Here is a 56,783-nt window from a genome sequence, read left to right on the forward strand (position 1 = left end):
AGCACTCGGGAAGGAGCGGTCATTTCGAAGTCCACACCGTCCTCTCGCGGCGGCCTGATTCCACTATTACAGCTATGCGCGAACGATGGTCAGAATCTCGGTCACGAGTGCGTCTACTTCACCGGTACCCGCGGCCTCGACGTTCAAACGCAGCAGGGGCTCGGTATTCGACGCCCGCAGATTGAACCATGCCCCGTCGCCGAGAGTGACGGTTACGCCGTCGAGACGATCCACATCCGTAGTGCGGTCGGCGAAAGCGTCGATCACCGCTTGCGTGCGGTCTGCGGCGTCGACCACGGTCGAGTTGATTTCGCCCGACGCAGAATAGGTTTCGTACTTGGCCATGAGTTCCGACAGGGGGCCGTCCTGCTCACCCAACGCAGCGAGAACGTGCAGTGCAGCGAGCATTCCCGAGTCGGCGCACCAGAAGTCGCGGAAGTAGTAATGCGCGGAGTGCTCGCCGCCGAAGATCGCGCCCGACTCGGCCATCTGCTGCTTGATGAAGGAGTGACCTACGCGGGTGCGCACGGGCGTCCCGCCGAGGCGCGTCACCAACTCCGGCACTGCTCGCGATGTGATCAGGTTGTGAATGATGGTGCCGCCCGGCTCTTTTGCCAGCTCGCGCTCGGCGACCAACGCTGTGACAGCGGACGGCGAGATCGGCTCGCCGCGCTCGTCGACGACGAAGCAACGGTCGGCATCACCGTCGAACGCCAACCCGATGTCCGCACCCGTCTGCTTGACGAATGCCTGCAGGTCGACAAGATTCTTCGGGTCGAGCGGATTGGCCTCGTGGTTGGGGAACGAGCCGTCGAGTTCGAAGAACAACGGCTCGACAGTCACCGGCAGCGGTCCGAGCACCGAAGGCACCGTGTGGCCGCCCATTCCATTGCCTGCATCGACCGCGACCGTCAACGGACGAAGCGTCCGCAGGTCGACGAGTTTGCGCAGGAAGTCGGAGTACTCGCCGAGCAAATCGAGCGTGCTGACCGAGCCTGCGGCACCGTCGAAACCGGGCACACCTTCGATGACTTCGCCAGAAATCGTCGACAGGCCCGTGTCCTGCCCTACCGGCTTCGCACCCGCCCAACACAACTTGATCCCGTTGTACTTTGCGGGATTGTGGCTGGCCGTGAACATCGCCCCAGGGCAGTCCAGATGTCCCGACGCAAAATACAGCTGATCGGTGGAAGCAAGGCCGATCTGCACAACATCGAGGCCCTGCGCGACAACACCTTCCGCGAATGCCGCAGACAGCGCAGGCGACGATTCGCGCATGTCGTGCCCGATCACCACGCGCGTGGCGCTGCCGCGAACCAAACGTGCAAAAGCACCGCCGACATCGCGGACGAAATCCTCGTCGATCTGCTCCCCCACGACGCCGCGCACGTCATAGGCCTTGATCACGGCATTGACGTGGTCGGCGGAACGGGTCACTGGGCTCGGTCGCGAAGTCACCGCTCCAGCCTAGTGCTCGGACTAGAACGGCTCAGCCAGGATCCGGCAACACGCGCAAATGACCGCGACGACCGGTCCGCGCAGGCGGAGCGGACGGGGTCTCTACAGGGGTGAATTCAGTGCGTCCGCGGACCGGACCATCGACCGACGGATTACTCGTCGCTCGCGGCAGACCAGCCTCACGAACCGCTTCCGCCAACGCAACGAGATCGTCGTCGTCCGGAGTGCCCGACGAGAACGCACCCTCGTGCCGCACCATTTCCCAACCCCGGGGCGCGCTGATGCGTGACGCATGCACCTCGCAGTGGTCCCACGAATGCGGTTCGGCCACAGTGGCAAGCGGCCCGACAACTGCGGTCGAGTCGGAATAGACATAGGTCAACGTCGCGACGGCAGGGTTCTTGCACCCTGGCCTGCAGCATCGACGGAAGGGTCTCACAGCTAGGAGAGTAACTGAACGAAGGCGCAGAGCCGCGCCATCGCTCGGGCGTGTTTGATCCCGCACGAGTTGTAATGTTTGCCCCATGCGATCCAAGCGCAGGCCCCAGACGTCACGTTCGGTGATGCGGCGCGGACGTGGCGTGCGCGGACCGGTGCTGCCGAATTCCGTGCCTGGCTGGCGAACGCGAGGCGAGAAGTTCGACCTGATGGTCTTGGAAGCATTCGCGCCGGTCGATGCGCGTTGGCACGAGCGGCTGACGAAGTTGGATATCGCCGTCGATGACGTGCCGAAGATTCGGCCCAAAGATCCCGAGGCTGTGACGTGGCCGGACGAGGTGGTCGCCGATGGCCCAGTTCCGTTGTCGCGCTTGATTCCCGCGGGCGTCGATCGACGCGGCGGTGCGACGCGCGCGCGGGTCGTGCTCTTCCGTCGCCCACTGGAGTTGCGCGCGAAACATCCAGAGAACCTGGTGGACTTGTTGCACGACGTGCTCGTGCAACAAGTCGCCACTTACTTAGGGGTCGACCCCGACATCATCGACCCCGCTGGCGCGGGTCCGTCCGACTGACGATCCGTCGGACTAGCTACCGGTTAGCCGATGCCGCGCTTGAGGCGACGACGCTCACGCTCGGACAGGCCGCCCCAGATGCCGAAGCGCTCGTCATGAGCCAACGCGTAATCCAGGCACTCGTCCCGGACCTCGCAGCCCATGCAGATGCGCTTGGCTTCACGAGTCGAACCACCCTTTTCGGGGAAGAACGCCTCGGGGTCGGTCTGCGCACAGAGCGCGCGTTCCTGCCATTGATCTTGATCCTCGGTGGCCTCGTACAGCTCCTCGAAGCCTTCCGCGACCAGGCTGAGATGGGGTTTCCCACCCACAGCTACGTAGTCGTCGACGCGAACGCTGAGTGCTGCGCCCGCCTTGGAATCGGTTTGCGGTTCGTCGCCTACGATGCGTGAAGGGATTTCAAAGTCTCCCAGCCTGTCGGCCATCGCCCGCCTCCTCACCTGAAATAGCGCAGAATTATTGTCACCGGCGCGCTCATGACTGAGCCGCCGAAAGTTTTGCTTCGTGATTCCCCGACCGCTCTCCGTGGAGCGATATCCGAACGTTAGCCACTCCCTTGGAACACCCGTTCGAAAACTCATCCCCTACAGGCGAACTCGCCGAGGATGAATGGAATGACATACATGTGATTAGACACGCCGACACGATGGATTGGCAAGCTTTCAGCGAAATACGATTACCATCCGTTCGCCTACCTGCGTGCCTAGCACGCCCAGGGACACGAGCCATTGCCGGCCAGCCTAGGCTTTGCAGACGTGAGCGAGGCAAAAAAGAACGTACGGATAGCGGTGTTGGTCGGCGGGGTCGGCGGCGCCCGATTCCTGCTGGGCGCGCGCGAGCTGCTCGGCCCGGACAATGCAATCACCGCGATCGTCAATGTCGGTGACGACATCTGGATGCATGGTCTGCGCATCTGCCCCGACCTCGACACCTGCATGTACACCCTCGGCGGCGGCATCGACATCGAACGCGGCTGGGGCCACAAAGACGAAACTTGGCATGCCAAAGAGGAATTGGCGGCCTACAACGCCGTCCCGGACTGGTTCGGACTCGGCGATCGCGACATCGCGACGCACCTCATTCGCAGCCAGATGTTGCGCGCGGGCTATCCACTCTCCGCAGTCACGGAAGCATTGTGCAAGCGCTGGGCGCCCGGCGTCGCGTTGCTGCCCGCGACCGACGACCGCAACGAGACTCACGTCGTCATTACCGACCCGGCCGCCGAGAACCCAAACGACCGCAGCGCCATTCACTTTCAGGAGTGGTGGGTTCGCCACCGGGCAAACGTGCCCACGCACAGCTTTGCCAATGTCGGCGCAGACCAGAGCACGCCCGGCCCCGGCGTCATGGAGGCGATCGAGAATGCCGACGCAGTACTGCTCGCGCCGTCGAACCCGGTCGTGAGCATCGGCGCGATCCTGTCGGTCCCCGGCATCCGCGGCGCACTGAAGACAACGAAGGCGAAGGTCATCGGATTGTCACCGGTGATCGGCGGAAAACCGTTGCGCGGGATGGCAGATCATTGCCTCGACGTGATCGGCGTGGAGACCAGCGCTGAAGCGATCGGCCGCTACTACGGCGCACGGACCGAAACGGGCATTCTGGACGGCTGGCTCGTCCACAGCACCGACGCCGCCGAAGTACCAGGGGTGGCCGTTGCCAGCGTGCCCCTCCTGATGACCGACCCACCCACTACAGCCGAAATGGTGCGCGCAGCATTGGAATTAGCGGGAGTCGGAGTATGAACGACCACGCGGCACCCAGCGAACTGCGCATCCTTCCCGTCCGCGGTCTGCCCGAGTTCCGCCCGGGCGACGACCTCGCCGAACACATTGCGCGCCAAACTCCTTGGCTGATCGACGGTGACGTGCTCGTGGTGACGAGCAAGATCGTCTCCAAAGTCGAAGGGCGCATCGTGGATTCGCCGACCGATCCCGACGAACGCGACGCGGCGCGTCGTCGGCTGGTCGAGCAGGAAGCCGTGCGCGTCCTGGCCCGAAAGGGTCGCACCCTGATCACCGAGAACCGCCTCGGCATCGTCCAAGCCGCGTCCGGCATCGACGGCTCCAACGTCGAACCCGGCGAATTGGCTTTGTTGCCAATCGATCCAGACAAAAGCGCCATAGGGTTGCGTGAGGCGCTGCGCGAACGGCTGGGCATCACGGTCGGCGTCGTCATCACCGACACGATGGGTCGCGCCTGGCGCAACGGGCAGACCGACGCGGCAATCGGGTCCGCGGGAGTGCCTGTGCTGCATGCGTATGCGGGCACAGAAGACGCTCAGGGCAACGAACTCCAAGTCACCGAGATCGCGGTCGCCGACGAACTTGCGGCCGCTGCGGACCTCGTCAAAGGCAAACTGGGCGCCGTTCCGATCGCAGTCGTGCGCGGCTTCACCCTGCCCGACGATGGGTCCCGTGCCACCGATCTGCTGCGCCGTGGCGACGAAGATCTGTTCTGGCTCGGCACGGAAGAGGCTCTTGCACAAGGGCGTAGCGAGGCGCTGTTGCTGCGTCGCTCGGTCCGGTCGTTCGCACCCACGCCGGTCGACCCAGACCTTCTTCGCGCCTCGATCGCCGATGCACTCACCGCACCCGCGCCGCATCACACCCACCCTGTGCGGTTCGTCTGGATCCGGACCGCAGCGGTCCGGGCTCGGTTACTCGACGCGATGCGGGCGAAGTGGGTTGCCGACCTGACCCAGGATGGGCTCAGCCCCGAACGAGTCGAACGCCGCGTCGCCAGGGGCAACATCCTCGCGGACGCGCCCGAGGTGATCATTCCGTTCTGCGTTCCCGACGGCGCTCACAGCTATCCCGACTCGCGCCGCCAGCAAGCCGAGCAGACGATGTTCACCGTGGCCGTCGGCGCAGCTGTGCAAGGACTGCTGGTCTCGTTGGCTACCAAGGGAATCGGCAGTTGCTGGATCGGCTCGACGATCTTCGCCGCCGATGTGGTCCGGGCCGAACTCGACTTGCCACCCGACTGGTCACCGCTGGGCGCGATCGCAATCGGAAACCCCACCGAGCCGGCTACACCGCGCGCAGCCAAAGACCCGGGTCAAGGGTTGGTCGAGTTGTGAGCGCCGAGTCACTCACCACCTCGACTATCGACGTCCTCGAATCATGGCGTCCCGCAGCCACATCCGACGAGGTGTTACGCCATACCCTCCTCGCGTTCGTCGGCAGCGCTCCGCGCGGTTGCTTGCGGGAGAACGTTCCCGGACACATCACGGCGTCGTCGCTGGTCATGAACGAAGGACGCACGCACGTGCTGTTGACCCTCCATCCCCGCGTCGGTCGATGGATTCAACTGGGTGGTCACTGCGAGGAGAGCGACGCGACGATCGTCGACGCCGCACTACGTGAGGCGAGGGAAGAATCGGGCATCGACGAGCTGCGGATCGACCCGACGCTGCTGTCGGCTCACACCCACCCGATCACCTGCTCGCTCGGCGTGCCGACCCGACACCTCGACCTGCGATTCCTGGTGTACGCCCGCGACGATGCGCAGATCGCCATCAGCTCCGAATCCGACGATCTGCGATGGTGGCCGATCGACGGACTGCCCGAGAATGCCGAACGCGACACCATCAGCGAATTGGTGCGCCTCGCCCTGGCACGCTGACCGGCGTCGGGTACTTCGGGCTGACCGTATCGCCTGACGAGATGCCGCGCACCCGCCTGGCGATCCACGGAACGGCGAAGTCGCGGAACCAGATTCGGTCGGCCTTACGTTGCTGACCAGCGTCCAACACCGGCGCCGGCCCGAGGTCGACGGCTTCGAGGTCGTGCGGCACGCCGAGTTCGTCGAGCACGCGGATCGCCATGTTCTGATGGCCGGCGGCGGACATGTGGATGCGGTCCCAGTCCCACATCCGGAAGTCGTTGTATTCGTTGAACCGCCAGAAGTCGATCACGACGCATTTGTGCCGCTCGGCTACCTCGCGGACCAACTCGTTGTAGATCGCGAAGCGCCCGCGGAGTTGGTCGAACACGACCGCCCCTGCGGTGTCGCGGGCGGTGAACAGCACCACCGTTGCGCCGGTCGCCGCAAGTTTGCCGATCGCTTCGTCGTACCGGGCTACCAACCCGTCGATATCCACGCGCGGCCGAATGATGTCGTTGGCGCCCGCGTAGATGGCGACCAGGTCCGGCTCCATGTCGAGGGCGGGGGCAAGTTGCTCGTCGAGGATCGGTCCGAGCATCCTGCCGCGGATCGCCAGGTTGGCGTAGCGGACGCCCGGCCAGTTCTTCGCCAGCTGTTCGGCCACAAGGTCGGCCCACCCCCGCAAACCATTGGGGTAGCCGTCGACGACGTCACCGACACCCTCGGTGAAGGAGTCACCGAGGGCAACGAAGGTGCGGTACAACGGCTCAGACATCCGTCGAGAAGCGGATGCCGCCATCGGGAATGTCCACTCCGGGCCACACCCGTGCGCCACGGAGCAGCTCGCACCGTGCACCGATGTTCGCGCCGTCGCCGATCACAGCGTCGCGCACCAGCGCCCGCGGACCGATCCGCGCGCCGAAGCCGAGAATCGACCGTTCTACTCGCGCTCCCGCCTCGACCTTCGCGCCGTCGAAGAGGATCGCGCCGTCCAACCGCGCGCCCGCCCCGACCTCGGCGCCGCGCCCGACCACGGTCCCACCGATCAGAAGCGCACCAGGAGCGACACCGGCGCCCGGATGAACGAGCGACTCACCCCGCTGGCCCTGCAGTGCAGGCGAGGGCGCAATGCCACGAACCAGGTCCGACGAGCCCTGGATGAAGTCTTCCGGCGTACCCATGTCACGCCAGTACGACGTGTCGACATGTCCGTATATACGGGCACCTTCGGTCAGCAACGCAGGGAACACTTCGCGCTCGACCGAGACCGGCCGCCCGGTCGGGATCTTCTCGATGTATTCACGGCGGAACACGTAGCAGCCGGCGTTGATCTGGTCCGTCGGCGGATCTTGGGTTTTCTCGAGGAACGCGGTGACGCGACCGTCTGCGTCGGTAGGAACGCAACCGAAGGCGCGCGGGTCACCGACGCGAACGAGATGAAGGGTGACGTCGGCATTCGTCGACTCGTGCGTATCCAGGACCGCGCCGAGATCGGTGCCGCCGAGAACGTCGCCGTTGAACACCATGACGTTGTCCGCGCGCAGCTTCGGGAGCACGTTTCTGATGCCGCCGCCGGTGCCGAGCGGCTTCGTCTCCATCACGTATTCGAGCTCGAGACCGAGCTCGGAACCGTCACCGAACTGCTCTTCGAACACCTCGGACTTGTACGACGTGCCAAGGACTACGTGGCTGATGCCCGCCTCGGCGATCCGCGCGAGCAGGTGGTGCAGAAAGGGCAGGCCTGCGGTCGGCAGCATCGGCTTCGGCGCCGACAACGTCAGCGGACGCAGCCGCGTGCCTTGTCCGCCGACAAGCACGACGGCATCGGTCTCACTGTTACTCGCCATTGTTGTTGCCCTCTCGTGCTGCCGATTCGGATCGACTACGCAGCGCTGATCGCACCGCAACCTTGGATCGAGCTGCCAGCCCAGCCCGGAGTCCTACCCGCAACGGTGCCTCCCACCAGTTCGGGTGGCGGTCGGCTTGGTAGCGGTAAGCACTCTGGTGGTGAGCAGGCAACATCAGTTCAGGGTTCCGACCTGCAGCGTGTCCCTTCTCATGTACCACCTCGGCAGTCGGCACGTAGACGTTATGCCAGCCTGCCTTGTTCAATCGGTCACCGAAGTCGACGTCTTCCATGTACATGAAATACCGAGAATCGAAGCCGGCGATCGAATCGAACGCCGCCCGCCGGATCAGCAGACACGAACCGGAGAGCCACCCCACCGTCCGTTCGCTACGCGCTTCGTCTTCCTGGCGGTATTTCCTGGTCCAGGGATTTGTCGGCCAGACGGTGCCGAGCAAAGCGTGGCCTGCTCCCGACAGCAGTGTGGGCACCTGGCGCGCTGAGGGGTACACCGCGCCGTCGGGCTCGCGGATCAGCGGTCCCAGCGATCCGGCGCGCGGCCAGCGCTGCGCCGCTTCCAGCAGCAAATCGATCGATTTCGGCGCCCACTCGATATCCGGATTCACCGCGACGATGAACTCGACGGACGGGTCGACCTCCGCGACGGCACGGTTTATTGCGCCGCCGTACCCGATATTCGCTCCGGTGTGCAGCAGTCGTACGTGGTCGTAGGCTTTCGCCGCCGCCTCGGGTGCTCCGTCGGTCGAGCCGTTGTCCGCGAGGATGACCTGCGGGTTCAGCACGGTCGCGCTGGCGAGCGAAGAAATGAACCGATCCAGATGTTCGCCGGGCGAGTAGGTCACCGTCACGACGGCCAGCTGCGAATTCACGTCAGCAAGCTTATCGGGGTACTTAAGTGCACTTTGCCAGTGCAACGGCAAGAGCGTCGCGCCACGGTCGGAGCGGGGTCAAGCCGGCGTTCGCCCACGCCGCGCCGGACAGTACGGAATACGCCGGACGAGGAGCTGGGCGAACGAACTCGGCACTGGTGACCGGAAGCACCCGGTCGGGATCCGCGCCGACACCCTCGAAGACCGCGCGCGCCAGGTCGAACCAACTCGCCTGACCGGCGTTCGTGAGGTGCAACGTTGCAGGTGGCGCTGGGTATGCCGCCAGTTCCAGCAGTCCAGCAGCGACGTCGGCGCTGTAGGTCGGCGAGCCGATCTGATCGTCGACGACGCTGACCGTGTCCCGTTCACGCTCGAGGCGGAGCATCGTCGACACGAAATCCGAACCCGACCCCGTGTAGACCCACGCGGTCCGTACCACCGACGCAGTGGGCAAGATCTCGTGAACAGCGAGCTCTCCCGCGAGCTTCGACCGTCCGTACACCGTTACCGGTCCGGTCGCGTGATCGGTTTCATAGGGACTGGTCGCTGTGCCGTCGAATACATAGTCGGTAGATACCTGGATCAACCGTGCGTCGAGCTCGGCACACACGGTCGCCAACGTCCGTGGTCCTGCCTCGTTAACCGAAAACGCAGCTGCCTCATCGGTTTCCGCGTTGTCGACTGCCGTATATGCCGCGCAGTTGATGACGACGCTGCCCGGCGTGACAGCTTTGCGAACCGATTCTGCGTCGGTGATATCCAACGTGGCGGAGTCGAAGCCGACGACGGGCAAACTCTGGTCGGCACCGACACGCAGCAACTGCTGACCCAGCTGCCCCTTGGCGCCGGTGATGACGATGGATCCCATGGTGCAAGTCTGGCACGCCGAGAGTGCGGTTCAGGCGAGCGGCGGCCTCCGGCAAGTAGCCTTGGCAGCAAACGTCGCGCTACGAAAGGGTCGCAGGTGTCACAGACGCACGTCGAGCGACGACCCGGTCGTGCTCCCGCGCGTCGCTCCTTCACCCGCCCGGTCAACGCTGTGGTTGCCACTTTGTCGGTCTTGGCGCTCCTCGTCACCGGCTTCGGGTGGCGAGGGGTCGAATCGCTGAAGAACGACCTTGCGACCGCGGATGGCCTGGGTCTGGGCGGCGGCAAAGACGGTGCTGTCGACATCTTGATGGTCGGCACCGACAGCCGGACCGACGCGCACGGCAATCCGTTGTCCGACGACGAGCTTGCGTCCCTGCGCGCGGGCGGCGACATCGCCAGCAATACCGACACGATCGTCCTCATCCGCGTCCCGAACGACGGCAGTTCGGCAACCGCGATCTCGATCCCGCGCGACTCCTACGTCGAGGTGCCCGGGCTGGGAAAGACGAAGATCAACGGTGCGTACGGCGCAACGAAGGAAGGCAAGCGGGCCGAACTGGTCACGGCGGGAAAGTCGGAGGAAGAAGCCGACACCGAGTCGACGAAGGCCGGACGGCAGGCCCTGATCAAAGCAGTCGCGAACCTGACCGGAGTGACCGTCGACCACTACGCCGAGGTCGGGCTGCTCGGGTTCGTCTTGCTTACCAACGCAGTCGGCGGCGTCGACGTCTGTCTCAACGACGCGGTCGACGAGTGGATGTCCGGGGCGAACTTCCCGGCTGGCCGCCAAACCCTCGACGGCTCCAACGCCCTCAGCTTCGTCCGCCAACGCCACGATCTCCCCCGCGGCGACCTCGACCGCATCGTGCGGCAGCAAGTGTTCATGGCCGAATTGGTCCACAAAGTCCTCAGCGCAAAAACCCTGAGCAGCCCGACAAAGCTCGGCGAACTACGCGACGCGATCACTCGGTCGGTCGTGCTCGACTCCGATTGGGACATCCTCAGTTTCGCGAGCAAGCTGCAGGATCTCGCGGGCGGCAAGGTGCGCTTCGAAACCATTCCGGTCACCGATCTCAACGGCGTCACCGACGAAGGCGAATCGGTCGTGCGGGTGGACCCGAAAGCAGTGCAGGAATACGTTGCGAGCCTCGCGGGCGAGCACGCGCCGAAGAAAGACGACGAGCCCGCACCCGAAAAAGAGGTGGATCCGGCGAGCGTCACCGTCGACGTCGCCAACGACAGCGGCATCAGCGGGCTTGCCTCGCACGTTTCGGAAGCATTGTCCACCAAGGGCTTTCACACAGGAACGGTCGGCAACAACACGGGTAAAGCCGTCGACAGCAGCCGCGTCACTGCGGCGAAAGCCGACGACGCCGGCGCTGCAGCCGTTGCACGAGCCTTGGGTGGCCTGCCCGTCGAGACCGATTCGTCGCTGAAGTCCGGCGCGGTCCGGGTCGTGCTGGCTGCCGACTACAAGGGTCCGGGCACTACCGATTACACGTCGTCGAGCTCGACGTCGTCTTCGTCCGACGATTCCAGCGGCGCGGTCCCCCCGGACCCGCCGATCGACGCAGGACAGAGCGGACCGAAATGCGTGAACTAGCAACAACGCTCACAGAAATATTGCTCGAACCAATCCTGGAGCGCGATCCAGCCGGTCCACGAATCACGTTCTACGACGACGCGAACGGCGCGCGCATCGAGTTGTCGGCGTTGACGCTGGCCAACTGGGCCGCGAAGACAGCGAACATGATTCGCGACGAGTTCGCGTTGACCCCGGGCGCCCGCATCGCGGTCCTGCTGCCCGCGCATTGGCAGACCGCAGCGGTCCTGCTCGGTGCGTGGTGGGCAGGGGCCGAGGTCGTATTGCACGCCGACCCCGATGCCGAATTGGCACTCGTCACCGCCGATCGGCTCGACGAGGTCCAAGACATTCCCGAGGTCGCGGCGCTGTCGCTGGACGCATTCGGCATGCCGGTCCGCGACCTACCGATCGGTGTCACCGACTACGCCACCTCGGTCCGCGTACACGGCGACCAATTCCGGCCGGCAGGAGCGGGTTTGGCGCTCGACGGCAGCTCAGTCGGCGATGTGTTCGCCGCTGCGAAGGCCGCCGCAACGGAGCAGGGACTGACCAGCAAGGACCGAGTGCTCTCGGCACAGGATTGGTCGACTCCCACCGAATTGGTCAAGGCCTTCGTCGCTGTGTTTGCCGTCGGCGCGTCGCTGGTTCAGGTCGCCAACCCGGATCCCGCGGCTGTGGAGCGGCGCATCGAAGCCGAGCGGATCACCACGCGGCTCTAGGCGTAGTTGCCGTCTTCGAGTCCGGCTTCGATTTCGAACTTGTTGCGCGCCCGCGGGTGCCGCGCTTCCTCGAACAGATACCGCGCCATGAACGTCAGCCCGTAGCGAGCCCACTGGTCCGCGTGGACCGATTCGTGCCGCAAAATCCGCTCGCCGAAATTCTTCTCGGTGAGATACGCCCCACCGAATGTGGTGCCGCCACGGCCGAATCCGCCGCGCATCCCCGAGCACACATACATGTTGTGGTCCTCGTCGAACACGATGTTCGCGCGCCACAATTTCGCCCACCCCAGTGCGATGGTCGTCACGACCGCCGACTGCCAACTGCCGCGGGATGCCCTGCGAATCGACATGTTGCAGACAGTACCTCGGCCCCTCGTGAGTCTTTTAGGAGTCTCTGGACTCCAAAAAGACTCACGAGGGTGAGTGTCAGCGCAGCAGTGCGCGCGACATGACGACGCGCTGAATCTGGTTCGTGCCTTCGTAGATCTGGGTGATCTTGGCATCGCGCATCATGCGCTCGACGGGGAAGTCGGTGGTGTAGCCGGCGCCGCCGAACAGCTGGACCGCGTCGGTCGTGACCTCCATTGCCACGTCCGAGGCGAAGCACTTCGCGGCCGCGGAGATGAAGCCGAGGTTCTTCTCGCCACGCTCGGCGCGGGCGGCCGACGAGTAGACCATGAGACGAGCGGCTTCGGTCTTCATCGCCATGTCGGCGAGCATGAACTGCACTGCCTGGTTGTCGGCGATCGGGCGACCGAACTGCTTGCGGTCCTTGGTGTAGGCGATTGCCGCATCGATCGCACCCTGCGCCAAGCCGACTGCCTGGGCACCGATCGTCGGACGGGTGTGGTCGAGCGTCTGGAGCGCGGTCTTGAAGCCGGTGCCAGGTTCGCCGATGATGCGGTCGCCGGGGATGCGGCAGTTCTCGAAGTACAGCTCGTTGGTCGGGCTGCCCTTGATGCCGAGCTTGTGCTCCTTCGGACCGACGGTGAAGCCTTCGTCGTCCAGATGGACCATGAACGCGGAGATGCCGTTGGCACCCTTGTCTGGATCGGTCACGGCCATGACCGTGAACCAGTGCGAGTTCGCGCCGTTGGTGATCCAGCATTTGCTGCCGTTGAGGATCCAGTCGTCGCCTTCGGCCTTCGCCCGGGTCCGCATCGCGGCCGCGTCGGAGCCGGCCTCACGCTCGGACAACGCGTACGACGCCATCTGACCGTTGACGAGGTCGGGCAGCACCTTGGCGTTGAGTTCCTTCGAACCGCTGAGGATCATGCCCATCGTGCCGAGCTTGTTCACGGCGGGGATCAGCGACGACGAGCCGCACACGCGGGCAACTTCCTCGATCACGATGCACGTGGCGACCGAATCGGCTCCCTGGCCACCGAATTCCTCGGGGATGTGAATGGCGTTGAAGCCGGACTGGTTGAGCGCCTTCAATGCCTCTTCGGGGAAGCGGGCGTTCTCGTCGACATCCTTGGCATGCGGCGCGATCTCTTTTTCGGACAGTGCACGAATCGCTGCCCGCAACTCGTCGTGCTCTTCGCCGAGCTTGAACAGGTCGAAATCCGGATTTCCAGCCATCGAACGCACTCCTAGGGAAGTTTGTCTGCGGCACTCAGTGCCAAGGTGATTTCGCTACTATACCGCAACTGTGCCGCCCCAATCGGTGGATTGCACGTGCCAAGACTTGGCACGCAGTGCCATCAGGACCGTTCGAGCTTTTGCTGCAACAGCTGGGCGACGCGACGAGGCGCAGTCCCCCGCGGAAACACCGCAACGATGACGTCATCGTCCGATTCCGGTTCCGCCGCCCCGCGGCTCACATCGGCCAATGCGCTTCGCACGTCGCTGGAGGTGATCCGGACGCCGTCACGCAGCATGCGGCGCAACAGAAAATTGTGTGTCGCCGTCACCGACGCTGCGAACTGCACGACCGCGAGGTCCGGCGCATCCGGCATCGCAGACCTGAGGTAGTCGGCGAACAGTCGCTCGTAACGGAAGATCGTCACGATCTCCCGATCGCGCAGCGCAGCGACCTCACGCACGACGTCGTAACGGCTCCGGGCGACATCTCGCCATTGGGTGAACCCGTCGTAGACCAGGACCGCCGCATCACAGACCGCGTCCCAAGGATCGTCGTGGCTGCCCGCGAGAAAGTCGGCTGCGCGTGCAAGCAAGATCTCGTGGTCGGCGAACACCACATCTTCCTTGGCCCGGAACTGCCGAAAGAACGTTCGTCGCGAGATTCCGGCGGCACGGGCGATGTCGTCGACAGTGGTTGCTTCGTAGCCCTTTTCCGAGAACAACCGCAACGCTTCGCCGACGACAGTCAGCCGGAACCGCGTCGAATCGTCGCCCGCCACGCGCTCAGCCCAACAGTTTCGCGCGCAGAGCGTCGTCCTTGTCCGCGACCATCTGTGCAAGGCCGAGTTGGAACTGCTCCATCCGCCCGCGCAACCCCGCGTCGCTGGAGCCCAGAATTCGCGCCGCCAGCAGGCCTGCGTTGCGCGCACCCCCGATGGACACGGTCGCGACGGGTACACCCGCGGGCATCTGCACGATCGAAAGCAGCGAATCCATGCCGTCGAGGTACTTGAGCGGGACTGGAACACCGATCACCGGCAGTGGCGTCGCCGACGCGACCATGCCTGGCAGATGCGCCGCACCACCGGCACCGGCGATGATCACCCGGATTCCTCGACCTGCGGCATCGCGCGCGTAGTCGAGCATGCGTTGTGGCGTCCGGTGCGCGGAGACCACGCCCACCTCGAAGGGAATCCCGAACTCCGCCAACGCTTCCGCGGCAGCTTCCATCGTCGGCCAGTCGGAGTCGCTGCCCATAATCAGCCCGACTACAGCGCTGTCAGCCATGCACATCCCATCCATCGGTCCATTCGGCGTGCGAAAGGTAGTGCGCCGCCAACTCGGCGCGAGTACGAACATCGGCTGCATCGGTCCCCATGACGTTCACGTGCCCGATCTTGCGCGCCGGGCGCTCACCTTTCCCGTACAGGTGGACCTTGGCGTCGGGGAATCGCGCGAACAGGTGGTGAATGCGCTCGTCCATTGCCATGTGCGGCACCTCCGGTGCGCCGAGCACATTGGCCATGACGGTGACCGGCGCAACCGGCGCCGTATCGCCGAGCGGGTAGTCCAGCACGGACCGTAGATGCTGCTCGAACTGTGATGTTCGCGACCCATCCATCGTCCAGTGACCTGAGTTGTGCGGACGCATTGCAAGTTCGTTGACGAGCAGCCGGCCGTCGAGCGTCTCGAACAGCTCGACCGCCATGGCGCCGACGACGCCGAGGTCCGCCGCCAAACGCAGCGCCAACTCTTCGGCTTCGGTCGCCAGTTCGTCCGAGAGGTCGGGCGCGGGCGCGATGACGACAGCACATTGACCGTCTCGCTGGACAGTCTCGACGATCGGCCATGCCGCACCCTGGCCGAACGGCGACCGAGCCACCATCGCCGAGAGCTCCCTGCGCAGGGGCACCTTCGATTCGACGAGCAGCGCGACACCGCGTGCCAGCTGCTCGGTCGCGATCGCCTCGGCCTCACCCGCATCGGCAGGCATCCAGACGCCGCGTCCGTCGTAGCCGCCGCGGATGGCCTTCACCACCACGGGCCAGCCGTTCTTGTCGGCGAATGCCGCAACGTCGGCGGTCGAGCGGACCTCGGCAAACGCGGGAACCGGCACGCCCAACTCGGTGAGCTTCCGACGCATCCGCAGTTTGTCCTGCGCGAAGACCAGTGCCTCCGGCGGCGGTGCGACGTTGACGCCTTCTGCGACGAGAATCTCGAGATGCTCGGTCGGGACGTGCTCGTGATCGAAAGTGAAGGCGCTCGAGCCCGCGGCCGCTTTGCGAAGCGCCGCAAGGTCGGTGTGGGTGCCGATCACGACATCGGCGCTGACCTGGGCAGCAGGATCGTTCGAGGTCTCGGCCAGCACTCGCAGACATTGTCCGAGCGCGATTGCGGCTTGGTGCGTCATACGCGCGAGCTGACCTCCCCCGATCATGGTGACGACCGGCAAAGACGCGGAATCGCGTAAATCGCCGGTGCGAGAGGGGGAACTGTTCACGATTCTCCATGGTGTCATGAGCGGGTTGCTGGTCAGCAGTTAGTTGCCTTTCGTACACTGCATCGTTGTGTCCCTAGTCGATGACGTGGTCAACCGCGTACCCCAACCGTTCCGGGACATAGCGCTCCGTAACACCGAGCTCATCAAATTCGCGATCGTAGGTGGAACGACGTTCGTCATCGACTCGGGCATTTTCTACACGCTCAAGTTGAGCGTACTGAACGAGAAGCCGGTCACAGCGAAGATCATCTCCGGTGTCATCGCCGTGATCGCGTCCTACATTCTCAACCGCGAGTGGTCGTTCAAGAACCGCGGCGGACGCGAACGTCACCACGAAGCACTGCTGTTCTTCCTGGTCAGCGGGGTTGGCGTGGTGCTCGCCTTCATCCCGCTCTGGATCTCGAGCTACGTCTTCGACTTCCGACAGCCCGACGTCAGCCTCACGACCGAAAATATTGCCGACTTCATCAGCGCCTACGTCATCGGCAATATTCTGCAGATGATTTTCCGCTTCTGGTCGATGCGTCGCTTCGTCTTCCCCGAAGAGAACATCCACGGCGCTCAAGCCGGCTCGACCGACTTCGACCCGACGCCGGAAGAGATTGCCGAAGAGGAACTAGGTCACAGCTGAATCAGCGCGGCTCGTCGACCCGAATCGTGACCGGATCGCGTGCGGATGCCAGGAAGAGCGCAAACAACGCCGGACGACGACGCTGCAGCTCGAGGCGGCCACCATCCGCCTCCACTAATGCGCGAGCCAATGCCAAGCCCACACCAGTCGAACCAGCGCCCGAAAACCCGCGGTCGAATATGTGCGGGGCGAGGTCGTTGCTCACACCTTCGCCTTCGTCCGCCACTTCGACGCAGATGGTTGGGTCACGGTCGGCGCTGTATTGATCCCCCGTCGCTCCGCTCGCCCCGACGCGAGCCATACGGACCGACACTGTGCAATTTCCCCCGCCGTGCACCAATGCGTTGTCCACGAGGACCGCGACAGCCTCACGCAACCGCGACCCGGTGACCGGGGCACGCAACGAATAGTCTCCGGCGAGTCGCAACGACCGCCCGGCGTCCTCGAACGGTCGTTGCCACTCGCTGACAACGGTCTCCAACTCGTCGGTGACCGAAATCGGCACACCACTCACAGCGCCGTCGGTGCGGGATGCGCGAACTAGGTCGTCGATGGCAGTCGTCAACCGGTCCACCTGAGCCATCGCGGCTTCGGCCTCGTCGACGACAGCCGGATCGTCGTGCACCGACAGCTCGTCGAGTCGCAGCCGGACCGCGGTCAGCCTGCTTCGCAGTTGGTGCGACACGTCGGCGACGAGCGCGCGCTCGCGTTGCAGCCGGATCGCGATCTCGACGGTCGCCGCATCGAGGACGTCGGACACTCGATCGAGTTCGGGGATCCCGTGCCGACGCGGGTCGGGACGAAAGTCGCCTTCGGTCAGGCGTGCCGCCCGCGCAGCGACGTCGCGGAGTGGATCGGCAAGCCGGCGGGCTGTGACGATCGCGACTGCGGTGCCTGCCGCCATCGACGCGATGACCACCAACCCCACCGCCCCGACCGCTTGCCGTTGTCGAGAACGCATTTCGTGGGACGGAACAGTCAACCGCAGCGAACCGGAGGTTCCCATGGACAACGATTCGGTGATCGGTTTCGACACCTCGCGCGCACCGATGTCGACGCGCGACGCACTGTCTTCCGGCGTGGGATAGACGACGACAAGCTGACCGTCGTCGGGAATGAGCAGCCGGACCGCGCTGGTATCCAACGCCCCCGAAACCAGGCCCCGATTGCCTTCCTGCGCAATGATTTCGGCTGCCATACGGTCGAGGCGGGCTTGCAGATCGTTGCGGGTGATGTCTTCGACCCACAACCACGCCGTGTACATCAGCGGTACGCCGAGTACCAGCGTCGTCAGCAGCACGACCGCCAGGACGGACAGCAGTATTCGGCGGCGCATGTATTGCTAGTCGGCGTTCAGGCGGAACCCGACGCCGCGAACGGTGGCGATCCGCCGTTCGGCAACCGGGCCCTCGTCGCCGATCTTGCGGCGCAACCAAGACATATGCATGTCCAGCGTCTTGGACCCACGCAGATCGACGTCACCCCACACTTCGCGCAGGATGACCTCACGCGGAACGACCTGGCCCGCACGGTCGAGCAGCACTTTGAGCAGCTCGTACTCCTTGTTGGCCAACACGACCTCGGAACCGTTCACCAACACCCGTCGAGCGGCTGGCTCCAGCCGGATGCCACCGACCTCGAGCACGGCATCTTCGATGCCACCACTGCGGCGCAGCAGCGCACGGACCCGTGCCATCAGCTCGGCGAGCCGAAACGGCTTACCGACATAGTCGTCGGCACCGGCGTCGAGCCCGACAACGAAGTCGACCTCGTCGGTCCGGGCGGTCAGCATGAGGACCGCAAGTTCGGAGCCGCGAGCCCGGACCTGCCTGCAGACCTCCAGCCCGTCCATTCCGGGCAAGCCCAGATCGAGGATGAGCAGATCGTGCGATCCCTCGAGCGCCTGCTCAAGGACCGCTGGGCCCCAATCCGACACGGTCACCGTGTAGCCCTCGCGGCCCAGAGCGCGCGAAAGTGGTGCGGCGATGGCCTCGTCGTCTTCTGCCAAAAGCACTGTGGTCATTGGTTTTCCCTATGATCGTCGGCGTCGAACACCTGGTGGTACAGCAGCGAGTGCACCTGCTGGACCTGTGGGATGTCGTCGTATTCCAATGGGTCTTCCGACGCCGACCCGATGATCAGCGTGCCGGTGCCGAGCATCCGGTCGAAAAGCCCGTGCCGGAATTGAACGCTCGAGATGCGGTTCATCGGAATGTCGATTCCCGTGTGCGTCAGCACGCCGTGCCGAATCAGCACGCGCCTGTCCGTCACGATGAAATGTGTACTGCGCCAACGCAGCAGCGGCGGGATACACCGCCAGGCAACTACTGCCACCCACACCACGACGACAAGGCCCAGCAGCACCGTTCGCGTCGTGCCTTCTTGATTGAGCACCACTCCAACCAGAAATCCCGCGACGGCGGTCGACAGGATGAAGGTCAACGCTGGAACGAAAAGCATCTTCCAATGAGGGTGACGGTGCAGCAGCAGTTCCTCGTCCCGCGCGAGGGCATCCTCCGGGTATCCCATGGGTGGACAGTACCTCTATCGCTGCAGGCCGGAGAGTTCTCGAGCCACGTTTGCCCGCGCCTGCGCTTCCCATCTCGCAAAGCCGTCGGCCGTCGTGAAAAGACGGTCGTGCTCGAGCATTCCGCGAAGGACATGGGCGCGGCCCGTACGCCACATCTCCTCCGGAACCGCCGCGTACTCCTCGCGCACGGCGGCCGCGTACCAGTCGTACCGCTCGGCTGCCGCACCCAAGATCGCCAAGTCGGCATCGAGCAGGGCTGGTGCGAGGTCGTCGTCGGAGGGCTTGTGCTCGATCGTCGCGAGTACCAACTGCTCGACCCGAGTGATCAACCGCTCGCTCGCCCCCGACAACCAGCGGCGAGCCCACGCGGCGCTCGCGCGCTCGTCGGCGCCGGGCTTCGCGTCGTAGACGACGTCGTGGGCACATGCAGCCAGAGTAAGCACGGATTTGTCGACTGCCGAGCGATCGTGTGCGAGCTCGGCCGAATGACGCACGACAGCGAGGACGTGATCGACGTTGTGGTAGCGCCGATGCGGCTCCGAATACCGATTGATCAGGTCGACGGCACCGTCGGTCGCCGTGCCGTGCGCTACCCCGACCGAGGTCGCCGCCGTCGTCCAGAATTCGGCGAGAGTCATTGCGCTCGCAGATGTGTGACGTCACCCGCCGATACCGCGCGACCGTCGATCAGCAAACGACCGTTCTCGTCGACATCTTGTGCGACGCCGGTGATGATGTCGCCACCGGGCAGGTCCGCACGGACCCGCGCACCCAACGTCGAGCACCGTTCCCGATACGCGGACGCCAAGTCCACGGTCGACCAGTTCGCGGCCTCCCACGCGGTCAGTCGTGAGGCAAGTTCGCGCAGCAACGCACGGACCAGCGTCATCCGATCGGTCACTTCGGCACCGGCAAGCGACAACGACGTCGCCTCCGGAACCGGCAATTCCTCTTCGCTCAGCGTCACGTTCAAGCCGACACCGACGACGACGGCCGGGTCCGGACCGGGCGTCGCGACCTCGACGAGGATTCCGCACAATTTGCGCCCGTCGACCAGAACATCGTTGGGCCACTTCAGATTCGCATCGATATCGGTCACGTTGCGGACCGTGTCGACAACCGCGATTCCCGTCACCAACGGTAACCAGCCGAGCTGCTCCGGATCGATGCCACGCAAACGCAGCAACACCGACATGGCAACCTGCGCCTGCGGTGGACTGACCCATACCCGTTGATGGCGCCCGCGTCCGCGGGTCTGCGCCTCCGCGATCAACACGGTCCGGTCGGAGTCGCTCGACGAGGCCCGCGCGAGCAGGTCGGCGTTGGTCGATCCGGTCTCGGCGACCACCTCAAGCTCGGCGTAGTAGGGGTCGAGCCCACGACGCAGGTCGGCGGCACTCAGCGGCGGCCGATCCAGGTTGGAGTACATGCGTCGACCCTACTCGAGGCAGCCTCATCTTTTGCCTATTGAAGGACATAGTTAAGCTGACTCCCCATGACCAGTGTCCAAGATCCCGCGACAGCTGCGCCCGACATCCACACCACGTCGGGAAAGCTCGCCGACCTGCGCAACCGCCTTATCGAGGCGGAGCACCCGAGCGGGGAAGCTGCCGTCGACAGGGTCCACGCCAAAGGCAAGATGACCGCCCGCGAGCGCATCCTCGCCCTGCTGGACGAAGGCTCGTTCGTCGAGATGGATGCCCTTGCCCGGCACCGCAGCGTCAACTTCGGGCAGGCCGAGAACCGGCCGCTCGGCGACGGCGTCGTGACCGGCTTCGGCACCATCGACGGACGCGACATCTGCGTCTTCAGCCAGGACGTGACCGTCTTCGGTGGCAGCCTCGGTGAGGTCTACGGCGAGAAGATCGTCAAGGTGATGGACCTCGCCATCAAGACCGGCAGGCCGCTCGTCGGCATCAACGAGGGGGCGGGCGCACGCATCCAGGAAGGCGTCGTCTCGCTCGGTCTGTACGGCCAGATCTTCCACCGCAACGTCCTCGCCTCCGGCGTGATCCCGCAGATTTCGCTGATCATGGGCGCGGCGGCCGGCGGCCACGTCTACTCCCCCGCGCTGACCGACTTCGTCGTCATGGTCGACCAGACCAGTCAGATGTTCGTCACCGGTCCCGACGTCATCAAGTCGGTCACCGGCGAGGAAGTCACCATGGAAGACCTCGGTGGCGCGCACACGCACATGGTCAAGTCCGGTGTGGCGCACTACGTCGCGTCCGGTGAGCAGGATGCCCTCGACTACGTCAAGGAGCTGCTGAGCTACCTCCCCAGCAACAACCGGGCAGAGGCACCTCGCACCGAACCGACCGATCCGATCAACGGCTCGATCGAGGACAACCTCACCGACGAGGACCTCGAGCTGGACACGCTGATCCCGGACTCACCGAACCAGCCGTACGACATGCACGAGGTCATCCGTCGCCTGCTCGACGACGACGAGCTCCTCGAAGTCCAGGCAGAACGTGCGATGAACATCATCTGCTGCTTCGGTCGAATCGACGGACGGTCGGTCGGAATCGTCGCGAACCAGCCCACGCAGTTCGCAGGCTGTCTCGACATCGACGCCTCCGAGAAGGCGGCGCGCTTCGTCCGGACCTGCGACGCGTTCAACATTCCGATCATCACGCTGGTCGACGTTCCCGGCTTCCTTCCCGGTACCGGCCAGGAATACAACGGCATCATCCGCCGCGGCGCGAAGCTCCTCTACGCATACGGCGAGGCGACCGTCGGCAAGATCACCGTCATCACCCGCAAGGCCTACGGCGGCGCGTACGACGTGATGGGGTCCAAGCACATGGGCGCCGACGTCAATCTCGCGTGGCCGACGGCACAGATCGCGGTCATGGGCGCATCCGGCGCGGTCGGGTTCGTCTACCGCAAGCAGCTCGCCGAGGCCGAGAAGGACGGCAGCGACGTTCAGGCTCTGCGCCTGAAGCTGCAGAACGAGTACGAAGACACGCTGGTCAACCCGTACATCGCGGCCGAGCGTGGCTACGTCGATGCCGTCATCCCGCCGTCGCACACCCGCGGTCAGATCGTGTCGGCACTGCGGCTCCTCGAGCGCAAGATGGTCAACGTTCCGGCGAAGAAGCATGGGAACATCCCGCTGTGACATCTACGAATGCGACGAACGAGAGCGCCGAACAGCTGGTCCAGGTACTCAAAGGTGCGCCGACCGATGACGAACTCGCCGCATTGGTGGCTGTGCTGACCACTGCCGCAAGCTCGGCACCGGCGGCCGCCGGTCCGACCAAGCCGATCGAGCTGTGGGGGAACCCCACGTTTTCGCACCGCGGCGCGGCACCGTTCTCGCCGTACGCGTTCCAGCACCTTTCACACCTCCGGGGTTGACCCGCCTCGTTCTGGCATCGGCGTCGCCTGCGCGATTGTCGGTGCTGCGTTCGGCGGGGATCGAGCCCATCGTCCGCGTATCCGACGTGGACGAGGATGCGGTGGTCGCGGCGCTGCCCCACGACACCGCACCCGAAGCTGTCGTGGTCGAGCTGGCGAAAGCAAAGGCACACACCGTCGCCAGTGAGCTCACGGCCGGTCTCGAGGGTGTCTGCTGGCTCGACGGCGCCGATGCATTCGACTGCGTGATCGTCGGCTGCGATTCGATGCTCCATATCGACGGGCAGTTGCAGGGCAAGCCGCACACCATCGCGAATGCGCGCGAACGCTGGGCCGAGATGGCCGGCCACTCGGGCGATCTGCTCACCGGGCACAGCGTGCTGCGGCTGCTCGACGGCAAGATCGTCGCGTCGAGCGCCGATTGCAGTAGCACCACAGTCCATTTCGGCACGCCGACGCCGGACGACTTGGCCGCTTACTTGGATACCGGCGAACCATTGAAAGTCGCAGGCGCATTCACTCTCGATGGCCTAGGCGGTTGGTTCGTCGACCGCATCGAAGGCGATCCGTCGAGCGTGATCGGGATCGGACTGCCGCTGCTGCGGCGGCTGCTTGCCGACGTGAACGTCAGCGTTGCCCAATTGTGGGCCGCAGGCTGATCAGGCCCTCGCCAGCGCTTTTGCCGTAGGGGTCAACCTGGCCAGGCACAGTTCGGGTTCGACGAACGGGTGCAGGCTGGCGGTGAACGCGCCAGGCGTTCCCGCTCGGTCCAGAATCTCGCGCATCAGTCCGAGATGGACGCCACAGACCACTTCTGAATGGGTGCGCGCAAGGTCGCGGAGCGGACATGCGGTGAGCCTGATCGTCGCGCTGGTGGCGTTGTGCGGGAGCTCTGCGGACCGGTCCGGCGCGAATCCGAGCTCGGCCAGCAACGTCGTCGCAACCTCGCGCGCTTCGTCGAGATTTCGAACCGGACGGTCGACGTCGTCGATCTTCGCGGCCCACGCACGCCCAGCAGTGACGGACGCGTCGAGTCGGCGCTTGGGGTCGGCGCCTAGCTGATCGGCGAGCACCTGCGCAAGGTCCTGATATCCGACCGACCGCTGGACCGCCATGTAGCCGATGCGAGGACGCCCCCGCCCACGTGGCGGCTGCTGCACCTGCGAAACCAGCGATTCCCGCGTGAGCACGTCGAGATGAAAGCGCACGGTAGTGATGTGCTGGCCTGTCTGCTGTGCGAGGGCTTGGGCGTCCATAGGCTCGCCGGCCTGACGAAGGAGTGTCAGCAAACGACGTCGGGGCCACGAGTCGGACATGGCGAAACCCCCTTTCGGGAGTGACTTTAACGGATCGCCCTGGTGTTGCCGATACCATCGGATGTGTCGATGACAGGAGATCACCAATGCCAGTTCCCCGCGACCCAGATCGCGCGTTCGAGGCGTATGCACATCCGGAGCGGCTCGTATCGACCCAATGGCTTTCGTCGAAGCTCGGCAATCGTGATGTGAAGATCGTCGAATCCGACGAAGACGTGCTGCTCTACGACGTCGGCCACATCCCCGGCGCACAGAAGATCGACTGGCACCTCGATCTCAACGACCCGGTGACTCGCGATTACATCGACGGCGAACAGTTCGCAAAGTTGATGAGCCGCAAGGGAATCAAGCGCGACGACACCGTCGTCATCTACGGCGACAAGAGCAACTGGTGGGCCGCGTACGCGCTGTGGGTGTTCACGCTGTTCGGACACGAGGATGTTCGCCTCCTCGACGGCGGGCGCGATGCCTGGTTCAGCGAAGAGCGCGATGCCAGCTACGACGTCCCGGTGGTTACGCCGAGCGAATATCCCGTCGTGCAACGCGACGATTCGCTGATCCGCGCCTTCAAGGACGACGTGGCTGCCCATATCGGAAAAGGGCCGCTGATCGACGTCCGATCGCTTCCGGAGTACACGGGTGAGCGCACTCACATGCCCGATTATCCGGAGGAAGGCGCGCTGCGCGGAGGCCACATTCCGACCGCGGTCAGCATTCCGTGGGCGCAGGCCGCAGGCCAGGGTGGCCGATTCAAATCACGCCAGCAGTTGGACGAGATCTACGGCCGGTTCGCGTCGGACGAGGACGTCGTCACCTACTGCCGAATCGGCGAGCGGTCGAGCCACACGTGGTTCGTGCTGACCTACTTGCTCGGCTTCACAAAGGTCCGTAACTACGACGGGTCGTGGACCGAGTGGGGCAACGCGGTCCGTGCGCCGATCACGAAGGGCGAATTGCCAGGCGACGCGCCATGACTGCTCTGCCCGCACCCCTGGCCGAGATCGTCGACGACTTCGCCGCCGTCGACGGTCAGGACAAGCTGGCATTGCTGCTGGAGTTCAGTCGGGAACTCGCCGACTTACCGCCCGAGTTGAGCGCCGACGCGATGGAGCCGGTGCCCGAATGCCAGTCGCCGCTGTTTCTTTCGGTCGATGCTGCTGACCGCGATCGGGTCCGGCTGTACTTCAGCGCACCGCCCGAGGCGCCGACGACGCGTGGCTTCGCTTCGATCCTGCAGCAGGGACTCGATGGGCTGCCTGCCGACGAGATCCTTGCTGTACCCGACGACTTCTACAACGCACTCGGACTGGCTGAGTCCGTCAGTCTGCTGCGGTTACGCGGGATGTCGGCGATGCTCGCGCGAATCAAGCGCAGATTACGGTCGTAGTCAGTTACTTGCGAGTAGGCCTGACGGAGCAAAAGCGCTCGTATGCCGTGACATACACTCCGATGTGGTGCGCGGGTAGGCAACGCGCAATAAGTAGTCGATCACAGGAGGCTCAGTGCCAAGTCATGCCAGCGCGCACATCACCAAAGTGCTCGTAGCGAACCGTGGCGAAATCGCCGTTCGCGTGATCCGAGCTGCGGCAGACGCGGGCCTGAAAAGTGTGGCTGTGTACGCCGAGCCGGATGCGAATGCACCATTTGTCCGGTTGGCCGACGAAGCGTTCGCGCTCGGCGGTCAGACGTCCGCCGAGTCCTACCTGGTGTTCGACAAGATCCTCGACGCCGCAGCCAAGTCCGGCGCCGACGCGATCCACCCGGGCTACGGCTTCCTCTCGGAGAACGCCGACTTCGCGCAGGCTGTGATCGACGCGGGTCTCATCTGGATCGGACCGTCACCGCAGTCGATCCGCGACCTCGGCGACAAAGTCACCGCACGCCACATCGCCGAGCGCGCGAAGGCACCGATGGCTGCTGGAACAAAGGATCCCGTCAAGAACGCTGACGAGGTCGTCGCCTTCGCCAAGGAGTACGGCGTCCCGGTTGCGATCAAGGCAGCGTTCGGCGGTGGTGGCCGCGGCATGAAGGTCGCGCAGACCATCGAGGAGATCCCCGAGCTGTTCGATTCCGCCACGCGTGAAGCTGTGGCCGCATTCGGTCGCGGCGAATGCTTCGTCGAGCAGTACCTCGACAAGGCGCGCCACGTCGAGGCGCAGGTCATCGCCGATCAGCACGGCAACGTCATCGTGGCAGGCACTCGCGACTGCTCACTGCAGCGCCGCTTCCAGAAGCTCGTCGAGGAGGCGCCCGCCCCCTTCCTCACCGACGACCAGCGCGCGCGTATTCACGCATCCGCCAAGGCCATCTGCCGGGAAGCCAAGTACTACGGTGCAGGCACTGTCGAATACCTGGTCCAGGGCGACACGGTGTCGTTCCTCGAGGTGAACACCCGACTGCAGGTCGAGCATCCCGTCACCGAGGAAACCTCCGGTATCGACCTCGTCCGTCAGCAATTCCGCATCGCCAACGGCGAGAAGCTGGACATCACCGAGGACCCGACACCGCGTGGGCACTCGTTCGAATTCCGTATCAACGGCGAAGACGCCGGTCGTGGCTTCCTCCCCGCTCCCGGACCTGTCACGAAGTTCGAAGCACCGAGCGGTCCAGGCGTGCGCGTCGATTCCGGTGTCGAGTCCGGCAGCGTCATCGGTGGCCAATTCGACTCCATGCTGGCGAAGCTCATCGTCACCGGCGCGACTCGTACCGAGGCACTGGAGCGTTCGCGCCGCGCATTGGCGGAATTCAACGTCGAGGGCCTGGCAACGGTCATCCCGTTCCACCGCCACATCGTGTCCAACCCTGCGTTCATTGGGGACGGCGAAAAGTTCGACATCTACACCAAGTGGATCGAAACCGACTGGGAAAACACCATCGAGCCGTTCACCGGAGGTGAGGCGCTCGATGACGACGAAGAACTGCCACGGCAGAAGGTGGTCGTCGAGGTCGGCGGTCGACGTGTCGAGGTGTCGCTTCCCGGTCAGTTCTCCTTCAGCGGTGGCGGTCCGGCTGCGAGCAACGGCGTCGTGCGCAAGAAGCCGAAGCCGCGCAAGCGCGGTGGCGCAGGCGCTGGCGCCGCGTCCGGTGACGCCGTCACGGCTCCGATGCAGGGCACGGTCGTAAAGGTCGCTGTCGAAGAAGGCCAGGAAGTCGCCGCCGGCGACCTGATCGTGGTTCTCGAGGCCATGAAGATGGAGAACCCTGTCAATGCTCACAAGGCGGGCGTTGTCACCGGATTGTCTGTCGAGCCGGGTGCTGCGATCACCCAGGGCACGGTCCTCGCAGAGTTGAAGTAAGCGATAGCCTTTTCTTGTGGCCGACCTACCTGAGATTCGTGTTGGGACCGCTGAACGCGAGGAAGCGCTGAGCCGACTCGGTGAGCATTTCAGCGCAGGTCGGCTGAGTGTCGCCGAGTTCGACGAGCGCAGCGCGATCGTCGCGGCGGCGGCGACGAAGGGGCAGATCGACGCCGTCTTCAGCGACTTACCTGCGGCCGTCGCGGACGATGTTCCGGCGAAACGACAGCTGAATTGGGACTGGGCCGGCTCGGTGATGGCGCTGACGCCGATCATCGCGCTGGTGCTGTTCTTCGTCCTCGGTAGTTGGCTGTGGTTCTTGCTGATCCCAGCGGTCCCTGCTGTGCTCGAAGGTGGCCGCCGGGTCATCAAGTCAGGGTCGTAATCAGCCATGGAACCTGTCGAAATCAATGCTGGCGCATGGTATTTGCGTGCTCTGCGAGCCGACGAACGCGTCGACGACCGGCCGGCGCTGCTCGACGCCGGCATCGAGGACCCAGGTCACGTCGCCCGCCGCACGGAACAATGGGCCGACGACACCCACTATTCGTGGGCTGTGTGCGAACCGTCGACCGGGGAGTTGCTCGGCGAAATCGGCGTGACCCCACTGTCGGAGACCACCGGACGACTGACCGGGCTAGCCCGACCTGGCTACGACGACGCGCTCGAAACCGGCAAGAACGCGGTCCGACGTTTCGCCGAAGGCGCGCTCGGCCTGACGCTTTAGGTTCGAATCAACAAGAGCGGGACTGGTTTCCAGTCCCGCTCTTTTCGTTAGCGTGGGACGAGTGAACTTGGATTTGAACGGAAAACGCGCAATCGTGACCGGCGGCAGTCAAGGAATCGGTCTGGCCATCGCTCACGGACTCGCCGCCGAAGGGGTCGACGTGGTGATCGCGGCGCGCTCGGCCGAACCACTCGAGGCTGCAGCCCGAGAAGTCGCTCAGGCATCGGGTCGGCGAGTCATCGCGGTCCCGACCGACACGGGCGACGATGACGCCGTGCAAGAGCTCGTCCGGCGCACGATTGCCGAATTTGGTGGGATCGACATCCTGGTGAATTCCGCCGCGACGCCGTGGAGCGCAGGTGCGACCAAGGATTTGAGCGCGACCACCGACGACGTCGTTCGCCGTGAGGTCGAGATCAAGGTGCTCGGCTATCTGCGCACCGCGCGTGCAGTCGCACCACATCTCGTCGCGCAAGGCTGGGGCCGGATCATCAACATCAGCGGACTCGGTGCACGGCAAGCCAATTCGATCGCCCAGACCGTGCGCAACGTCAGTGTGTCTGCCTTGACCAAGAACTTGGCTGACGAACTCGGTCCGTATGGCGTCAACGTCACCGTCGTGCATCCGGGGTTGACTCGCACCGAGCGCCTCACGAAGCGGCTGGCCGAGCAGTCTGCGGCGTCGGGTCGATCGGTCGCCGAGTTGGAGGCGGAGCTCGCCAAGAACTCGGTCCGTCGGGTCATCGATGCCCGCGAGGTCGCTGACGTAGTCACCTTCCTCGCATCGCCCCGCAGCATCGGTATCACCGGCGACGCCATCGCTGTTGGTGGCGGAGTCCCCGGCCCGGTGTATTACTAGAACGGGCATGGTTCGTCGGGGTCGTCGGTGGTGTCGACGATCCGCGACTTAGGTTGTCGGCGTGCCGGTTTCACCCCACGCGCCTCCAGCAGGAACACCAGCTGCTGCTCGGCCTTGGACCGCCCGAACCGCAACTGCTCCAACATCGACGAACTCGAACACACAATCCCATCACCCGGGCGCGGCACATAGACGTGCGGTGGCTGTGGTCGTGGTTTCGGTGCCACTGGGGGTGGCTGCGGCCACAGGAACTTCGCGCCCTCCGGCTCGGTGACCACCTGTTCCCCCGTCGGCGTCGTCCACACCAACCGACCACCCCCACACTGACGCACCCGCCACCCGTTGAGCCCGTTCTCCCCCGCCGTCTTGCACCGATGATGCCGCCGACACAACTTCGCGGCGTTCTCTTTCACGGTGCGGCCGCCTCGACGTGGATCGTCATGGTCATACCGCTCGACATGATCGGTATCCGCCTCCACCGCCGGCCGCACACACCCCGGAAACCGGCACGTCCCATCCCGCGCCCCCACCCACCCCGACACCTTCGCCGTCCACGCATACCGCAACGCCTCAGCATCATCAGCCGGGTCATCGGCATCATCGGGATCGTCGTCGGTCACCTCGGCAACTGCCGCCGCGTCGGTTTCGGTTTCGGTGTCGGCGACCGCTTTCTCGACCGCGGCCATGATCCACTCCCACCGACCATCCACCGCCAACGACCGAGCCAGATCCGCATCGATCGCCCCATACCCCGCCAAAAACCCGGGGTGATCAGCCAACCCGAGCAACGTCTCCGACGACACCCCGACCTGAATCAACGCCCGCCGCGCCAGGCCCGCCGTCGCGTCGGTGTTCGCGGTGCAATCGTCACGACCGCACTCACACGACAGATGCTCACTGCCGTCGGCCAACGCGACCAACCCGTCCGCCCGGCGTTGGGCGAACGTCCGCGGATCATGAGCACAGACCTGCTTCGCCAGCTCCGTCAACCGTGCCGCAAGGGCTTGCGCACCCGCGGCCGGGAGCAACCCGTCCAGGTAGCTCATCCCGTCCTGATGCCCCCGGATCCGCACATCCCGATCCTCGGTCCGCCGCTGCCTGCGTTCCTTCTCCCCGTCCGGATCCGCCGCGGTGATCCACCGCCGACCACGTTCGCGTAGCTTCGCCGGATTGCACGATCCCGCCACCCCGGCGAGCCGTTTCTCCAGCTCGGCGACCAACTCCGGATCGAGGTTCACCAGCAGATCGGCGATCACCTTCGCCCGCGCGAAGTCGATATCCCCGACCGCGAACGCCGCCCGCGTGCGCGGCAACGATTCCAACGCCAACCCCAGATCGAGGCATGCATTCGCCACCGCCTCGCTCACCCGCAACGCTGCCGCCGCTTCCACCGCGGCCCACTGCCCGGCGACCGACCCGTTGAGCCCGCGTGCGGTGTCCTCATCGAACCGGCGCCGGTACAGCTCGGTCAAGGCGAACACCTCGGCGGCTTGGTCCACCGCGACCGCGCGGTGGCGCGCCCGCAGGGCCTCGACCAACCCGATCTCGGTGACGCCGACCCACTCGGCACGGTGCTCGCTCATACGTTCTATTAGATCAGACGGGTCCGACAAGAAATGAAGCGATGAGACCCCCAACGACTGTGAGTGAATTTCACCCCTGGGCGGGTAAGACGCGCGCACGGGGCTCGATACTTCTTCAGCCACTGGCGTCCACACGGGCGGGCGTGTCGGAGCCGGTCGATTCTGAACGTATGCCGCCAGCACTTGGTTCAACTGCATTCCCGCAGGTCACATTGCCTTCTTAAGCGCGCGATAAGAGTTGAACAAGCGGAGTCGAGCATTCTCATTTCCAACACAGCAAGTCCCACACTGCGAAGGAACTGAGAATGAACAAGATCGTCGCCCGCACCGCCGTCATCGCCGCCACCGCCGGAGCTGCAATCGCAATCGCAACCGGACCGGCCAGCGCGTCTGCCGACAACTACGGTTCGATCGCCATCTCGACCAGCACCGGCAACATCGGCTGGTCCTACGACTACGCATCTCGTGCGACTGCCGAGTCCGTCGCGCTCAGCAACTGCAACGCCTCCGATTGTTCGGCGGTGGTGTGGTTCGCGAACGGCTGCGGCGCAGTTTCCAAGGCACCCAACGGCGCTTGGGGTTGGGGCTACGCGGCCTCCCGTGAAGGCGCAGAGGCGCAGGCACTCAGCCACACCCAGGGCGCCAACGCGGAGATCGTCCGCTGGGTGTGCACCACAGGCCACCAGTAAGAGCGAGGGGTGAATGCCCCCGAGTCCACTGCGGACTCGGGGGCATTCTTCGTTTGCGCGGACCTCAGCTGATGATCGTGTGCACGAACCGCATCTTGTCCAGAACCTTCTCGGGCAGTACGAACGGGTACAAGTCGGGGTGACCCATGGACCGGTTCATCTGATTGAGCGCCCACGAGAGCGGCAGCCATTGTTCGATGATCCGATCGAATCCGGACTTGCCGAGGACCGGGTGATCCAGCCCCACCCCGGACGGCGCGAAACCGTTCGCCGCGGCCGTGTCGAGGGTGTCACGAATGTGCAGGTAATGGGCGAACGTCTCCGCCCAGTCTTCGGCCGGGTGCATGGATGCGTACGACGAGACGAAGGAACGTGCCCAACCCGCTGGCGCGCCGTTCTGGTAGTGCCTGTCGAGTGCCGCCTGATAGTCGGCATCGGGGTCGCCGAAGAATGACTCGAACTCGCTCCGTTGGTCGGGTCCGATCAGCACGCCGAAATAGTAGTGGCCGATTTCGTGCCGGAAATGGCCCAACAATGTCCGGTAGGGCTCGGCCATCTCGACGCGCAACTGTTCGCGATGAACGTCGTCGCCTTCGGCTAGATCGAGCGTGACGACGCCCTGGAAGTGACCGGTCATCACCTGCTCCCGACCGCTAGAGAGCAGATCGAACGCCACCCCGTTCTCCGGATCGTCTTCTCGCGACACAATCGGCAGACCGAGTTCACGCAGCTCGAAGATCAACCTGCGCTTGGCCTGTTCGGCGTCGGCGAAGGCTACGAGGGCCTCGGTGTCCCAATCGGCTGGACGTGTTCTGGTCAGACGGCAGGACAGGCACAGCCCCTCGGGGTCGTCCATCGCCACCAACCAGTTGCACCTCGCCAAATGCATGTTGTCGCACAAGCGGAAGTGCTCGCTGTCGACCACCCCGGAGGATTCCGCGTCGCTCGAGGGTGGCGTCCCGATGACGACCAGGGACCGTTGGTCCACCGAAAAACCCAGTGGGCTTCCACAACTCAGGCACAACGAGTTTTCGAAAGTGAGTTTTTGCCCGCAGTTCGGGCAGACGAAATCGCGCATCAGCCGACGCCGTCTACGCTCGCGAGCGGCGCAACGTCGACCGAGACCGCAATCGTGCTTTTTTTCGCATCCGTGTAGATGACTCCGCGCAGCGGCGGAACGTCTGCGTAATCCCGCCCCCACGCAACGACGATGTATCGCTCGTCGGCCAGCTGATCGTTGGTCGGATCGAAACCCACCCACGCATCTTCGCTGCCCGGTACCCAGACCTCGGCCCAGGCGTGCGTCGCGTCAGCCCCGATCATTCGCTCTCTGCCTGGCGGCGGGTCGGTCGCCAGGTAGCCCGACACATACCGAGCGGCCAGACCTTGACTGCGCAAGCACGCGATGGCCAGCCGGGCGAAATCCTGGCACACCCCGGACCGCTCCCTCAGGACTTCGTCGACCTGTGTCGACACCGACGTCGAGCCGGATTCGTAGGTGAAATCGGTGTAGATCCGGTGGGTGAGGTCGATGACGACCTCGCTGAGCGGCCGTCCAGGGACGAACGTCTGCGCTGCATATTCTCTTACGGCTGGTGTGATTTCGGGCGGATTCAGGTCGAGTGCGAACTCGACTGCTCGCGCGCCCGACTCGTCGGATTCGCAATGAGTCGACGGGCGCGCACGCTCCCACGCCACATCGGCCGCAGCGGGACGGACCGGGTTGTCGACCTCGACGGACGATTCGCCGGTGACGACGAGCTGCTCGTGCGCCGTCGTCACATGAAAAAAGGTATCCGCGTTGCCATAGACGTCATGGCCGGATGCCTGATCGGCCGGCGCGGGCGCAACTGTGACGCGGTGCTCCAACAACCGCTGCCCGGGCAGTTCGCGGGGGGTGAGAAACCCACGACCGTACGACGACGACACCGAGTCGGAGTATCGATAGGTTGTGCGATGCGTGATGCGGAAGCGCCTCATGGAACGTACCGCCCTGTCGTCGTACCCCACAGCGGCTGCATAGCTGTCGGCACGGCCAGCTTGTCGGTCAAGACGTCGGACAGCTCACGCAGCGACTCATGAATTCCGTCCATGAGTTTACCTAGGTCCGCGCGGCGACCGTCGGCGTCGACCGCCTCGAGGTCGACGGGATCGGCTCGGCGAAGTCGTGCGCTGATCTCCTCGACGAGACGCTCAGCCCGGCTCGAGCCAGACGCGTCGGGCAGCGCCCTTAGGTTGCTGCGCAACTTGTCCAACTGGAAGATCAGCGAACGCGGGTTGCCCTCGTCGAACAGCAGCAGCAGCGCGACTGCGGCAATGCGGACCTGGCCCCGATTTCGCCGCCGATAGGTGACCGACGATTCCGTTGTGGCGAGGACCGATTCCACAACTGCCCGTTCACAACTCGGACCATGCTGCGCGGTCAAGGTGTTCGACAGCAACTTCGTCAACGCCAGCGCCCGCTCGACGCGCTTGCCGATATCGGTGTGGTACCAGCCGGCGTCGTGCACCATCGACTCCGCCGATAGTCCTGACAGCGCCAACATTCCGCCCAGAACAGCCGTTTGTGCGGTGGCGGCGAGCACCGGATCGTCGGTGTCGTCATATTGCGCTGCAGCAATCGCCCGGTCGACGCCGCTGAACACCGACCACGTGTCGTTGGACAGCTGATCACGGACCGATCGGCACGCCTGCTGCAGTCGCTCGACCGAATCGGCAAGTGCGCCTGCGCGATCCGCAGTAACTGTCAACTTGCGGACAGCAGCGTCGGCCTCGTCGGCTCCGAATTCCGCCTCGCTCCAGCCCGCGTACGCCATGACTGCACTGAACAGCACTGGCAGACAATCACTTCCAGGCAGCCATGGCCTGTGCCGGTAGTCGGCGATCTTGTCCCGCATCGCGATCAGTAGCCGGGCCGTGTGCTCGGACCGCTCAGCGTAACGACCGATCCAGAACATGTCGTCGAGAACGCGCGGCGACGAAACCGGTTCTGCCGCAGCGCCTGCCAACAGCGGAAGCGCCTCCGGCAAGGTCAAAGCGCTCGGCGAGCCCGCCTCCGACGGCTTGACTCGCTCGGCGGCCCGGATCCACACGTCTTTCGCGGCGGACGACACGACGTTTCCGTCCGGTCCGAGGTGCGAGACGACTGCCCCCAGTCCCCCGTTGAGTGCCGCGTAGCCGCCGCGCTGACTGACCGAGAACATCCGAAACTGCACCGGTGCGCTGGCGACACCGTGCAACGATTCGATTGGTGCACTGGAGTATTCGGGTGATTCGGTACCCACCCAGCTACACGGCTCTGCCTCGATGCGAGCACGCAACGCCTCTCGTTCCTGCTGCGTCAACGATGCTCCGAGGACGGCCGGTTCGCCGGTCGTCCGCTCCAGCACCAACGTGTCCAGATGTGCGAGAACGTAGGACCGCTCGGCGGCATCGCCGGCCCAGTACCGCTGGACCGAAGGTAGAGCAAGGTCCTCGTCGAGCAACTCCCGGCACAGGCGTGGGAGCAGCCGTGGCAGAGCAGGGTTCTCCAACACACCGCTGCCCAAGGTATTGACGACGGTGACTTTGCCCCTGCGCATCACCTCGACCAAGCCCACGACACCGAGACGGGAGTCCGGCCGCAGGTCGAGCGGATCGGAGAACAATGCGTCGACGCGCCGCAGCACCACGTCGACCCGCTTGAGCGTGCCCAGCGAACGCATCCACAGATGTCCGTCTCGCACGACGAGGTCCGCGCTTTCGACGAGCGGAAAACCCAGCACGGTCGCGAGATGCGCTTGGTCGAAGGAGGTTTCGGAATGGGCGCCGGGGCTGAGCACGACGACGACAGGGTCTTCGGCTCCTTCCGGGGCCGCATCGATCAGTGCCAGGCGCATCGCTTGCGTGAAGCCGGACAGCGGTCGTGGCCGGACGTCACCGAACACGGTCGGCAAGGCCCGCGAGATGACGCGGCGGTCGGCGAGGGCATAACCGACGCCCGAAGGCGCCTGGGTGCGATCGGCGATCACTCTGAATTCGCCGTCACTACTCCGTGAGATGTCGGCGCCGTGCAGGAAAAGCTGATGCCTGCCGGGAATCGAGATCCCGTGTGCCGCTCGCACGTAACCTGGGTCAGCGAAGACCAACTCGGGTGGGATCAGCCCGCGCCGGACCGTCTGCATCGGACCGTACAGATCGGCGAGCACCGCATCGAGCACACGAGTGCGTTGCAAGAGACCCGCCTCCAGCGGATCCCAATCGGGTGCTGCCAGTACCAGCGGCAACCCGTCGAGCAACCACGGACTCGGCGCCGAGACCGGCGCGCCGTCCTTCGTGTCGGTGATCTCGTTGTAGGTGATGCCGTCGTTCTCGACGAGGTGGGCGACCCGGTCACGCAACGGCTCCCGGCCATGCGCATCGTTGACGGCGACACCGTCGGCGACCTCACGCCAATGACCACGAATGCTGCCCTCGGCGTCGATTAGCTCGTCGTATGCGGACGGCCTCCCACCAACTCTGTACGCGCTGATGACATCGTCGAGGACGCTTTCCACAACTGATTTCGACACCCTGTGGGCCGTCATCCTCCCGTCACCGCAGTACCGAACTCACCCGTCGAAGGTCAAGGATGCCAGGCGCTCCGACGTCTGTGGCGATACGGGCTCGAATTTCCCGCAACACAGCAGTGTCCATGACGCCCGACGAGTACCCGATCTCCTCGAAACGCCTGTTCCGGCGGCTTTCGGCGGCAACGGCGTTGACCGGCGCATCGTCGTACGAGCGACCGCCCGGATGAACGACGTGATAGGTGCAGCCCCCACGCGATTGGCCCGCGGCCACGTCGACGAGATCGAACACCAACGGGCTGTGCACCTCGATCGTCGGGTGCAGTGCGCTCGGCGGTTGCCAGGCCCGGTAGCGAATCCCTGCGACTTGCACGTCGGCGATGTCGGTTCGCTGCAGCGGCACCGGAATGCCGTTGACCGTGAGCATGTGCCGTTCCCGGTCGGCACCGACCACCCGAACCTGCAGCCGCTCTACGGACGAGTCCACATACCTCGCGGTTCCGGTGGCCGTCGACTCTTCGCCGAGCACGTTCCACGGCTCGATCGCGCCGCGAAGCTCGATCTCGACTCCGCTGTGTACGACCGTGCCGATCCGCGGGAACCTGAACTCGGTGAACGGTTCCAGCCAGCTCGTGTCGAAATCGATTCCGTTCCTGCGTAAGTCCGCAGCGACCTCGGCGATGTCGTTGATCACGTAGTGCGGCAACAGGTACCGGCCATGCAAGTTCTCACCGTGCCGAATCAATGGTGCCTGCAACGGCTTGTCCCAGAAGCGAGCCACCAGGGACCGCACCAGTAGCGATTGCACCATGGCCATCTGGTGATGCGGCGGCATTTCGAACCCACGCAACTCCAGCAGACCGAGCCTGCCCCGAGCCGAGTCCGGACTGTAGAGCTTGTCGATGCAGAACTCCGCGCGATGGGTATTGCCGGTCAGATCGGTAAGCAGGTGCCGCAGCGCGCGGTCGACGAGCCACGGCTTCGACGTCTCGGCGCCGATGTCGTCACCCACCATTTCACCGACCCGTGCGATCTCGGCGAACGCGATCTCGAGCTCGTAGAGCGACTCGATCCGCCCCTCGTCGACGCGCGGTGCCTGCGACGTCGGACCGATGAATCGGCCCGAGAAGAGGTAGGACAGAGAGGGGTGGCGCTGCCAGTACGTCAGCAGTGAGACGAGCAGGTCAGGGCGTCGCAGCAGCGGCGAATCCTGAGGTGTGACACCGCCGAGCGTGATGTGGTTCCCACCTCCCGTGCCGCCGTGGGTGCCGTCGTTGTCGAACGATTCGGTGCTCAACCGTGCCAGTCGCGCCTGCTCGTAGAGCGTGTCCAGCAGCGCGGACTGTTCGGCAAACGACGCGGTGGGCTGCACATTCACCTCGATCACGCCAGGGTCGGGAGTGACCGAAAGCGATTGCAGCCGTGGGTCGATGGGCGGTCCGTAGCCCTCGATGACCACCGGAGTGCCACCATCGGATGCCGCGACTTCGATCTGGCCCAGCAACTCGGCGAAACTGTCGAGGTCTGGCAGCGGCGGCATGAAGACATACAGCACACCGTCGCGGACCTCGGCGACGAGAGCCGTGGTCGGAACGAAATCCTCCGGCGCCGTCACGAACGCAGGCGATCCGGCAGGCACCGCCTTCGAGGCCAGCGGCAGCGGACCTTTGTCTTCGGTCGGGTCCGATTCCGGATCAGGCTCGGGCGGACGCCACGAGATCGAATCCAGCGGCAGGCGCAAGCCTGCTGGAGAGTCTCCCTCCAACAACACGATTCGTCCGCGCCGCAATCGCCAGTCGGCGCTCTCCCACGCTGTGCCGTCTTCGCTCCGATTGAGCGGAAGGACGAAAGCCGTTGGTTCGGCGGTCGGGTCGTCGAGTCGCGCGAGCAGGTCGGCGCGCGCCGCTGCGGAATCCTCCTCCGGTTCGATGTCCGGCGTCGAGGTCGGATCGATCGGCGTCCCTGCGGGCATCCGGACCTTGGTGTGGAGTCGTCCCAACGCGTCTTCGTAAGCCGGACGGACCTGACTCAACGGCAAACCGAACTGTGCCGCAACGGATTCGACGAGCTCCTGCGCGTAATGCGGCTTGGCAGGTGCCTTGCGGCCGGGGGCCCAGGGATCCGCCAAGAGCTTCGGGTCGGTCCACAGTGCCTCGCCGTCGGTGCGCCAATACAGGCCGATCTGCCACCTCGGCAGCGGTTCACCCGGGTACCACTTGCCCTGACTGCGCTGCACGAAACCCGTTGGGGCGTAGATCCTTCGCAATCGCTCCGCGAGGTCGCTCGCCCGCTCGCGCTTGTGCGGTCCGTCGGCGTCGGTGGTCCATTCGGGCGACTCCTGATCGTCCACGGAGACGAAGGTTGGTTCGCCGCCCATCGTCAGCCGAACGTCGGCGTCCGCGCAGCGCTTGTCGACCTCCGCGCCGAGTGCTGTGATCGCTTGCCACTGGGTTTCCGTGTACGGCAGCGTCACCCGCGGATCTTCGTGGATCCGCCGGACCGTGTTCGAGAAGTCCAGCGTGGCTTTGCACTTGCCGGTGGCACCGGTGATCGGCGCCGCCGAGGCCGGGTGCGGGGTCGCCGAAAGCGGAATATGGCCCTCACCGGCGAACAGCCCCGAGGTGGGGTCGAGACCGATCCAACCCGCGCCAGGCAAGTACACCTCTGCCCAGGCATGTAGATCGGTGAAGTCCGCAGTCGGACCCGAGGGACCGTCCAAAGCAGGAACATCCGACGTCAGCTGAATCAAATAGCCCGACACGAACCGCGCGGCCAAACCGAGCTGCCGCAGGATGGACACGAGCAGCCAGGCGGAATCACGGCACGAACCAATCCCGGTCGTGAGGGTGTGGTCCGGCGTCTGCACACCTGCCTCGAGCCGGACGGTGTACGAAACGTCTCGCAGCACGGCGTAATTGAGCGCGACGAGCAAGTCGATGGTCCGAATCTTGTCCGGAATCTCGAACTTGCTCACCCAATTGGTGACCTCCTCACCCGGTCCACTGCCTTCGCCTGCTTCGTCGACAGGGCGCAGGTACGGGTCCAGGTCCAGCGCGAGGTCCTTGGGGTAGGCGAACCCGAAGTATTCGGCAAAGTCCTCGATGAAGAAGTCGAGCGGGTTGACAGCCTCCATGTCGGCGATCAGTCCGACCGTGATCGACAACGATGTTGTGCGTTCCGGAAAGACGAGGCGCGCCATGAAATTTCCGAACGCGTCCTGCTGCCAGTTGAGGAAATGGTCCGCTGGTTCGACTTTCAGCGAGAACGCCTCGATCGGCGTTCGCGAATGCGGCGCGGGCCGCAATCTGACGACGTGTGGATATATTTCGACCAACCGGTCGAACTCGTAGCTGGTTCGATGTTCCAGCGCGACCTTGATGCCCATGTACCGACCTTCCGCGCGGTGATGAGCAAACGTTACCGGCGATGGTCCAGGTCAGCAGCGCGGGCGGATGCGCCTATCGTGCGGTCAGCACTCGATCGAGCGCATTGACAGCCTGATCGAGTTCCGATCGCACCACGGTCAGCGAGGGGCGGAACCGAATTCCCCGCTCACCGGTGCCAAGGATCAAGACGCGCTCGTCGTCGCGCATACCTGCGACGACGCTGTCGCGTAGTTCGGGAGTTGCCAGCGTGATCGCGCACATCAGCCCGCGCCCGCGCGCATCGGAAACGGCCTCGTGCCTGTCTTCCAGCCACCGCAGTCGCGCGAGTAGATGGTCGCCCAACTCGCGTGCCCGCTCGATCAGTCCGTCTCGCTCGATCACTTCGAGAATTCGCCGGGAGCGCACCATGTCGGTGAGATTGCCGCCCCAGGTCGAGTTCAGACGCGATGCCACGTGGAAGACATTGTCGGCGACCTCGTCGACGCGACCGCCCGCCATGATGCCGCACACCTGAGTCTTCTTGCCGAATGCGACGACGTCGGGCGTCACGCCCAATTGCTGGTAGGCCCATGCGGTCCCGGTCAGACCACACCCGGTCTGCACCTCGTCCAAGACGAACAGCGCGTCGTTCGCATGGCACAACGCCTGCATAGCCTGCAGGAATTGGGGGCGAAGGTGGCGGTCGCCGCCTTCACCCTGGATGGGCTCGGCTATGAAGCAGGCGATGTCGTGTGGATGTGCGGTGAACATCGCGCGTGCCTGGGCCAGGGCATGCTCTTCATCCGCCACCACGTCACGCCCGTGCGTCAGATAGGGCGAATCGATTCGCGGCCAGTCGAACTTCGGGAACCGGGCAACTTTGTTCGGATCGGTGTTCGTCAATGACATCGTGTAACCCGTCCGGCCGTGGAACGCACCGGTCAGATGCAGAACTTTCGTTCCCAGTGCCGGATCGACGCCGATCGACTCGTTATGCCTGCTCTTCCAGTCGAACGCGACTTTCAGCGCGTTCTCGACAGCAAGTGCACCGCCGTCGACGAAGAACAGATGGGGCAGGTCGGGGTCACCGAGCACTCGCGCGAAGGTATCGACGAACCGCGCCATCGGCACCGTATAGATGTCGGAATTACTCGGCTTGTTCACCGCCACCGTCGCGAGTTCGTGCAGGAAATCTGGGTCGTCGGTCAGCGAGACATGATTCATCCCCAGCGCAGACGACGCGAAGAACCCGAACATGTCGAGGTAGGTCGTCCCGTTGCGTTGATCGACGAGGTGTGCTCCGATCGAGCGCTCGAGGTCGAGGACCAGGTCGAACCCGTCGACGAGGATGTTCGCGGCGAGTACCTGATGAACCTGGGCAGCAGTGATCTCCTGCGGGGCGGGGTACAACGGTTCTGCGGTCATGAGACCGAGGATACGACAATTATTAACGGAAATTTTCCTGTCTTACAGGAACAATTCCGCCCTGGAAGTCACTTATCGTAAAATGTCTGCAGGATGATCGTGCTCCGCGTGTTCACATTCGCCGTCTGCCGGATTTCGTGCAGCAACTGCTCGAGATGGCGGGGCGATCCGACTCGCACCATCAGGACGTAGCTGTCGTCGCCCGCAACGGAGTGACACGACTCGATCGCGGAGATGTGCTGCAGTCGGCTCGGGGCGTCGTCGGGAGCAGACGGATCGAGAGGAGTGATGGCTACGAATGCCGAAAGCATCTGGCCGAGCGCTTCCGGGTCCACGTTCGCGGTATATCCCCGAATCACGCCTCGCGACTCGAGCCGGCGGACCCGCGACTGCACTGCCGATACAGAAAGACTTGCCTTCTCAGCCAAAGTCGACAAAGTTGCTCGCCCGTCCGCGACCAATTCGCGGATCAGCAATCGATCGATATCGTCGATTGCGAGCTTTGCCGGCTCCGTTCGGGTTGCTTGCCCTCGCGGCGCCAGTGCGCCCGCCAACGCGGGCCTGGGTGTTTGCGCCATCGGCAAAGGCTACTGTAGAAGGGCTGATTCTTGGCTGAAACTCGAGACCTCTGGGTGTGTTTTACCAGGCCGCTCATACGGGTGTTCATCCCTTGTCCAAGCCCCCGCGTTGGTCCGCCGTCGCCAACCCCGCTACTAGCCAGCGATCCAACTTGCAGCCCCCAGGTTGGTTTATGAAGGGAAAAGCCGATGTCAGCGCTTGAAACGAGAGCACGCCAGGCACTTGCCAGATTGGGTGCATCCACCCCCGACGACGGCGATTTGGCCGCGCGAACGCCGATCACCGGCGAAGTTTTGGGGCGTGTGAAAACGAGCACTCCGGACGACGTCGACGCGGCAATTTCTCGTGCACATGCTTCGTTTCGGGCGTGGCGATCGGTCCCTGCGCCGGTCCGCGCGGCGGTGGTGCGCCGGCTCGGCCAGTTGTTGACTGAACACAAGTCCGACCTCGCTGACCTCGTCACGCTCGAGGCAGGAAAAATTTCGTCGGAAGCCCTGGGCGAGGTCCAGGAGATGATCGACATCTGTGAGTTCGCCGTCGGAATCTCCCGCCAGCTGTACGGGAAGACGATGGCCTCCGAGCGGCCAGGCCACCGTTTGTCGGAGACGTGGCACCCGTTGGGCGTCGTCGGAGTGATCTCGGCTTTCAACTTCCCCGTCGCTGTGTGGTCGTGGAATACGGCCCTCGCGTTGGTGTGCGGTGACACCGTCGTCTGGAAGCCCTCGGAAGCGACTCCCCTCACCGCGGTCGCGTGTGACGCGCTGTTGCGCCGCGCCTGTGTCGACGTCGGCGCAGATCCAGCTGTGCACCAGCTCGTCCAAGGGTCCGCAGCCGTTGGCGAGCAACTCGTCGACGACGCGAGGGTCGCTCTGCTCAGCGCGACCGGTTCGGTCCGGATGGGTCGCGCCGTCGCCCCGCGGGTTGCTGCGCGGTTCGGCAAGGCGCTGCTCGAGCTCGGCGGCAACAACGGCGCCATCGTGACGCCGTCGGCCGACCTGGACCTCGCGGTCCGCGGGATCGTGTTCGCCGCCGCGGGAACGGCGGGCCAGCGGTGCACTTCATTGCGCCGCGTGATCGTTCACGCCTCCATCGCCGACGATCTCGTCGGCCGCATTGCCGACGCCTACCGCCAACTGCCGATTGGCGATCCGTTCGACGACTCGACACTCGTAGGTCCGCTGATCAACCGCGCGGCCTTCGAGGCCATGCAGACCAGTTTGCAGCAGGCCCGGGCCGACGGCGCGACCGTGGTGCTCGGCGGCGACCGCGTCGACGTGGCCGGTCCCGATTCGTACTACGTCTCCCCCGCGATCGTCCGGATGGCGAGTCAGACGTCGGTTGTGCGCGAAGAAACCTTCGCGCCGATCCTCTACGTGTTGACCTACACCACGCTCGACGAAGCGATCGAGTTGCACAACGCTGTGCCGCAAGGGCTCTCATCGTCGATCTTCACCACCGATCAACGCGAAGCCGAGCGATTCCTCGCCGCCGACGGCTCCGACTGCGGCATTGCCAATGTCAATATCGGGACATCGGGCGCCGAGATCGGCGGTGCATTCGGCGGTGAGAAGGAGACCGGCGGTGGCCGTGAATCCGGCTCCGACTCCTGGCAGGCCTACATGCGACGAGCAACGAACACGATCAACTACTCCGACCAGCTACCGCTGGCTCAAGGCGTCAACTTCGGATAGTCGTATCCCGTCGACCGCAGGGTCCAGACCCCTCGGTAGTGGAAGCGGGTCACGCTCAGCGGCGGAATGTCTATGCGCCAGAACGCCGTCGCCGGGGCATCGAGGGCGGTGACGATCGCCGCTCTGATCACCGCTGGATGGGTGACGGCGATCGTGTGCTGCTTTGCCGCTGCTGTTGTGAAGAGCCAGGCCGAAACTCGTTGGATCAGTTCGACGATCGATTCGACCCCTTCGGTTTTGAACTCCGGATCGGTCAACCACGCCATGAAGTCGTCCGGCGGCAACTGGTCCGTCTCGAGGCCACGCCACGGTCCGTAGTCGATTTCGCTCAGTCCGGCGTCGGTCTCGCCGACAAGGCCGAGAGCCTGCGCCGTCTCTATTGCCCGGAGTTCCGGAGCAATTCGCACTCGCTCTGCCGACATCTGCTCGCGGCGGCCACATTCGCGCCGCCCGACCTCGTTCAGTGGCTCATCGGCCGGAATTCGGGCCAGCCGAAGGGCATCGGTGCTGGCATGGCTGACGAACGCGACTCGCAAACTCACTCAGCCAAGCTACAGTCTGCGAACATGAGCTCAGAAGTCATTGCCGCTGCGCGCGCGATCGCGTCGATCGCCCATCGCGGTCAGACCGACAAGTCCGGCGAGCCATACATCGACCACCCTCGGCGGATCGCCGAGCGACTGAACGACCCGTCACAGGTCGCCGCAGCCTGGCTGCACGACGTCATCGAGGACTGCGGCATTTCCGCCCAAGACCTTGCCGCCGCAGGCATTCCGGGCGACGTGATCGATGCCGTCGTGCTGCTGACGCGCTCGGACGAGTACACCAGCGACCACTATTACGCCTCGATTCGCGAGAACCCCATCGCACTTGCCGTGAAGCTGGCCGACATCGACGACAACACCGACGAAGAACGTCTCGCCAAGCTCGACACCGAAACCCAGGAACGGCTTCGAGAGAAGTACCGCGCCGCGATTCGTGCCCTGACCTAGGGACGCGACGTAATCTGCTGAACCGCCCAGCTGTTGCCGTCGGGATCGCTGAGGAAGATGAATCCGACGTTGTTGAGGTCTTCATCACCTTTGCTCGGCACCGGACCGTCCGGTCCGAACACCATGACCTCGCCCACCTCGACGCCGCGCTCGACCAACTCGGCACGGGCGGCGCGAACGTCGTTGACCACCAACTGCAGGCCCTCCAGCGACCCCGGCACCATCTTCGACATGCCCGTTCCGATGACGATCGAGCAGCCCGAACCAGGCGGGGTCAGCTGGACGAAGTGCACGCCGTCGCTGGTTTTCGTGTTGTGGTCGACATTGAAGCCGAGCTTCTTGTAGAACTCGACTGACCGGTCGACGTCAGAGACCGGTACCACTACGACCTCGAGTGTCCAGTTCATCAACTCTCCGATTGTGGTGTCGGGATTAGGGTATCGGGATGGAAAACCGATCGGCCGCCAAGGCGGTGTTACGGAAAGTACCTGTCACGACTGAAGTCGCTCGCATCGGTGCCACTGCTTGGCAGGCGGCGCTCGGAACCGGTCACGTCGTGGGCGCGAAGATTCGTCGGAAGCAGACGGCAGCCGCTATCGCACACGAGACCCGGGACCGCTTCGCCGCACTCGGGCCCACCTATGTGAAGCTCGGCCAGTTGATCGCCTCCAGTCCTGGCGTGTTTCCCGAGGTGCTGTCGAACGAGTTCCGGACCTTGCTGGACCGGGTTCCGCCCGCCGCGCCTGACGACATTCGCGAGCTGATCACCGACCAACTCGGCGCACCGCCGGAAGACATCTTCGCAACCTTCGATCACACCCCGGCCGCCTCGGCGTCGATCGCCCAAGTTCATTTCGCGACCTTGAAGACGGGCGAGAAGGTCGTCGTCAAAATCCAACGTCCGGGGATCAAAGCGCGGTTGGCGGCAGACCTACAGATCCTCGACCGCGTCGCCTCGGTCCTGGAGTGGTCGCGCTACGGTCGCATGCTCAATCCCACCGAAGTTGTCGCCGACTTCGCGGGAAACCTCCACGACGAGCTCGACTTCCGGACCGAAGCGAAGTCGATGCAGGAATGGCTCGCCAGCCTCGGCTCCTCTCGATTCGCTGCCCAGGTCCGCGTACCCAAGGTCTATTGGGAGTTCACCACCGGCAGAGTGCTGACGATGGAGCACATCGATGCTGTCCGGATCGATGATGTGGCGGCAGTGCGCGCCGGCGGACACGACGGTGTTGCCGTACTCCGCACGCTGCTGCTGTCGTTGCTCGAGTCCGCTTTTCGCGGCGGGATATTCCACGGTGACCTGCACGCGGGCAACGTCTTGGTCGACAGCGCGGGTCGCGTCGTGTTTCTGGATTTCGGCATCGTCGGTCGCTTCGAGGACCGCACGCGGGTCATCTTGCGTCAGCTCCTTGTCGACCTGATGTTGCGCAACGACCTCGACGCCGCAGGGCGCGCGCTGTTCGAACTCGGCGCGACAGGCACAGCGACATCGCGACCGAAGGGCGCGGCGCAGATGGGAGCCATCTCGGCCGAACTCGGCACCGCAGAACTCGGCGAGGTCTCCTATCTACAACTCGGCAAGAAGCTCGCCGACCTCGCGAAAGCGTACGACGCGAAGCTGCCGCGCGAGCTGGTGCTGGTCGGCAAGCAACTGCTCTACGTCGAGCGCTACATGAAGTTGCTTGCGCCCCGCTGGAAGCCGTTCGAGGACCCCGCCGTGGTCGACTTCACGTTCGGCCTGCTCGCCCAAGCCACCCGGGAATCGAGGGCAGCCGGGCAGTAGTTGTCGGTGCCCGGGTGCACTATGAGGGCATGCAATTCTCACCTCCGACACAAGCGTGGTTCGACGGTGCGTTCAGCGCACCGACGGCCGCGCAGCTCGGTGCGTGGAATTCGATCGCGGCAGGCAAACACACACTGGTTGTCGCGCCGACCGGCTCGGGCAAGACGCTGTCGGCGTTTCTGTGGGCGATCGATCAGCTGGCCGCCGGGGGTAGCAGCGGCAAGACGAAGGTCCTCTATGTCTCCCCGCTGAAGGCTTTGGCGGTCGACGTCGAGCGCAACCTGCGTTCACCGCTGGTGGGCATCACTCAGACCGCCAAGCGGATGGGCCTCGAGCCGCCCGAAATATCCGTCGGCGTCCGGTCTGGCGATACGAGCCCGGCCGATCGGCGCCTGCTGGTCCGCAAGCCACCCGACATCCTGATCACGACGCCGGAATCACTGTTCCTGATGCTGACGTCGTCGGCGCGCGAATCGCTGGACGAGGTCGACACCGTGATCGTCGACGAGGTGCACGCGGTGTGCGCGACCAAGCGCGGGGCCCATCTCGCGCTCTCGCTCGAACGGCTCGACCAATTGCTTCCGAAACCAGCTCAGCGGATCGGCCTTTCCGCGACGGTCCGGCCACACGAGGAGGTCGGCCGCTTCCTCACCGGTAGTGCGCCCATCAACATTGTCGCGCCGCCGTCGCCGAAGACGTTCGATCTCTCGGTCCGGGTTCCGGTCGAAGACATGACAGAACTCGGCGATTCCGACGGCGTGCCAGGTTCGATCTGGCCGCACGTGGAAGAACAGATCGTCGACCTCGTCCTGGAACACAAGTCCTCGATCGTGTTCGCGAACTCGCGCCGCTTGTCCGAACGGCTGACAGCACGGCTCAACGAGATCTACTCCGAACGGCTCGGCCAGGGGGTGGTGCTCGAACACAAACCTGCCTCGCAGATCGGCACACCGAGCGAGGTCAATCACGGCGCCGAGCCGCTGCTGGCCCGCGCCCATCATGGCTCCGTCAGCAAAGACCAACGGGCGTTGATCGAAGACGACTTGAAGTCCGGCAGGCTGCGCTGTGTCGTCGCGACGAGCAGCCTCGAGCTCGGAATCGACATGGGTGCAGTCGATCTCGTGATCCAGGTCGAGGCGCCGCCTTCGGTGTCCAGCGGCCTGCAACGAGTCGGCCGGGCTGGCCATCAAGTCGGCGAGATTTCCCGTGGCGTGATCTTTCCCAAGCACCGGACCGATGTCATTCACTGCACGGTGACGTCTATGCGCATGACTGCCGGGCAGATCGAAGCGATGAAGGTGCTCACCAATCCGCTCGACATCTTGGCTCAGCAAACCGTCGCAGCCTGCGCGCTGGAGCCCATCGACGCGGCCGATTGGTTCGACGCGGTCCGGCGGACCGGCAACTTCGCCACCCTGCCGCGGTCCGCGTACGAGTCGACGCTCGACCTGTTGTCCGGGCGCTACCCATCCGACGAGTTTGCAGAACTGCGCCCGCGCCTGGTGTGGGACCGCGACGCCGGCACGCTGACTGGTCGGCCGGGTTCGCAGCGGCTCGCCGTCACCTCCGGTGGAGCGATCCCAGACCGCGGCCTGTTCGCGGTGTTCATGGTGGGTGAAAAGCAATCGCGCGTCGGTGAACTCGACGAAGAGATGGTCTACGAATCGCGCGTCGGCGACGTTTTCGCGCTCGGCGCGACCAGCTGGCGCATCGAAGAGATCACCTTCGATCGAGTGCTCGTCAGTCCTGCGTACGGCCAGCCGGGCCGGCTCCCGTTCTGGCACGGCGACGGGCTCGGCAGGCCTGCCGAACTCGGCGAAGCGCTCGGCGGTTTCCTGCGGCAAGCGGTAACCAAAGCCCGCCCCGAAATGGAACAGCAATGCCGCGACGCTGGTCTCGACGACAATGCGGTCGGCAATCTGTTCGCGCTGATCGACGAACAACGCACCGCGACCGGCAACGTGCCCACCGATCGCACGCTCGTGGTCGAGCGCTTCCGCGACGAACTCGGCGACTGGCGCCTGGTCTTGCACTCGCCGTATGGGATGCCGGTCCACGCGCCGTGGGCGCTGGCGATCGGGGCGCGGCTGCAGGAACGCTACGGGGTCGACGCCGCGCCCAGCGCCAGCGACGACGGCATCATCGTCCGCCTTCCCGACACCGAGGATCAGCCACCCGGTGCCGAGTTGTTCGCATTCGAGCAGGACGAGATCGACGACATCGTCACCGAACAGGTCGGCGGCTCATCGCTGTTCGCCTCCCGCTTCCGGGAATGCGCCGCGCGGGCGTTGCTGCTCCCTCGTCGCGATCCAGGCAAGCGCGCTCCCCTCTGGCAGCAACGCCAGCGGTCCGCCCAGCTGCTTGACGTCGCCCGCAAGTACCCGACCTTTCCGATCCTCCTCGAGACCGTCCGCGAGTGTCTGCAAGATGTCTACGATCTGCCGGCTCTGAAGGAACTGTTCGGCAGATTGGGCCGTCGACAGATTCGGATTGTCGAGGTCGAAACGGCGTCGCCGTCGCCGTTCGCGAACTCGCTGCTCTTCAGTTACGTCGGTGCGTTCATGTACGAAGGCGACAGTCCGCTCGCCGAACGCCGGGCGGCAGCACTCTCGCTCGACTCCACGTTGCTGGCCGAGCTTCTCGGTCGGGTTGAATTGCGAGAGTTGCTCGACGCCAAGGTCATTGCCGACACCGAGGCCGAGCTGCAGCGGCTCGTCCCGGACCGGCACGCCCGAGATGTCGAGGGCATCGCCGATTTGTTGCGCCTGCTCGGTCCGATGACGACTTCCGAGGTCGCCGAGCGGTCCGATGCGCCCGCCGCCGAAGCGCTCGCCCAACTCGCCAGTGCTCGGCGCGCGCTCCAGGTTTCCTACCTCGGCCAGCTTTGGTGGATCGCGATCGAAGACGCGAGTCGCATGCGTGACGCGCTGGGCGTACCGCTCCCGATCGGTACACCGACCGCATTCATCGAGCCGGTCGCCGATCCGTTGGGCGATCTGATCGGCCGATTCGCCCGCAGCCACGGACCGTTCACGACCATCCAGGTCGCCGAGCGGTTCGGTCTTGGGACGGCGGTAGTGCTGACCGTCCTGCGTCGGCTCGCCAGCGAAAAACGCGTCGTCGAAGGCGAATTCCGGCCGGGCACGACGGGCAGTGAGTGGTGCGACGCCGAGGTCCTTCGCCGATTGCGGCGCAGATCGCTGGCCGCGGCACGTCAGGAAGTCGAACCGGTCCCGACTGCCGCGCTCGGCCGGTTCTTGCCGTCCTGGCAGCACTGCGATGGACTGTTGCGCGGGATCGACGGCGTCGCGACCGTCGTGGAACAGCTTGCCGGCGTGCCCATTCCGGCATCTGCGTGGGAACCGCTCATTCTGTCGACGCGAGTGGCCGACTACTCCCCCGCCATGCTCGACGAGCTCATGTCGACCGGCGAAGTGGTCTGGTCGGGGCATGGTGCGATCACCGGTAAAGACGGCTGGATCTGCATGCATCTCGCCGACCAAGCACCACTCACGCTCCCACCGGCGACCGAGATCGACCTGTCGGAGATTCAGGTCCAGCTGCTGTCGACGCTGAGTGGCGGCGGAGCCTTCTTCTTTCGTCAGTTGTCGGATTCCATCGGATCGGCAATCGGCACTGTGGACGATGCAGCCCTCACCGACGCACTGTGGCAACTGGTGTGGGCAGGATTCCTCGGCGGCGACACCTTCGCGCCGGTCCGGGCGTTGATGTCGGGTACCACCCGCACCACCACAACGGCTCATCGTGCCCCGCGCGCAGTTCCACGCTCCCGTGGTTACCGACGGCTGCCCCGCCCTACGATGCCCACCCGTACCGGACCGCCGACGGTCGCCGGCCGGTGGGCATTGCTCCCGCAACCGGAGACCGACCCGACAATTCGCGCCCATGCCGCGGCCGAGATCTTTCTCGAGCGCTACGGCGTCGTCACCCGAGGCTCGGTTGTCAACGAAGGGACCGTGGGCGGCTTCGCCTCTATGTACAAGGTGCTCACCGGTTTCGAGGACAGCGGTCGCTGTAGGCGCGGCTATTTCGTCAACACGCTTGGCGGAGCACAATTCTCGACCTCAGATGTCGTCGACCGGCTGCGCGAACACGGCAAGGCCTTCGAGACTCGGTCCGGTGTCGGTGCCGCCCTCGCGCTCGCTGCCACCGATCCCGCCAATCCGTATGGTGCGGCACTCCCCTGGCCTGCTGGCGATGAGGGGCATCGCCCCGGCCGCAAGGCGGGTGCGTTGGTGGCACTCGTCGACGGCGAACTGACGCTGTTCGTCGAGCGCGGCGGAAAGACGGTGCTGACCTTCACTGACGATCCGGAGGTACTCGACGCTGCCGCACACGCGCTCGCCGGATTGGTGAAACATCGCCGGGTCGACAAGTTGATGATCGAGCGGGTCGACGGTGAAACGATTCACGGCAGCCCGCTGGCTCCCGTGCTGGTCGCCGCCGGGTTCGCGCCAACGCCACGCGGCCTGCGGCTGCGCCACTGATGCCCGAGGGTGATTCGGTCTGGCGTGCCGCGCATCGGCTACACGAAGCGCTGGCCGGAAAGACGTTGACGCGCTGCGATATCCGAGTCCCGCGCTACGCAACCATCGATTTCACCGGGCATACGGTCGACGAGGTGGTCCCACGCGGAAAGCACCTACTCACGCGAATCGGCGCCGCCACCATCCACACCCACCTCAAAATGGAGGGCTCCTGGCACGTCTACCGAAACGGTCAGCGGTGGCGCGAACCCGCCTTTCGCGCACGGATCGTCCTCGCGACGGAAGATGCTGAGGCCGTAGGGTTTTCGCTCGGCAAGGTCGAAGTGCTCGCCCGCAACGAAGAAGACAAGGCGGTCGGGCACCTCGGGCCAGACCTGCTCGGGGCCGATTGGGACGCCGACGAAGCGGTCCGGCGGTTGCTGCAGGATCCGCAGCGCCCCATAGGTTTAGCGCTGCTCGACCAGCGCAACCTCGCAGGCATAGGCAACATTTTCCGTAGCGAGGCGTGCTTCGTACGACGCGTCGACCCACGCACACCGACCGGCGAGATCGAGGACCTCCACGCCCTCGTCGAGGAATCCCGACGCCTTCTGACGATGTCGATCTCCAAACGGCGGCATCAGTCCCTCATCTACGGCCGGGCCCGAATGCCCTGCCCCCGTTGCGGAGCCAACATCATTTCGTTTCAGCTCGGCGACGACCCGAACCAGGACCGTCGCGCATACTTGTGCCCACGATGCCAGGGCTAGAGTTCGCACCATGAAGGCCGTCATCTGCAACGAAAGCCGCCTGCGAGTAGCCGACATTCCGGCGCCGAAGCCAGGCAAGGGACAGCTATTGCTCGACGTTTTGCGCTGCGGCATCTGCGGCTCGGACCTGCACGCGCGCGTGCACGCCGATGCGGTCGCCGACCTGACCGCCCAAAGCGGCTACGACGCCTTCATGCGTTCCGACCAGGAGGTCGTGTTCGGCCACGAGTTCTGCGGCTCGGTCGCCGAATACGGTCCGGGGTGTCACGAGCGCTGGCAGACCGGCACTGCGGTGGTCGCCTTGCCGATTGTTCGTAACGGCACCGACGTTCACTTGACCGGGCTGTCGGCGTCGGCACCAGGCGCCTATGCCGAGCAAGTGATCGTGCAGGAGTCGATGACGATGGCCGTGCCGAACGGTCTCTCGGCTGAGCATGCCGCGCTCACCGAACCGATGGCAGTCGCCTTGCATGCGGTCCGCCGCGGCGATGTAGGCAAGGGGCAGACGGCGATCGTGATCGGTTGCGGGCCGATCGGTCTCGCCGTCATCAGCATGTTGAAGGCAACGGGTGTGCGGACCGTCGTCGCCAGCGACTTCTCGCCGCGCCGGCGCGCACTGGCCGAGCGCTGCGGAGCCGACGTCGTCGTCGATCCCGCCGAGCAGTCACCATGGACGTCCTACCCTCAGGGCAGCGAACTGCGGCGCGCGACCGAGTTGCTCAACCTCGGCTTCGACACGATGGACAGACTGCGGGCGGTGCCGAAACTGCCGTGGTGGCACGTCTTCCGGATCGCCAACTCGTTGGGCGCAACCCCGGCGGGCCCGGTCATCTTCGAATGTGTCGGCGTGCCCGGCATCATCGACCAGATCATCGCGAGCGCGCCGTTGTTGTCGCGCGTCGTGGTGGTCGGTGTGTGCATGGAGGCGGACCGAATCCGTCCAGCGTTGGCGATCAACAAGGAGATCGACCTTCGCTTCGTGCTCGGCTACGACCCGGGTGAATTCCAGGACACGCTGCACTTGATCGCCGACGGCAAGGTCGATCCGGCGCCGCTCATCACCGGAACGGTCGGACTCGACGGCGTTGACGATGCATTCACTGCGCTCGGGAATCCCGACGAGCACGCGAAAATTCTGATCGACCCGGCCCTGGTCTAGCGCCGCCGGTTGGCCGTCACGAGCAGTCGGACGCAATGCTGGACGAACTTCTCGCGGTCGACCTTGATCCCGCCGTCGAGGTAGGCGACATGCAGCGTGACCAGCGCGCCCACGAGTCCGACAGCGGTCATCTGCCGCTCTTCGGGATCGTCGATCTCCGATAGCTGAGCCTCGATGAGTAGTCCGAAACCCGGCGCGTGTTGCTTGCCACGCTCGGCCAGCGCTGTGTCGGCCATCGGCGCGATCAACAAGACCCGTCCGATCGCGGGGTGGTCGACGATCAATTCCACGAACGCCCGGACCGCAGACTCGGCCAGGTCGGCAGGCGACGTCGCGCTCGCGACTGCGTCGACGAGGACATCGCGTGCTTGCTCCGCGACGTGCTCGTACACGGCCAGGACGAACTGATCGCGATCGGGGAAGCTCTCGTAGAAATAGCGCTCGGTCAGGCCCGCGGCCTTGCACACCGCACGAACGTTGACCGCAGGACCGTCTGGGGCACCGAGCAATTCGACTCCGACGCGCAAGAGTTCGGTGCGTCTGATCTCCTGCCTCTCGGCAAGTCCGACACCTGCCCAGCTTCGCGGCGACACGCTCGAGCTCATTTCATCCTTTCCTTGACTGCAGACGTTGCCAATCGTAGTCTGACAACATGCGTAGTCAGAGCAGTGCCGCTCGTGATCTCGACGCCCGCCCGGTCCCCTTGGGGCCCGATTCCCTCACCTGGAAATACGGCGGTGACAACCGGGGATTCTTCATCGCGCTGTGGAGCGGCGCGATTCAGAACATGCACCCCAAGCTGGGCGCCGCCGTCGAAGAACACTCCGAGTTCTTCAAGGAGCGCTGGGAACGGCTGATGCGGTCGGTGTATCCGATTGTCGGCGTGACCTTCGATGGCGACCGCGCACCGCAGACCGGCGCCGAGGTTCGCGACTACCACCGCAACATCAAGGGTGTCGACCGCAACGGCAACCGGTACCACGCACTGGACCCGGACGTCTTCTACTGGGCCCACGCGACCTTCTTCATGGGGATCATCATCGTGGCCGAGAAATTCGGCGGCGGTCTCACCGACGCCGAAAAGCGGCAACTCTTCGACGAGCACGTCGAGTGGTACCGGATGTACGGCGTGAGCATGCGGCCGGTCCCGGAGTCGTGGGAGGACTTCCTCGTCTACTGGGACCACATGTGCCGCGACGTCCTGGAGGACAACAAGGCGACGCGCGATGTGCTCGATGTGAACGGCCTGCCGAACCCGCCCTTCCTGCCGATTCCGGACCTAGCCTGGCGGCACGTCATTCGGCCGATGGTCGCGGTCGGCTACACGTGGATCACCGTCGGCCTGTTCGACGAACCGATCCGAAAGCGCATGGGCTTCAAGTGGAGCCGCACGGACGAGTTGTTGTTCAAGGGCTTCGCCAAGCTCGCCACCGTCGCCCTGGCTCCGGTTCCCGTGCGGTACATGAAGCACCCACGCGCGTTGGCCGGTATGGACCGAGCCGCAGGCCGCATCCCCGCCGACACCCCGTTGCTGGAGGCGCCGCGCATGTTCGCGCCGCCCGTCGACGAGTGGGACGATCCGAAGCACTACAACCCTTACCGCGGTGAGTGCCCGGTGCATCGCGGTCAGCGACCGATCGGCACCGGCTCCAAGAGTTGACCGCGCGCCTCTGGTGCAGCAGCCCGCAGCGCGTCGGCTGATTCGTCGTCCGGTTGCGCCTGCGACCGGACTTCGGCGTCGACCCGAGCGAAGTACAACCGGACCTCACGGTCGATGTCGCGCGAATCCCAACCAAGCACCGGCGCAACCAAATTCGCGACCTGCTCGGCACAGTTCGCGCCACGATGCGGGTACTCGATCGCGATGCGAGTGCGCCTGGCGAGGATGTCCTCCAAATGCAGCGCGCCCTCCGCTACCACCGCGTAGACCACCTCGACCGCCAGATACGACGGCGCATCGGTCAACGGCTGCAACAACTCCGGCTGGCTCGCCGTCAGCTCCATCACCTCGTCGATGAGCGAGCCGTACCGGTCGAGCAGGTGTTTGATCCGGTATGGGTGCAGTCCGTAGATCTCACCAAGATGCAAGGTTTGATTGACGAGCGCGAAGTAGCCGTCCGCGCCGACGAGCGGAACCTTCTCTGTGATCGACGGCGATACCCGCGCCGGAATGTCTTCGACCGCAGCTTCCACCGCATCCTCGGCCATCACACGGTAGGTCGTGTATTTGCCGCCGGCGATCGCGATCAAGCCTGGCGCGACCCGCGCGACCGCATGCTCGCGCGACAGCTTCGAGGTCTCGTCGCTCTCACCGGCGAGCAACGGGCGAAGGCCCGCGTACACGCCGTCGATATCGGCGTGGGTCAACGGCGTGACCAGCACCTGGTTCACCCTGGTCAGGATGTAATCGATGTCGGCTTTCGTCGCAGCGGGGTGGGCGAGGTCGAGGTTCCAGTCCGTATCGGTCGTCCCGATGATCCAATGCGTCCCCCAGGGGATGACGAACAGCACCGACGTGGCGGTACGAAGGATGATCGCCGCTTCACTGACGATGCGGTCCCGCGGAACGACGATATGGACGCCCTTCGACGCGCGAACCCGGAATCGGCCACGTTGCCGCGACATAGCCTGAATCTCGTCGGTCCACACTCCGGTCGCGTTGATGACGACATGAGCCCGAATCTCGGCCGCACGACCGTCCTCCGAATCGTGGACGCGCACACCGGATACCCGGTCGGCCTCGCGCAAGAAACCGACCACCTGCGTCGACGTTCGCACCACCGCACCGTAGAACGCCGCCGTGCGAGCGACCGTCATGGTGTGCCGGGCGTCGTCGACGACGGTGTCGTAGAACCGAATTCCCCCGATCAACGCATTTCGCTTGAGTCCGGGAGCGAGGCGCAGCGCACCAGATCTGGTGAGATGTTTTTGCGCCGGTACCGATTTGGCGCCGCCGAGTTGGTCGTACAAGAACATTCCCGCCGCGACGTACGGGCGCTCCCAGCCGCGATGCGTCAACGGGAAGAGGAACTGCAGCGGTTTGACCAGATGGGGCGCGAGTGTGGTCAAGGACAGTTCGCGCTCACGCAACGCCTCCCTGACCAGGCCGAACTCCAACTGCTCTAGGTACCGCAGGCCGCCGTGGAACATCTTCGACGACCGGCTCGACGTGCCCGACGCGAAATCACGCGCCTCGACGAGCGCAACTTTCAGACCGCGTGTCGCCGCATCGAGCGCTACACCGGCACCGACGACACCGGCGCCGATCACGACAACATCGAACTGTTGTTTCTGCAGTTCGTCCCATGCCTGCTCGCGCTGGTCCGGGCCGAGGAACTGCGCGCCTGGCTGTTTCGTCAACGCGAACTCCTGTCAATAGGTGACGGGTCGATTGTCAGGCTAGTAGCTTGCCTGTGTGAACGACTACATCGCCGCGATCGATCAAGGCACCACCTCGAGTCGATGCATCATCTTCGACCACGGTGGCCGAGTTGTCGGCTCCGGTCAACGTGAGCACGAACAGATCTTTCCGCGCGCCGGCTGGGTCGAGCACGATGCCGAGACGTTGTGGCGCAATACGAGTGACGTCATCGGCGACGCCCTCGAAAGAACGGGCCTCGATTCGAGCGACATTGCCGCCGTCGGCATCACCAATCAGCGCGAAACGACGGTCGTCTGGGACCGCTCCACCGGGAAGCCTATCCACAACGCCATCGTCTGGCAGGACACCCGAACCGACCTCGTGTGCACCGAACTCGCCGGCGACGTCGGCGTCGACCGATACAAGGCGAAGACCGGTTTGCCGCTGTCGACCTACTTCGCTGGTCCGAAGGTGCGCTGGATTCTCGACAACGTCGACGGTGCGCGCTCGATGGCCGAAGCGGGCGACCTGTGCTTCGGGACGGTCGACAGTTGGGTGCTGTGGAATCTCACCGGCGGCTCGCACATCACCGACGTCACGAATGCCTCACGAACCATGCTGATGGACTTGCGCACGCTCGACTGGGATCGCGACATCTGCGCGGACTTCGACATCCCGATGTCGATGCTGCCGGAGATTCGCAGCTCGTCGGAGGTGTACGGCGAGGTCGCTTCCGGTCCGCTCGCCGGAGTGCCCATCGCCGGAGTTCTCGGCGATCAACAGGCCGCCACGTTCGGCCAAGCATGCCTCTCCCCCGGCGAGGCGAAGAACACTTACGGCACCGGAAATTTCTTGCTGCTCAACACGGGGACCGATCCGGTCAGCAGCGAGCACGGTCTCCTCACGACGGTCTGCTACCGGATCGGTTCTGCCGCAGCGGTGTACGCGCTCGAAGGTGCCGTCGCCGTGACGGGATCGCTGGTCCAATGGCTGCGCGACAATCTGGGCGTCATCTCGTCGGCGGACGAGATCGAAACGCTGGCAGCCACAGTCGACGACAACGGCGGCGCGTACTTCGTGCCCGCATTCTCCGGATTGTTCGCTCCCCGTTGGCGTTCGGACGCACGTGGTGTCATCGCAGGCCTGACCAGGTTCGTCAACAAAGGCCACCTCGCACGAGCAGCACTGGAGGCCACGGCATTTCAGACCCGCGAGGTGATCGAAGCAATGCGCGCCGACTCGGGCGTCGAGCTGAAGACTCTGAAGGTCGACGGCGGAATGGTCGTCAACGAGATGCTGATGCAATTCCAGTCCGACATCCTCGACGTCCCCGTCATCCGACCGGTCGTCAGCGAAACCACTGCGCTCGGTGCCGCGTATGCCGCCGGCCTCGCTGTCGGCTTCTGGGCCGGCGAGGACGACATCCGCCGCAACTGGGCCGAAGACAAGCGCTGGCAGCCACAAATGGACTCCGCCCGGCGCGAGTACCTCTACCGGAAATGGAACAAGGCGGTCGAGCGAACCTACGACTGGTCGACGTAGTCGCGCCA

General features: G+C 64.7%; 55 protein-coding genes (1 of these 55 cut by a window edge). 25 read left to right on the forward strand and 30 right to left on the reverse strand.

Going from position 1 to position 56,783, the window contains the following annotated elements; translation table 11 throughout:
* The 3 genes in view from FGL95_RS13680 to FGL95_RS13690 are tightly spaced (at most 52 nt apart) and all read right to left on the reverse strand, a layout consistent with a single transcriptional unit that may run on beyond the window.
* Positions 1–23, reverse strand: partial view of a tobH protein gene (locus FGL95_RS13680; protein WP_169587601.1) — the 5' portion only. Its footprint begins 1,126 nt before the window's first position; 23 of the gene's 1,149 nt are visible here — the first part of the coding sequence; its start codon is at positions 21–23; its stop codon lies beyond the left edge, outside the window.
* Positions 24–72: 49 nt separating this feature from the next.
* Complete coding sequence (locus FGL95_RS13685; RefSeq protein WP_169588203.1) at positions 73–1,437, reverse strand: phosphomannomutase/phosphoglucomutase; 1,365 nt, start codon at positions 1,435–1,437, stop codon at positions 73–75.
* Between the two features lie 52 nt (positions 1,438–1,489).
* Positions 1,490–1,897 (reverse strand): DUF3499 family protein, encoded by a 408-nt coding sequence (locus FGL95_RS13690; protein ID WP_169587603.1) that lies wholly within the window; start codon positions 1,895–1,897, stop codon positions 1,490–1,492.
* Between the two features lie 85 nt (positions 1,898–1,982).
* On the opposite strand from FGL95_RS13690, the gene FGL95_RS13695 reads away from it, so the two are divergent.
* A complete protein-coding gene (locus tag FGL95_RS13695; RefSeq protein ID WP_169587605.1) occupies positions 1,983–2,468 on the forward strand; it encodes a metallopeptidase family protein in 486 nt (161 codons plus the stop codon).
* A 23-nt stretch (positions 2,469–2,491) separates the two neighbouring features.
* On the opposite strand, the gene FGL95_RS13700 is transcribed toward FGL95_RS13695, so the two are convergent.
* The gene (locus FGL95_RS13700; protein ID WP_169588205.1) at positions 2,492–2,755 is read right to left on the reverse strand and encodes a WhiB family transcriptional regulator; all 264 of its coding nucleotides are present in this window, start codon (positions 2,753–2,755) and stop codon (positions 2,492–2,494) included.
* Positions 2,756–3,223: 468 nt separating this feature from the next.
* On the opposite strand from FGL95_RS13700, the gene cofD reads away from it, so the two are divergent.
* Genes cofD through FGL95_RS13715 form a run of 3 tightly spaced genes read left to right on the forward strand, consistent with a single transcriptional unit; the run spans position 3,224 to position 6,095 of the window.
* The gene (gene cofD / locus FGL95_RS13705; protein WP_169587607.1) at positions 3,224–4,213 is read left to right on the forward strand and encodes a 2-phospho-L-lactate transferase; all 990 of its coding nucleotides are present in this window, start codon (positions 3,224–3,226) and stop codon (positions 4,211–4,213) included.
* Entirely contained in the window at positions 4,210–5,550 is a 1,341-nt protein-coding gene (locus FGL95_RS13710; RefSeq protein ID WP_169587609.1) for a coenzyme F420-0:L-glutamate ligase, read from the forward strand. Before cofD ends, FGL95_RS13710 begins: the two co-directional genes overlap by 4 nt.
* Positions 5,547–6,095 (forward strand): NUDIX domain-containing protein, encoded by a 549-nt coding sequence (locus tag FGL95_RS13715; RefSeq protein WP_169587611.1) that lies wholly within the window; start codon positions 5,547–5,549, stop codon positions 6,093–6,095. Before FGL95_RS13710 ends, FGL95_RS13715 begins: the two co-directional genes overlap by 4 nt.
* On the opposite strand, the gene FGL95_RS13720 is transcribed toward FGL95_RS13715, so the two are convergent.
* From FGL95_RS13720 to rfbD, 4 genes are read right to left on the reverse strand one after another with little or no spacing between them, the layout of a single operon-like run.
* A complete protein-coding gene (locus FGL95_RS13720; protein WP_169587613.1) occupies positions 6,061–6,852 on the reverse strand; it encodes an SGNH/GDSL hydrolase family protein in 792 nt (263 codons plus the stop codon). The genes FGL95_RS13715 and FGL95_RS13720 overlap by 35 nt on opposite strands.
* Positions 6,845–7,924 carry a mannose-1-phosphate guanylyltransferase gene (gene manB / locus FGL95_RS13725; protein ID WP_169587615.1) on the reverse strand — a complete coding sequence of 360 codons (1,080 nt, stop codon included), beginning with the start codon at positions 7,922–7,924 and terminating at the stop codon, positions 6,845–6,847. The genes FGL95_RS13720 and manB overlap by 8 nt, the downstream gene beginning before the upstream one ends.
* Positions 7,914–8,813 carry a glycosyltransferase gene (locus tag FGL95_RS13730; protein WP_169587617.1) on the reverse strand — a complete coding sequence of 300 codons (900 nt, stop codon included), beginning with the start codon at positions 8,811–8,813 and terminating at the stop codon, positions 7,914–7,916. Before FGL95_RS13730 ends, manB begins: the two co-directional genes overlap by 11 nt.
* Before the next feature lie 22 nt (positions 8,814–8,835).
* Positions 8,836–9,681, reverse strand: coding sequence for a dTDP-4-dehydrorhamnose reductase (gene rfbD / locus FGL95_RS13735; protein ID WP_169587619.1), 846 nt, complete (start codon positions 9,679–9,681; stop codon positions 8,836–8,838).
* A 96-nt stretch (positions 9,682–9,777) separates the two neighbouring features.
* Between rfbD and FGL95_RS13740 the strand changes: the two genes are divergently transcribed.
* Together FGL95_RS13740 and FGL95_RS13745 are read left to right on the forward strand one after the other, a co-directional pair.
* A complete protein-coding gene (locus FGL95_RS13740; RefSeq protein WP_420838043.1) occupies positions 9,778–11,286 on the forward strand; it encodes an LCP family protein in 1,509 nt (502 codons plus the stop codon).
* Entirely contained in the window at positions 11,274–11,987 is a 714-nt protein-coding gene (locus FGL95_RS13745) for a TIGR03089 family protein (protein WP_169587621.1), read from the forward strand. Before FGL95_RS13740 ends, FGL95_RS13745 begins: the two co-directional genes overlap by 13 nt.
* On the opposite strand, the gene FGL95_RS13750 is transcribed toward FGL95_RS13745, so the two are convergent.
* The 5 genes from FGL95_RS13750 to FGL95_RS13770 form a co-directional block, all read right to left on the reverse strand.
* Positions 11,984–12,340 (reverse strand): hypothetical protein, encoded by a 357-nt coding sequence (locus tag FGL95_RS13750; RefSeq protein ID WP_169587623.1) that lies wholly within the window; start codon positions 12,338–12,340, stop codon positions 11,984–11,986. The two genes, FGL95_RS13745 and FGL95_RS13750, sit on opposite strands and share 4 nt — an antisense overlap.
* Before the next feature lie 76 nt (positions 12,341–12,416).
* Positions 12,417–13,574, reverse strand: coding sequence for an acyl-CoA dehydrogenase (locus tag FGL95_RS13755; RefSeq protein ID WP_169587625.1), 1,158 nt, complete (start codon positions 13,572–13,574; stop codon positions 12,417–12,419).
* 122 nt (positions 13,575–13,696) lie between these two features.
* The gene (locus FGL95_RS13760) at positions 13,697–14,356 is read right to left on the reverse strand and encodes a TetR family transcriptional regulator (RefSeq protein WP_169587627.1); all 660 of its coding nucleotides are present in this window, start codon (positions 14,354–14,356) and stop codon (positions 13,697–13,699) included.
* Between the two features lie 4 nt (positions 14,357–14,360).
* Entirely contained in the window at positions 14,361–14,864 is a 504-nt protein-coding gene (gene purE, locus FGL95_RS13765; RefSeq protein WP_169587629.1) for a 5-(carboxyamino)imidazole ribonucleotide mutase, read from the reverse strand.
* On the reverse strand, positions 14,857–16,095 hold the full coding sequence (locus tag FGL95_RS13770; protein ID WP_169587631.1) for a 5-(carboxyamino)imidazole ribonucleotide synthase: 1,239 nt from the start codon (positions 16,093–16,095) through the stop codon (positions 14,857–14,859). The genes purE and FGL95_RS13770 overlap by 8 nt, the downstream gene beginning before the upstream one ends.
* Positions 16,096–16,144: 49 nt before the next feature.
* Here FGL95_RS13770 and FGL95_RS13775 point away from each other — a divergent pair, with 49 nt between their 5' ends.
* Complete coding sequence (locus FGL95_RS13775) at positions 16,145–16,708, forward strand: GtrA family protein (protein ID WP_169587633.1); 564 nt, start codon at positions 16,145–16,147, stop codon at positions 16,706–16,708.
* A 1-nt stretch (position 16,709) separates the two neighbouring features.
* On the opposite strand, the gene FGL95_RS13780 is transcribed toward FGL95_RS13775, so the two are convergent.
* Genes FGL95_RS13780 through FGL95_RS13800 form a run of 5 tightly spaced genes read right to left on the reverse strand, consistent with a single transcriptional unit; the run spans position 16,710 to position 20,667 of the window.
* Positions 16,710–18,044 (reverse strand): sensor histidine kinase, encoded by a 1,335-nt coding sequence (locus FGL95_RS13780; protein ID WP_169587636.1) that lies wholly within the window; start codon positions 18,042–18,044, stop codon positions 16,710–16,712.
* Positions 18,045–18,050: 6 nt separating this feature from the next.
* Complete coding sequence (locus FGL95_RS13785; protein WP_169587638.1) at positions 18,051–18,731, reverse strand: response regulator transcription factor; 681 nt, start codon at positions 18,729–18,731, stop codon at positions 18,051–18,053.
* Positions 18,728–19,237 (reverse strand): PH domain-containing protein, encoded by a 510-nt coding sequence (locus FGL95_RS13790; protein ID WP_169587640.1) that lies wholly within the window; start codon positions 19,235–19,237, stop codon positions 18,728–18,730. Before FGL95_RS13790 ends, FGL95_RS13785 begins: the two co-directional genes overlap by 4 nt.
* A 15-nt stretch (positions 19,238–19,252) precedes the next feature.
* Complete coding sequence (locus FGL95_RS13795; protein ID WP_169587642.1) at positions 19,253–19,876, reverse strand: HD domain-containing protein; 624 nt, start codon at positions 19,874–19,876, stop codon at positions 19,253–19,255.
* Positions 19,873–20,667 (reverse strand): biotin--[acetyl-CoA-carboxylase] ligase, encoded by a 795-nt coding sequence (locus FGL95_RS13800; RefSeq protein ID WP_169587644.1) that lies wholly within the window; start codon positions 20,665–20,667, stop codon positions 19,873–19,875. The genes FGL95_RS13795 and FGL95_RS13800 overlap by 4 nt, the downstream gene beginning before the upstream one ends.
* 66 nt (positions 20,668–20,733) lie before the next feature.
* Between FGL95_RS13800 and FGL95_RS13805 the strand changes: the two genes are divergently transcribed.
* Genes FGL95_RS13805 through FGL95_RS13815 form a run of 3 tightly spaced genes read left to right on the forward strand, consistent with a single transcriptional unit; the run spans position 20,734 to position 23,260 of the window.
* On the forward strand, positions 20,734–22,362 hold the full coding sequence (locus FGL95_RS13805; RefSeq protein ID WP_169587646.1) for an acyl-CoA carboxylase subunit beta: 1,629 nt from the start codon (positions 20,734–20,736) through the stop codon (positions 22,360–22,362).
* Positions 22,359–22,601 (forward strand): acyl-CoA carboxylase epsilon subunit, encoded by a 243-nt coding sequence (locus tag FGL95_RS13810; RefSeq protein WP_169587649.1) that lies wholly within the window; start codon positions 22,359–22,361, stop codon positions 22,599–22,601. Before FGL95_RS13805 ends, FGL95_RS13810 begins: the two co-directional genes overlap by 4 nt.
* A complete protein-coding gene (locus tag FGL95_RS13815; RefSeq protein ID WP_169587651.1) occupies positions 22,598–23,260 on the forward strand; it encodes a Maf family protein in 663 nt (220 codons plus the stop codon). The genes FGL95_RS13810 and FGL95_RS13815 overlap by 4 nt, the downstream gene beginning before the upstream one ends.
* Here the strand turns inward: FGL95_RS13815 and FGL95_RS13820 are convergent, their stop codons facing one another.
* Positions 23,261–23,857, reverse strand: coding sequence for a helix-turn-helix transcriptional regulator (locus tag FGL95_RS13820; protein WP_240962983.1), 597 nt, complete (start codon positions 23,855–23,857; stop codon positions 23,261–23,263).
* 146 nt (positions 23,858–24,003) lie between these two features.
* On the opposite strand from FGL95_RS13820, the gene FGL95_RS13825 reads away from it, so the two are divergent.
* The 6 genes from FGL95_RS13825 to FGL95_RS13850 all read left to right on the forward strand — a co-directional run bounded on the left by FGL95_RS13825 (position 24,004) and on the right by FGL95_RS13850 (position 28,799).
* Entirely contained in the window at positions 24,004–24,891 is an 888-nt protein-coding gene (locus FGL95_RS13825) for a sulfurtransferase (protein ID WP_169587653.1), read from the forward strand.
* On the forward strand, positions 24,888–25,304 hold the full coding sequence (locus FGL95_RS13830; RefSeq protein WP_169587655.1) for a SufE family protein: 417 nt from the start codon (positions 24,888–24,890) through the stop codon (positions 25,302–25,304). Before FGL95_RS13825 ends, FGL95_RS13830 begins: the two co-directional genes overlap by 4 nt.
* A gap of 115 nt (positions 25,305–25,419) precedes the next feature.
* Positions 25,420–27,213: an ATP-binding protein gene (locus FGL95_RS13835; RefSeq protein WP_169587657.1), complete on the forward strand. Its 1,794-nt coding sequence runs from the start codon at positions 25,420–25,422 to the stop codon at positions 27,211–27,213.
* A 16-nt stretch (positions 27,214–27,229) separates the two neighbouring features.
* Positions 27,230–27,598, forward strand: coding sequence for a DUF1707 domain-containing protein (locus FGL95_RS13840; RefSeq protein WP_169587659.1), 369 nt, complete (start codon positions 27,230–27,232; stop codon positions 27,596–27,598).
* Positions 27,599–27,604: 6 nt separating this feature from the next.
* Positions 27,605–27,940, forward strand: coding sequence for a GNAT family N-acetyltransferase (locus tag FGL95_RS13845; protein ID WP_169587661.1), 336 nt, complete (start codon positions 27,605–27,607; stop codon positions 27,938–27,940).
* 61 nt (positions 27,941–28,001) lie between these two features.
* The gene (locus FGL95_RS13850) at positions 28,002–28,799 is read left to right on the forward strand and encodes an SDR family oxidoreductase (protein WP_169587663.1); all 798 of its coding nucleotides are present in this window, start codon (positions 28,002–28,004) and stop codon (positions 28,797–28,799) included.
* Here FGL95_RS13850 and FGL95_RS13855 read toward each other — a convergent pair.
* Positions 28,796–30,382 carry an HNH endonuclease signature motif containing protein gene (locus tag FGL95_RS13855; protein WP_169587665.1) on the reverse strand — a complete coding sequence of 529 codons (1,587 nt, stop codon included), beginning with the start codon at positions 30,380–30,382 and terminating at the stop codon, positions 28,796–28,798. The genes FGL95_RS13850 and FGL95_RS13855 overlap by 4 nt on opposite strands.
* Positions 30,383–30,687: 305 nt before the next feature.
* Here FGL95_RS13855 and FGL95_RS13860 point away from each other — a divergent pair, with 305 nt between their 5' ends.
* Positions 30,688–31,071 (forward strand): DUF4189 domain-containing protein, encoded by a 384-nt coding sequence (locus tag FGL95_RS13860; RefSeq protein WP_169587667.1) that lies wholly within the window; start codon positions 30,688–30,690, stop codon positions 31,069–31,071.
* A 64-nt stretch (positions 31,072–31,135) separates the two neighbouring features.
* On the opposite strand, the gene FGL95_RS13865 is transcribed toward FGL95_RS13860, so the two are convergent.
* From FGL95_RS13865 to FGL95_RS13890, 6 genes are all read right to left on the reverse strand, one after another.
* Positions 31,136–32,149 (reverse strand): zinc-binding metallopeptidase family protein, encoded by a 1,014-nt coding sequence (locus tag FGL95_RS13865; protein ID WP_169587669.1) that lies wholly within the window; start codon positions 32,147–32,149, stop codon positions 31,136–31,138.
* Positions 32,149–33,051: a transglutaminase family protein gene (locus FGL95_RS13870; RefSeq protein WP_169587671.1), complete on the reverse strand. Its 903-nt coding sequence runs from the start codon at positions 33,049–33,051 to the stop codon at positions 32,149–32,151. The genes FGL95_RS13865 and FGL95_RS13870 overlap by 1 nt, the downstream gene beginning before the upstream one ends.
* The gene (locus FGL95_RS13875) at positions 33,048–35,636 is read right to left on the reverse strand and encodes a circularly permuted type 2 ATP-grasp protein (RefSeq protein WP_169587673.1); all 2,589 of its coding nucleotides are present in this window, start codon (positions 35,634–35,636) and stop codon (positions 33,048–33,050) included. The genes FGL95_RS13870 and FGL95_RS13875 overlap by 4 nt, the downstream gene beginning before the upstream one ends.
* 7 nt (positions 35,637–35,643) lie before the next feature.
* The gene (locus FGL95_RS13880) at positions 35,644–39,003 is read right to left on the reverse strand and encodes a transglutaminase family protein (protein ID WP_169587675.1); all 3,360 of its coding nucleotides are present in this window, start codon (positions 39,001–39,003) and stop codon (positions 35,644–35,646) included.
* Between the two features lie 73 nt (positions 39,004–39,076).
* On the reverse strand, positions 39,077–40,408 hold the full coding sequence (lat, locus tag FGL95_RS13885; RefSeq protein ID WP_169587677.1) for an L-lysine 6-transaminase: 1,332 nt from the start codon (positions 40,406–40,408) through the stop codon (positions 39,077–39,079).
* 68 nt (positions 40,409–40,476) lie between these two features.
* On the reverse strand, positions 40,477–40,992 hold the full coding sequence (locus FGL95_RS13890) for an Lrp/AsnC family transcriptional regulator (RefSeq protein WP_420838044.1): 516 nt from the start codon (positions 40,990–40,992) through the stop codon (positions 40,477–40,479).
* Between the two features lie 183 nt (positions 40,993–41,175).
* On the opposite strand from FGL95_RS13890, the gene amaB reads away from it, so the two are divergent.
* Positions 41,176–42,678, forward strand: a complete 1,503-nt coding sequence (amaB, locus tag FGL95_RS13895) for an L-piperidine-6-carboxylate dehydrogenase (protein ID WP_169587681.1) — start codon at positions 41,176–41,178, stop codon at positions 42,676–42,678.
* Here the strand turns inward: amaB and FGL95_RS13900 are convergent.
* On the reverse strand, positions 42,657–43,220 hold the full coding sequence (locus FGL95_RS13900) for a histidine phosphatase family protein (RefSeq protein ID WP_169587683.1): 564 nt from the start codon (positions 43,218–43,220) through the stop codon (positions 42,657–42,659). The genes amaB and FGL95_RS13900 overlap by 22 nt on opposite strands.
* 24 nt (positions 43,221–43,244) lie before the next feature.
* Between FGL95_RS13900 and FGL95_RS13905 the strand changes: the two genes are divergently transcribed.
* Entirely contained in the window at positions 43,245–43,670 is a 426-nt protein-coding gene (locus FGL95_RS13905; protein WP_169587685.1) for an HD domain-containing protein, read from the forward strand.
* Here the strand turns inward: FGL95_RS13905 and FGL95_RS13910 are convergent.
* On the reverse strand, positions 43,667–44,077 hold the full coding sequence (locus tag FGL95_RS13910; protein ID WP_169587687.1) for a VOC family protein: 411 nt from the start codon (positions 44,075–44,077) through the stop codon (positions 43,667–43,669). The two genes, FGL95_RS13905 and FGL95_RS13910, sit on opposite strands and share 4 nt — an antisense overlap.
* Before the next feature lie 38 nt (positions 44,078–44,115).
* Between FGL95_RS13910 and FGL95_RS13915 the strand changes: the two genes are divergently transcribed.
* Genes FGL95_RS13915 through FGL95_RS13930 form a run of 4 tightly spaced genes read left to right on the forward strand, consistent with a single transcriptional unit; the run spans position 44,116 to position 51,872 of the window.
* On the forward strand, positions 44,116–45,456 hold the full coding sequence (locus FGL95_RS13915; RefSeq protein ID WP_169587689.1) for an ABC1 kinase family protein: 1,341 nt from the start codon (positions 44,116–44,118) through the stop codon (positions 45,454–45,456).
* 29 nt (positions 45,457–45,485) lie between these two features.
* A complete protein-coding gene (locus tag FGL95_RS13920) occupies positions 45,486–49,964 on the forward strand; it encodes an ATP-dependent helicase (protein WP_169587691.1) in 4,479 nt (1,492 codons plus the stop codon).
* Positions 49,964–50,713, forward strand: coding sequence for a DNA-formamidopyrimidine glycosylase family protein (locus FGL95_RS13925; protein WP_169587693.1), 750 nt, complete (start codon positions 49,964–49,966; stop codon positions 50,711–50,713). The genes FGL95_RS13920 and FGL95_RS13925 overlap by 1 nt, the downstream gene beginning before the upstream one ends.
* A gap of 10 nt (positions 50,714–50,723) precedes the next feature.
* Positions 50,724–51,872, forward strand: a complete 1,149-nt coding sequence (locus FGL95_RS13930) for a zinc-binding dehydrogenase (protein ID WP_169587695.1) — start codon at positions 50,724–50,726, stop codon at positions 51,870–51,872.
* Here FGL95_RS13930 and FGL95_RS13935 read toward each other — a convergent pair.
* Positions 51,869–52,477: a TetR/AcrR family transcriptional regulator gene (locus FGL95_RS13935; RefSeq protein WP_169587697.1), complete on the reverse strand. Its 609-nt coding sequence runs from the start codon at positions 52,475–52,477 to the stop codon at positions 51,869–51,871. The genes FGL95_RS13930 and FGL95_RS13935 overlap by 4 nt on opposite strands.
* 47 nt (positions 52,478–52,524) lie before the next feature.
* Between FGL95_RS13935 and FGL95_RS13940 the strand changes: the two genes are divergently transcribed.
* Positions 52,525–53,532 (forward strand): oxygenase MpaB family protein, encoded by a 1,008-nt coding sequence (locus FGL95_RS13940; protein ID WP_169587699.1) that lies wholly within the window; start codon positions 52,525–52,527, stop codon positions 53,530–53,532.
* Here FGL95_RS13940 and FGL95_RS13945 read toward each other — a convergent pair.
* On the reverse strand, positions 53,499–55,232 hold the full coding sequence (locus FGL95_RS13945) for a glycerol-3-phosphate dehydrogenase/oxidase (protein ID WP_169587701.1): 1,734 nt from the start codon (positions 55,230–55,232) through the stop codon (positions 53,499–53,501). The genes FGL95_RS13940 and FGL95_RS13945 overlap by 34 nt on opposite strands.
* Before the next feature lie 55 nt (positions 55,233–55,287).
* On the opposite strand from FGL95_RS13945, the gene glpK reads away from it, so the two are divergent.
* A complete protein-coding gene (glpK, locus tag FGL95_RS13950) occupies positions 55,288–56,775 on the forward strand; it encodes a glycerol kinase GlpK (protein ID WP_169587704.1) in 1,488 nt (495 codons plus the stop codon).
* Positions 56,776–56,783: the final 8 nt, after the last annotated feature.

Source organism: Antrihabitans stalactiti, assembly GCF_012932915.1.
Taxonomy (GTDB): domain Bacteria; phylum Actinomycetota; class Actinomycetes; order Mycobacteriales; family Mycobacteriaceae; genus Antrihabitans; species Antrihabitans stalactiti.

Excerpts from the sequence above, each read along its gene's own strand:
- FGL95_RS13695 (WP_169587605.1), top strand. The coding sequence starts at position 1,983 with ATGCGATCCAAGCGCAGGCCCCAGACGTCACGTTCGGTGATGCGGCGC.
- FGL95_RS13710 (WP_169587609.1), top strand. The coding sequence starts at position 4,210 with ATGAACGACCACGCGGCACCCAGCGAACTGCGCATCCTTCCCGTCCGC.
- FGL95_RS13720 (WP_169587613.1), bottom strand. The coding sequence starts at position 6,852 with ATGTCTGAGCCGTTGTACCGCACCTTCGTTGCCCTCGGTGACTCCTTC.
- manB (WP_169587615.1), bottom strand. The coding sequence starts at position 7,924 with ATGGCGAGTAACAGTGAGACCGATGCCGTCGTGCTTGTCGGCGGACAA.
- rfbD (WP_169587619.1), bottom strand. The coding sequence starts at position 9,681 with ATGGGATCCATCGTCATCACCGGCGCCAAGGGGCAGCTGGGTCAGCAG.
- FGL95_RS13745 (WP_169587621.1), top strand. The coding sequence starts at position 11,274 with ATGCGTGAACTAGCAACAACGCTCACAGAAATATTGCTCGAACCAATC.
- FGL95_RS13750 (WP_169587623.1), bottom strand. The coding sequence starts at position 12,340 with ATGTCGATTCGCAGGGCATCCCGCGGCAGTTGGCAGTCGGCGGTCGTG.
- FGL95_RS13755 (WP_169587625.1), bottom strand. The coding sequence starts at position 13,574 with ATGGCTGGAAATCCGGATTTCGACCTGTTCAAGCTCGGCGAAGAGCAC.
- purE (WP_169587629.1), bottom strand. The coding sequence starts at position 14,864 with ATGGCTGACAGCGCTGTAGTCGGGCTGATTATGGGCAGCGACTCCGAC.
- FGL95_RS13770 (WP_169587631.1), bottom strand. The coding sequence starts at position 16,095 with ATGACACCATGGAGAATCGTGAACAGTTCCCCCTCTCGCACCGGCGAT.
- FGL95_RS13780 (WP_169587636.1), bottom strand. The coding sequence starts at position 18,044 with ATGCGCCGCCGAATACTGCTGTCCGTCCTGGCGGTCGTGCTGCTGACG.
- FGL95_RS13785 (WP_169587638.1), bottom strand. The coding sequence starts at position 18,731 with ATGACCACAGTGCTTTTGGCAGAAGACGACGAGGCCATCGCCGCACCA.
- FGL95_RS13790 (WP_169587640.1), bottom strand. The coding sequence starts at position 19,237 with ATGGGATACCCGGAGGATGCCCTCGCGCGGGACGAGGAACTGCTGCTG.
- FGL95_RS13795 (WP_169587642.1), bottom strand. The coding sequence starts at position 19,876 with ATGACTCTCGCCGAATTCTGGACGACGGCGGCGACCTCGGTCGGGGTA.
- FGL95_RS13800 (WP_169587644.1), bottom strand. The coding sequence starts at position 20,667 with ATGTACTCCAACCTGGATCGGCCGCCGCTGAGTGCCGCCGACCTGCGT.
- FGL95_RS13805 (WP_169587646.1), top strand. The coding sequence starts at position 20,734 with ATGACCAGTGTCCAAGATCCCGCGACAGCTGCGCCCGACATCCACACC.
- FGL95_RS13820 (WP_240962983.1), bottom strand. The coding sequence starts at position 23,857 with ATGGACGCCCAAGCCCTCGCACAGCAGACAGGCCAGCACATCACTACC.
- FGL95_RS13825 (WP_169587653.1), top strand. The coding sequence starts at position 24,004 with ATGCCAGTTCCCCGCGACCCAGATCGCGCGTTCGAGGCGTATGCACAT.
- FGL95_RS13830 (WP_169587655.1), top strand. The coding sequence starts at position 24,888 with ATGACTGCTCTGCCCGCACCCCTGGCCGAGATCGTCGACGACTTCGCC.
- FGL95_RS13845 (WP_169587661.1), top strand. The coding sequence starts at position 27,605 with ATGGAACCTGTCGAAATCAATGCTGGCGCATGGTATTTGCGTGCTCTG.
- FGL95_RS13855 (WP_169587665.1), bottom strand. The coding sequence starts at position 30,382 with ATGAGCGAGCACCGTGCCGAGTGGGTCGGCGTCACCGAGATCGGGTTG.
- FGL95_RS13860 (WP_169587667.1), top strand. The coding sequence starts at position 30,688 with ATGAACAAGATCGTCGCCCGCACCGCCGTCATCGCCGCCACCGCCGGA.
- FGL95_RS13865 (WP_169587669.1), bottom strand. The coding sequence starts at position 32,149 with ATGCGCGATTTCGTCTGCCCGAACTGCGGGCAAAAACTCACTTTCGAA.
- FGL95_RS13870 (WP_169587671.1), bottom strand. The coding sequence starts at position 33,051 with ATGAGGCGCTTCCGCATCACGCATCGCACAACCTATCGATACTCCGAC.
- FGL95_RS13875 (WP_169587673.1), bottom strand. The coding sequence starts at position 35,636 with ATGACGGCCCACAGGGTGTCGAAATCAGTTGTGGAAAGCGTCCTCGAC.
- FGL95_RS13880 (WP_169587675.1), bottom strand. The coding sequence starts at position 39,003 with ATGGGCATCAAGGTCGCGCTGGAACATCGAACCAGCTACGAGTTCGAC.
- lat (WP_169587677.1), bottom strand. The coding sequence starts at position 40,408 with ATGACCGCAGAACCGTTGTACCCCGCCCCGCAGGAGATCACTGCTGCC.
- amaB (WP_169587681.1), top strand. The coding sequence starts at position 41,176 with ATGTCAGCGCTTGAAACGAGAGCACGCCAGGCACTTGCCAGATTGGGT.
- FGL95_RS13905 (WP_169587685.1), top strand. The coding sequence starts at position 43,245 with ATGAGCTCAGAAGTCATTGCCGCTGCGCGCGCGATCGCGTCGATCGCC.
- FGL95_RS13910 (WP_169587687.1), bottom strand. The coding sequence starts at position 44,077 with ATGAACTGGACACTCGAGGTCGTAGTGGTACCGGTCTCTGACGTCGAC.
- FGL95_RS13915 (WP_169587689.1), top strand. The coding sequence starts at position 44,116 with ATGGAAAACCGATCGGCCGCCAAGGCGGTGTTACGGAAAGTACCTGTC.
- FGL95_RS13920 (WP_169587691.1), top strand. The coding sequence starts at position 45,486 with ATGCAATTCTCACCTCCGACACAAGCGTGGTTCGACGGTGCGTTCAGC.
- FGL95_RS13925 (WP_169587693.1), top strand. The coding sequence starts at position 49,964 with ATGCCCGAGGGTGATTCGGTCTGGCGTGCCGCGCATCGGCTACACGAA.
- FGL95_RS13930 (WP_169587695.1), top strand. The coding sequence starts at position 50,724 with ATGAAGGCCGTCATCTGCAACGAAAGCCGCCTGCGAGTAGCCGACATT.
- FGL95_RS13935 (WP_169587697.1), bottom strand. The coding sequence starts at position 52,477 with ATGAGCTCGAGCGTGTCGCCGCGAAGCTGGGCAGGTGTCGGACTTGCC.
- FGL95_RS13940 (WP_169587699.1), top strand. The coding sequence starts at position 52,525 with ATGCGTAGTCAGAGCAGTGCCGCTCGTGATCTCGACGCCCGCCCGGTC.